Here is a 56,662-nt window from a genome sequence, read left to right on the forward strand (position 1 = left end):
ATCGTGATCGGCAATGCGGACGCCGCCGAACAGGTGCGGGCCGACGGAAAGCAGGTCGCCTGGATTCACGCCACCGCGATGCGCACCGAACCGACCACCTTCTCGGGCCGCGACAACATCAGCCCCCAAGCCGGGCGCGATGCCGCCGCTGCGCTGTGGAAGGGGGCCGGAATCACCGACCCCTTCAACGAGATCGACTGTGCCGAGATCTACGTGCCCTTCTCGTGGTTCGAGCCGATGTGGCTGGAGAACCTCGGGTTCGCCGAGCAGTACACCGGGTGGCGGCTGGTCGAGGACGGGGTCACCGCCCCGGACGGGGCCCTGCCGGTGAACATGTCGGGCGGGGTGCTGTCGTCCAACCCGATCGGAGCCTCGGGCATGATCCGGTTCGCCGAATCCGCCCTGCAGGTGATGGGCCGGGCCGGTGATCATCAGGTCGACGGGGCCCGCCGGGCCCTCGGTCATGCCTACGGTGGCGGCTCGCAGTACTTCTCGATGTGGGTGGTGGGCGCCGACCGTCCGTCCTGATCGGGTCTGCCCGGCTTCGCCCCGCGGGGTAATAGCCTGATGCCAGCCGGGACGAAGGTGGGACGAAGGGCATGAGGAAGTGGCTGGCCGCGACGGCCGGGTTGTTGGTGTTGCTGAGCGGATGCACCGGCTCGTCCCCTGCGGACGAGGACGCCTGCGAGGAGTACCTCCGGGAGACCCTGGTGGCGCCCTTCAACACCGAGGGTGAGTGCCGGCTGGTGCCGCGGGTGGACGCGGCCATCGGCCACGTGGGGATCGGATTCGATCGCCTCGGCGAGGCCGGCGAGACCGGATACCTGGTCGACCTGACCACCGGCTCGTCCACCCCGATCGAGATGCCCGAGGACGCCGTCTTTGCGAAGGCTCACTCCACCCGGATCGACGACCAGCCGGTACTCCTGGTCACCGGCTACCGCAAGGCACCCGGTGCGGACTACCGTCCCTTCGCCCTGGGCTTCGACCCGAGTGGCGAACCGGTGCTCCGTGCCGAAGCCGACTGGACGACCCCGACCGTCGTGCCCGAGATGCGAGTGACCAGCACCAACGTGTGGGACCAGAAGGGGGTGCTCGACATCGCAGCCAAGAAGTGGACCCGCACCGACAGGTCACTCGACCACACCACTGTCGAGCCCTACCGGAGACTGCAGACCACCCCGGTGGCGATGTTCGGCGGCAACCTCGTCCTGACCGTCTCGGGTGATGCGCTGGTCACCGGCGAGTCGCGGACGGTGCAGGTGGTCGGCCTATTTGCGGTGACCCCCGCCAATGCGGTGGTGTGGCAGACCCTGGACCGAACCGGCCCGGGCTCAGGGGACCGCACCGCGGTGGCCGGCTACCTCGGAGCGTACGTGTTGCAATTGACCGGACCGGACACCGGCCCGTGGCAGATCGCGTGGTACGACGGTGAGACCGGTCGGCCGACCGACCCGAAGCCGGCCGATCTCGCCGGTCTGCGGGGCGGCACCGCAGGGCTCGTCACCCCCGGGCAACTCATCGCCACCGACGACGGTCGATATCTGGCACTGGCCACGCCGGACACCCCGACCAACCTCACGGCCGTGATCGATGTGGAGGCCGGCACCGTCACCCCGATCACCACGCCGAGCACCACCAGCGTCTCGGCGATGACCAATACGACGGCCTATCTGAGCCCGCAGCACGGTAAGAAGTCGAGCGTCGATCTGGCCTCGGGGGAACAACAAGATCTCTCCGACGACACCAAGCTCCCCGATCTGGTCACCGACGAGGCCGCTCTGTTCGCCGTCCACCTGCACGACAAGACGATGGTGGTCACCCGCTGAGCTGCCGTCGGTTGTGGTCGTTCACCGTGGCGTCCCTTTCGATGGCTAGCCTGTGCCCGGCACGGAGGTGGGGGATGCGGAAGAGAATGCGGCTGGCTGCGGCGGCCGGGATGTTGGTGTTGCTGAGCGGGTGTGTCGGTACCCCGTTCGCGCCGGGCAAGGCCCCGGCCGAACCGGGGGAAGCCGAGACCGAAACCGGGGGCAGTTCCCTGCCCGCGTGCGCCGACGACGTCCGCGAACGACTCGCACCTCCCTTCGATACCGACGGTGAGTGTTGGCAGGTGCCTCGGGTGACCGCGGCCGCGGGCAACGTCGGGATCGGATTCGACAGTGACGGCAGTACCGAGAACGCCCACATCGTCGACCTCGGTACCGGCTCGATCCGCGAGATCGACCTGCCCGGGAGCGCCACCGGGCTGCAGGTTCAGGTGACCCCGGTCGGTGGCACACCGATGTTCCTGATCACCGGCTACGAGCACACCCGTGGCGATGCTCTCAACGCCGCCGGCTACCGCCCGTTCGCTCTGGGATTCGACCTGCGGGGCAGCACCAACCCCGCCTACCGGGCCGAAGCCGACTGGGTCGGCGAGGAAGACTCCGAGCGGATGGTGACCAGCACGAATGTGTGGGCCGATTCGGCCGTGTTGGATATCGCCGCAGGGAAGTGGGCCGAGGTCGACCCGGACAATCTGGCTCCTCGGGAGATCGGGCCTTACCGGCACCTCTCGACGATTCCCGATCGGGTGGCCTTCTTCGGGGGCAACCTGGTGCACGTGGCCTCCGAGCGGGTGCATCTGGGCGGCGGCAAGTTCGCCTTGGTGAACGGTGCCTATGCGGTGGGTCAGGACGGTTCACTGGCCTGGACCAACCTCACCGAAACACCCGTCGATCCGAGTGTCCGACCCCCGAAGATCGTTGCCGGTTACCTGGGGCGTCACGTACTGCTGATGACTGCTGCCGAGGAGGGAAAGTGGCAGGTTGCCTGGTACGACGGCATCACCGGTGAGCACGCCACGCCGAAGCCCGCAGACCTCGCCGGGCTGGGCGGGGGGACGCCCGAGTTCATCGGACAGGGCCCGCTGATGGCCACCGCGGACGGCCGCCACGTGGTGTTGGCCACCGTGGGATTCGCCACCGACTTCGTGGCCGTGGTCGACGTCGAAGCCGGTACGGCCACCCAGATCGCGTCACCGAACGACCTCACCTTCACCACGGTGGCCGGCAACACGGTCTATCTGCAGACCCAGCACGGCAAGGACTCGGCGACCCATGACCTCGCCGCCGGCGAGACGAAGCCGCTGCCGACCGAAACCCTGGTGCCGTTCCTGGTCACCGACAAGGTCGTCCTGTTCAACGACGACCGCGACGACCACACGCTCGTGGTCACCCGCTGAGGTCGCTCAGACGTCCCGGGCGTAATCGGGTTCGAAGACGCAGTGGGTCTTGCCGAAGACGGTGTACATGCACTTGTTGCAGTGGATACAGATGCCTTCGGTTTTCGGGTTGGCCTGCGCCTTGTTGACCAGATCGGGTTCGCGCAGCAGCGCCCGTCCCATCGCGACGAAGTCGAAGCCCTCGGCCATCGCCCGGTGGAAGTGCTCGGCATTGTTCACCCCGCCGAGGTAGATCAGCTTGGTGTTGCGCATCTTCGGCACGAACTGGCGGGCCGAGTCGAGCATGTACATGTCGTAGTAGGGGTAGTCGCCCAGGATCTTCTTGCCGAAGAGCCGGCCACCGATGTTGATCGGGAAGCGCTGGTTGCGCACCAGATCGTCGACCGGGATGCCACCGCGGAACATGAACATCTGATGCCACACCGATGAGCCCTGGGTCAGTTCGATCGCATCCAGGCCACCCTGCTGGTCGAGCAGTTCGGCGGTGCGCAACGACTCGTCCAACCAGATCGAGCCCTTGATGTCGTCCGACATCGACAGCTTCGCGGTCACCGCGATGTCGTTGCCGACCCGCTCGCGCACCGCGTCGACGATCTCGAGAGCGAAGCGGGTGCGGTTCTCGATGCTGCCGCCGTACTCATCACGGCGTTTGTTGATCCACGGCGAGAGGAAGGACCCGACGATGTAGAGATGCCCGAAGTGCAGTTCGACATTGTCGAAGCCGGCCTCGGCGGCCAACTCGGCCGCGTCGGCGAACTGCCGCACGATCAACCGGATCTCGTCGCGGGCGATCTCGCGGGCCCGGGTGAAGGCGGTCGGGTTGACGAACTTCGACGGGGCCACCGGCTGCACCCCGGTCACCTTCGGATGCGCCACCACCCCGGCATGGCCGAGCTGGGCCGAGGCCGCGGCCCCGCCCTCGTGCATGGCGTCGGTGAAGTCCTTCAGCCCGGCCAGGTTCTTCGGGTGCATCAGGATCTGACCCGGGGCGCTGTACCCCTCCTTGGCGATCGTGCAGTAGGCGATCGTGGTCATTCCGATGCCACCGTCGACGAAGCCACGGTGGAAGGCGATCAGCTCGTCGGTGACCTTGCCCTGCGGGGAGCGTCCCTCGGAGGTGGCGGCCTTGATCGTGCGGTTGCGCAGCGTGACCGGGCCGAGGGTGGTCGGCTCGAAGGGCGAGGGGGTGGACGTGGACACGTTGTCGGTGTGGGTCATGGAATCTCCCTTACGAGGTGGGGGTGTCGCGGGCGTAGTTGGGCTCGAAGACGCAGTGGGTCTTGCCGAACACGGTGAACATGCACTTGTTGCAGTGAATGCAGATGCCGTCGGTCGACCGGTCCTGCTGGATCCGGTTCACCAGGTCGGGCTGGCGCAGCAGGGCCCGGCCCATCACCACGAAATCGAAGCCGGCGTCCAGGCCGCGCTGCATGTGGTCGTGGTTGTTGATGCCGCCGAGCAACATCAGCTTGGTGTTGCGCACCTTCGGCACGAACTGGCGGGCCGAGTCGAACATGTACATGTCGTAGTACGGGTAGTCGCCCAGGATCCGCTTGCCGAGCAGCTTCACGCCCAGGTTGAAGGGGAACTTCTGCTGGGCGGCCATGCCGTCGACGGGGATGTCCCCGCGGAACAGGAACATCTGGTGGTAGACGCTGGAGCCCTGGGTCAGCTCGATCGCGTCCAGCTTGTTCTGCTCGTCGAGCAGTTCGGCGGTGCGCACCGATTCGTCCAGCCAGATCGAACCCTTGATGTCGTCGTCCATCGACAGCTTCGCGATCAGGGCGATGTCGTTGCCGACCCGCTCGCGCACCGCGTCGACGATCTCCAGGGCGAAGCGGGTGCGGTTCTCGATGCTGCCGCCGTACTCGTCGGTGCGCTTGTTGATCCACGGCGAGAAGAAGGAGCTGACCACGTACAGGTGCCCGAAGTGCAGTTCGGCGGCATCGAAGCCGGCCTCGGCGGCCAACTCGGCGGCATCGGCGAACTGGCGCACCACGGTCTTGATGTCCTGGTGGGTCATCTCGCGGGCCTTGGTGAACTGCGTCGGGTTGGTGAACTTCGACGGGGCCATCGGCTGCGTACCGGTGATCTTCGGGTGCGCCACCACCCCGGCGTGGCCGAGCTGGGCCGAAACCGCACCGCCGCCCTCGTGCATCGCGTCGGTGAACTCCTTGAGCCCGGAGAGGTTCTCCCGCGCCATCAGGATCTGACCCGGGGCGCTGTACCCCTCCTTCGACACCGTGGCATAGGCGAGCGTGGTCATCCCGACCCCGCCGTCGATGAACCCGCGATGGAAGGCGATCAGCTCATCGGTGACCTTGCCCTGCGGGGAGCGTCCCTCGGAGGTGGCGGCCTTGACGGTGCGGTTGCGCAACGTGACCGGGCCGAGCTGTACCTCCTCGAAAACCTTCCGGGACGTGGTGGTGTCGATCTCGGTCATTCCGGCCCTCCATGTGGCAGTGTGTAGACGGCGTTGTCGGGCACGGCGGCCCAAGTCCTCATTGTCTTGTATCGCCGTCGAACCGTCATCCGTCTGCTCCACTGAGCGGCCACCGCGACACCGACTTTCGCTCGGCATCGCTTGCCCGGGGACAATCGCCGGCCGGTCTCCCGTTGGACGAAACGGGCGCGTGACAGGCACCGAAGCAGGCAGTAATCCTTTTCCCCATGGCCTTGACTATCGCCGACCTGTTCGAACACACCGTCGATGTGGTGCCCGACCGCCTCGCCCTGATCGTGGGCGACGTCCGGCTCAGCTACGCCGAACTCGGCGCTGCGGCGAACCGCTTCGCCGATCACCTGCGCAAGGTCGGCGTCGAACCCGGCCAACACGTGGGACTGATGGCGGCCAACACCTCCGAACACGTGATCGCGATGCTGGGCTGTTTCAAGGCCCGAGTGGTGCCAATCAACGTGAACTACCGGTACCTGGAGGCCGAACTCGACTACCTCTTCGGCAACTCCGAGATCGTCGCCCTGGTGCTCGAAGGACGCTTCGCCGCGGTCGTCGACCCGATCCTCACCCGACACCCGCGGCTGCACGAGGTGGTGGTGATCGAGGACGGCAGCGCCCCGCCGACCAGCCGGGAGTTCACCACCTGGGCCGACGTCCTGGCCGGGGGCAACCCGGTGCGCCCGCAGATCGAGCGCAGCGACGACGACCTCTACATCGTCTACACCGGCGGCACCACCGGCTACCCCAAGGGGGTGATGTGGCGGCAGGCCGATGTCTGGCGCACCCTCGGCGGAGGCCGGGATTTCGTCACCCGCGAGTTGCTCGGAGAGTACGACCAGTCGCGCGCCGCGGCGGCGGTGGAAACCCCGCAGGTGGCCATGCACCTGGGGCCGATCATGCACGCCAACGGCCAGTGGGGCCTGTTGCTGCGGCTGTTCACCGGCCACACCTCGGTACTGCTGCCGAAGTTCGACCCGGTGGAGGTCTGGCGCACCGTCGAACGCGAGGGCGTGAACACCATGTCGCTGATCGGGGACGCGATGGCCCGTCCGCTGATCGAGGAATACGAGCGCGGCGGCTGGAAGGCCGAGGGGTTCACCACCGTCACCAGCGGCGCGGCGGTGCTGTCGGCCGAGGTGAAGCGACGCTGGCTGACCACCTTCCCCGGGCTGCGGCTGATCGATGTGATCGGCTCGTCGGAGACCGGGATGACCGGAAACGCGCCGGTACGGCTGGACGACCCGACCGAACAGGGCACCCTGGTCTCGGCCGGCCCCGGCACCCTGGTGCTGGACGACGACAACCGGGTGATGGACCTGGACACCGAGATCGGAGCCACCGGACGGATGGCCACCAGCGGCCACATCCCGGTCGGCTACTTCGGTGACCCGGAGAAGACCGCCGCGACCTTTCCGACCATCGACGGGGTGCGGTATGCGGTACCCGGCGATGTGGTGCGGATCGAGCCCGGCCGGCGCCTCACCCTGCTGGGCCGCGGTTCGGCCTGCATCAACACCGGTGGCGAGAAGGTCTACCCCGACGAGGTCGAGGCGGTCATCAAATCGCACCCCAGCGTTTTCGACACCCTGGTGATCGGGCTGCCCGATCCCCGGTTCGGCCAGCAGGTGGCCGCGGTGGTACAGGCCCGTCCCGGGGCCGAGGTCGATCACGAGCAACTGCGTGATCACGTCCGGGGTCAGTTGTCCGGATACAAGGTGCCGCGCACCGTGGTGACCGTGGCGCAGGTGCCCCGGCACGAAACCGGCAAGGCCGATTACACCTCGGCCAAGAAGCTCGCCGAAGAACTCCTGGAAAGGCAAACATCATGACCGGCTCCGATTTCGTGCTGCTCGACCGCCCCGCCCCCGGGGTGGCGGTGGTGAGGCTGAACCGCCCCGACCGGATGAACGCGATGGCCTTCGACGTGATGGTGCCGGTGCGCAACGTCCTCGAAGAGGTGGGGCGCGACAACACCGTGCGGGCGATCGTGTTGACCGGCACCGGTAATGCCTTCAGCTCCGGCGCCGACCAGAAGTCGGCCGGTCGTCCACCCCATGCCGACGGCCTGCCCCGACCCGCCTATGCGCTGCGCTCGCTGGAAGTCCTCGAGGACGTGATCGCCACCCTGCGCCGGTTGCACCAGCCGGTGATCGCCGCGGTGAACGGGGCCGCGATCGGTGGCGGCTTGTGCCTCACCCTGGCCTGCGATGTCCGGATCGCCTCCTCCGACGCCTATTTCCGGGCGGCGGGCATCAACAACGGGCTGACCGCCAGCGAACTGGGGCTGAGCTACCTGCTGCCCCGGGCGGTCGGATCCAGCCATGCCGCCGACATGATGTTCACCGGACGCGATGTCACCGCCGAGGAGGCCGGCCGGATCGGCCTGGTATCGCGCGTCGCCGACCCGGTACTGGACGAGGCCATCGCGATCGGGCAACGGGTCGCCGAACTGTCCCAGCCCGGCATCGAGATGACCAAGCGCAGCCTGCACGCCGGAATCTCGGCCGGCTCCCTGGAGAGCTACATGCCGATCGAGGGCATCGGTCAGTTGTACCTGCGCCTGCTCACCGACAACTTCGAGGAGGCCACGCTGGCCCGGCAGGAGGGCCGCAAGGCCAACTTCCGCGACGACCGCTGAAGCGGTTGAACCTACGAGGGCGCTGAGCGGGGTGGTGCGGCCATGATGGTCGTGCCACCCCGCTCAGCGCCTTGCTAGGACAGGCGGGCCGCGTTACTCGGCGGCGGCGAGCAGTTTGCGGGCCTGCGGATAGTTCGCCTTGCCGGTTTCATGCCGCGGCAGCTTGTCGACCACCAGCATCATCCGGGGCAGTTTGAAGTCGGCGACCCGGCTGCGCAGGAAATCCTGCACCTCGGTCAGTTCCGGGGTTTCGCCGTCGCGGGCCTGCACCAGGGCCGACACCCGCTCGCCCCAGCGTTCGTCGGGCATGCCCACGACCAGGGCGTCCCAGATCGCCGGATGGGCCTTGAGGGCTCCCTCGACCTCCTCGGGAAAGACCTTCTCGCCGCCGGTGTTGATCGTGCCCGAACCGCGTCCCAACAAGGTCAGGTGCCGGTCGGCCTCGATCCGCACGTAGTCACCGGCGACCACATAACGTTCCCCGTCCCGTTCGAAGAAGGTGCCCGCCGATTTGGCCGGATCCTTCCAATACCCCAGCGGGACGTGGCAGCGCCGGCCCATGATGCCGATCTCACCCACCGAGGTGTCCGGGTCGATCAGGTTCAGGCTCTCGTCGAAGATCACCGTCTCGGGTCCGAGCCGTCCGGTCGGCCCGCCCGCACCTTCGGGAGTTTGGGCCCCGCTGGCCAGCAGACCCGATTCGGTGGAGCCGAAGGCATCGCTGAAGAAGGCCTTGGGGAAGGCCGCCATCCAGCGTTGCTTCACCGCGTGGCTGAACATGGCCGCACTCGAGGCCACCGCCACCAGGCTGGACGCGTCGTAATCGCCGGCCTCGTAGACCTCGATCAGCGGACGGGCCATCGCATCACCGGTGACGAACAAGCCCTGCACGCCATGTTCGGCGACCGCCCGCCAGGTCTGATCGGGGTCGAATCGGGCCCGCAGCACGGTGGTGTCACCGACGAACAGGTGCGACATGGTCGACCACACCCCAGCCCCGTGCATCATCGGGCTGAGCGGAAAGGCGACCATGCCGCCGGCCGCGGCCTTCTTCGACTGGGCGTACTCGTCCTGGTACTCGTGGGTGCGGTAATCGATGCCGCCGCCCAGGGTGCGCCAGATGTCCTCGTGCCGCCACACGACGCCCTTCGGGTAGCCGGTGGTGCCGCCGGTGAAGATGATGTAGTGATCATCGGGCGAGCGTTCCCCGAAGTCCCGCTCGGCCGACTGCCCCTCGAGAGCCTCGGCCAGGGAGGTGCCCACCGGCTTGGACGGGGCATCGTCGGGCAGGGCGTTCGGCAGCCGTAGCCGTACCGCAACCCGGTCGGTGACCACCTCTTCGACCAGCGAACCGAGGCGTTCCTCGAAGACGATGCCCACCAGCTCGGCATCGCGCACCACATACTCCAGTTCACCGGCGGTGTAGCGGTAATTGAGGTTGATCGGCACCGCACGGATCTTGAGCAGGGCCACCAGGGCGACCACATGGTCGACCGAGTTGGCACACAGAATGCCCACGTGGTCACCGGTCTCGATGTCCTGAGCGGCGAACCAGTGCGCGAGCCGATTCGCCTCCGCTTCCAGCTCGGCGTACCCGAGCGACCGCCGCTCGTCGATCAGGGCGGTGCGCTCGGGTACCACGTCGATGGCGTGTTCGATCAGGTCGGCGATGTTCAACGCCATGGACGGTCCTTTCTCAGTTCTTGACCCACGCCTTGGCGAAGCTCACCATCGAGTTGGCGGTGCCCTCCACCCCGTGCACATTGCTGTTCCAAGCGGTTGCCTCGGTGTAGGGGCCGAGGCTGAGGAACGGCACCTGCTCGTAGTAGCGCTTCTCGATCTCGGCCATCACTTCCTTGGCCCGGTCGGGGTCGGCACCCTTGAGCTCGTCGATCAGCTTGTCGCCCTCCTCGTCGGTGTACATGCCGTAGACCGACGACCCCTCGGAGTGCAGGGTGGAGGCGAGCTTCGGGTACGGGTCGAACTCGCGGATGTTGATCGCCCAGGCGGCGATGTCGTAGTCGCCGGTCATCACCAGGGTGATCACGTCGGTGACATTGCGCTGAATCGTGACGTCCACGGTGAACCCGATGGACTCCAACTGCGCCTTGACGACCATGGCGATCGGCTCGGTGGTGCCGAGGAACCGGATCTTGCCGTCGAAGCCGTCGGCCTTGGCCTGCTCGAGCAGTTCCTTGGCCTTCTCCGCGTCCGTCTCGTGGCCGACGCTGGCGTCGCTGTGCCAGCGCGAGTCCTCGGTGAACAGCACCTTGGAGGACAAGTACTCACCCTCGAAGGCCCGCTGGTAGGCGACCTTCTCGTCCACGGCCAGGGCGATCGCCTTGCGCACCCGCGGGTCCTGTCCGGGGCGTCCCTCGACGGTGCTGAACATCAGCACGTTCGATGCCGAGACGTAGTTGATGTAGGCCTCACGCTTGTCCTTGAGGGCGGCGTCGACCCGATTCGGCTCGCGCAACAGGGCGGCGTCCACGTCACCGGACAACAGTGCGTCCACCCCGGCCTGCGGGGTGCCCAGGTAGGCGAATCGCAGCTTGTCGAGGTTCGGCTTGCCGTCCCAGTAGTCGGGGTTGGCCTTCATCTCGGTGGCCTCGCGGGGCTTCAGGGTTTCGACGATGAAGGGGCCCGCCCCGATCGGACGGAAATTCTCCCCGTCGCCGGCCTTGGGCGAGACGATCATGCCCGGGCCGCTGGCCAGCAGATTGCCGAAGGTCGCGTAGGGCTCCCGGAGCTTGATCACCACGGTGCGCTCATCGGGGGCCTCGACCGAGGCGACGTTGGCATTCCAGAGCCGACCGTCGGGAGCTCGCTGACTCTTGGCATAGCGCTCCATGCTCGCCTTCACTGCGGCGGCGTCCAGCTTCTCACCGTCGCTGAAGGTCACCCCTTCGCGCAGGGTCAGGGTGAACTCGGTGCTGTCGTCGTTGACCTCGAAGCCCTCGGCGAGTTGCGGTGCGAGTTCCTGTTTCTCCCAGTCGTAGCGCAGCAGGGTGTCGTAGATCGCGATCATCTCGGTGCCGCCGGTCGACCCGGTGGCCTGGGTCATCGCCGGGTCGAGCAACCGCGGTTCGGTGTAGGAGGCGAAGGTGACCGTGCCCCCGGAGGCCGGGTCGCCCGGATCCTCATTGCGGTTGATGATGCCTTCGGTGATCTCCTGCTTCTCACCACCACCGCCGCCATCGTTGCCACCCTCGCCGGCCCGGTTACCCCCGTCGGCGCAGGCGGCGAACAGCAACAGCACCGAGGTGGCTGCCGCGGCCCATTTGAGCTTGTGGAGCTTCATGTGATCTCCCTTGATCGCACATGTCTGTAGTCACCGCGACGCTAGGGCAGAGAACCTTTACTCAAAAGGGCTGGTCCCGCTCAGTTCGATAACGGTTGCACCAACCTTGCGGCACCTGGCAGCGGTGGGATCGGCACCCCGCTCTCAGCGCAGATGCACCACGTCTCCGGCGGCATAGGCCTGCACATCCCCGGCCACGTCGACCAGGATCCGTCCGGTGCGGTCGACCCCCACCGCGGTGCCCTGCACCACCTCGTCACCGGTCTCGTCCAACAGCAGCCGGATCCGGCGACCGATCGTGCCCGAGATCGCCAGGTATCGGCGATGTAGCGCGTCATCATCCTCGGCGGCCCAGGCCAGGGCCAGCTCGCGCCAGCGGGCGAGCACATCGGCCACCAGTTCGGTCGGGTCACAGGTGACCCCCTCGAGCAGCAAGGAGGTCGCGGTGGGTACCGGCAGCTCCTCGGCCGTCATCGACAGGTTGATCCCGAAGCCGACCACCACCGCCGGGCCCTCGGGTGTTTCGACCCGTTCGGCGAGAATCCCGCACAGTTTGCCGCCGGGGGCGAGCACGTCGTTGGGCCATTTGACCGCGGCGTCGACCCCCACCGCGACGAAGGCCTCGGCCAGGGCCACCCCGGTGAGCAGGGAGAGCCAGGGCCAGTTCTGCATCGACCGCTCGGGCCGCAGCAGCACCGAGATCGAGGCCGACGACCCGGCCGGGCTGGCCCAACTGCGCCGGAATCTTCCGCGTCCGGCAGTTTGGTGGGAGGCGATCAGCACCGTCCAGGCCTCGGCGCCGTCGCGGGCCGCGGCGATCAGGTCCGCGTTGGTCGAACCGGTCTCGGCGACCACCTCGATGTGCTCGGCCCGCCACCCGTGGGCGGACAACGAACGGCGTAGTTCGGCACGGTCAATCGGGTCTCGCTGGGGCATGCCCGAACCTTAGACCGGGCCACCAGCCACGCGCTTCGCGGGATAGTGTGCGTTCATGGACATCGACATCCGTACCACGGCGGGAAAAATTGCCGACCTGGATCGCCGCATCGACGAGGCCATCCATGCCGGCTCGAAAGCAGCAGTCGAAAAGCAGCATGCCCGGGGCAAGCTGACGGCTCGTGAGCGGGTGCACGCCCTGCTCGACGAGGGCACCTTCGCCGAGCTCGACGAGTTCAGCCGGCACCGTTCCACCGCCTTCGGCATGGAGGCGAAGCGCCCCTACGGCGACGGTGTGATCATCGGTGTCGGCGCGATCGATGGTCGCCCGGTCTGTGTTTTCAGCCAGGACGTGACCATCTTCGGTGGTGCCCTGGGCCAGGTCTACGGCGAGAAGATCGTCAAGATCATCGACTTCGCGATCAAGACCGGATGCCCCCTGATCGGCATCAACGAGGGCGGCGGCGCCCGAATCCAGGAGGGCGTGGTCTCCCTGGGTCTGTACGGCGAGATCTTCCGCCGCAACACCCTGGCCTCCGGCGTGATCCCACAGATCTCGCTGATCATGGGTGCCGCGGCCGGCGGGCACGTGTACTCCCCGGCACTGACCGACTTCATCGTGATGGTCGACCAGACCTCCCAGATGTTCATCACCGGCCCTGACGTGATCAAGACCGTCACCGGTGAGGACGTGACGATGGAAGAACTGGGTGGTGGCCGCACCCACAACACCAAGTCGGGCAACGCCCACTACTTGGCCGCCGACGAGGAGGATGCCCTCGGTTATGTGCGGGAGCTGCTGAGCTTCCTGCCGCAGAACAACCTCGAGGATCCGCCGGTGTTCGACGACGGTGAGGTCGATCTGACCATCACCGACTTCGACCGCGAACTCGACACGGTGATTCCGGATTCGCCGAACCAGCCCTACGACATGAAGTTCATCCTCGAGCACGTGCTCGACGACGGTGACTTCCTCGAGGTGCATGAACTGTTCGCCCCGAACATCGTCTGCGGCTTCGGCCGGATCGAGGGCCGTTCGGTCGGTATCGTCGCGAACCAGCCGACCAACTTCGCCGGCACCCTGGACATCGACGCCTCCGAGAAGGCGGCCCGCTTCGTCCGGACCTGCGACTGCTTCAACATTCCGGTGCTGACCTTCGTCGACGTCCCCGGCTTCCTGCCCGGCACCGATCAGGAATGGAACGGCATCATTCGTCGCGGCGCGAAGCTGATTTACGCCTACGCCGAGGCGACCGTGCCGCTGGTCACCGTGATCACCCGCAAGGCCTACGGTGGCGCCTACGACGTGATGGGTTCGAAGCACCTCGGTGCCGATGTGAACTTCGCCTGGCCGACCGCCCAGATCGCGGTGATGGGTGCCCAGGGTGCGGTGAACATTCTGTACAAGAAGCAGCTCGCCGCCGCCGAAGACCCCGATGCCCTGCGCGCGGAGTTGATTCAGCAGTACGACGACGAGTTGGCGAACCCCTATGTCGCCTCCGAGCGTGGCTACATCGACCAGGTGATTCACCCGCACGCGACCCGCAAGGAGATCATCCGGGTACTGCGGTTGCTGCGCACCAAGCGGGAGGCCCTGCCCCCGAAGAAGCACGGCAACATTCCGTTGTGATCGGTTCCGGCGGCCAAGGAGGAGAAACGTGAGCGACGAAACCGCAGCCGATCCGGGCGCGAAGTTCGAGGTGGTCGGTGGCAACCCGACCGCGGAGGAATTGGCCGCGCTGGTCAGTGTGCTCACCGTGGTGACCTCCCCGGTGCCGCCGCCCCCGGACAATGTTCCGTACATGGGCGGGTGGCGCTCCTACTGGCGCACCCTGCGCCAGCCGGTGTACCCGGGCCGCGACGCCTGGCAGCACTACCGCACCTGACTCGTGCGGGTGATTCTGGGCTCGGCCTCCCCGGCCCGGTTGGCGACCCTGCGGTCGGCCGGGGTGCACTCGGAGGTGCTGGTCTCCGGGGTGGACGAGGACGATGTCGATGCGCCCTCCCCCGCCGATCTGGCGGGGGTGTTGGCCGAGCTCAAGGGTGATGCGGTCGCGCAACGGGTGTCGGCCGAGCTGATCTCCGGCGCCCGCATTGCCGAGGCCGGGCTGTTGGTGATCGGGGCCGACTCGGTACTGGAGTTCGACGGCCGCCCGATGGGTAAACCCGGCACCGCCGAGATCGCCCGCAGCCGCTGGGAGCAGATGCGCGGCCGCGACGGTGTGCTGCACACCGGCCACCGTCTGGTGCTGCTGGGCGCGGACGGCCGGATACAGCGGGCCGTCACCGAGGTGGCCGGTACCCGGGTGTGGCATGCCGATCTGTCCGATGCCGAGATCGAGGCCTACATCGCCACCGGCGAGCCCTTGCAGGTGGCCGGCGGCTTCACCGTCGACGGGCTGGGCGGCCCGTTCATCGATCGGATCGAGGGCGACTTCCACAATGTCGTCGGCCTCAGCCTGCCCCTGGTGCGCCGCATCCTGGCCGGATGGGACATCGGCTGGCACGAGTTGCGCGCCGCCAACCCAGCCTGATTTCGGAGGTTTCTTCGCACATGCAACCGGTACTCGTTCCTGCGTGGCTCAGTACGTGACGCAGGAACGAGTACCGGTTGCAGGAAGGGGTTAGCGAGTCGCTCAGCCCTGGTTGGGGCGCTCCTGGTTCTTCGCGGCCTCGGCCCGCTCCACCAGCCGGTCCAGCGACGGCATCCGATCCTGACCCAGGGTTGAGGGCAGGGTCTCCGCGATCCGATCGGGGGTCCACCCGTCGTCGGCGTACACGGCTCGGATCTCGCGGGGCTGCTGCCACAGGGCGAGCTTCGAGCCGGCCACGGTGTAGACCTGCCCGGTGATGTCGGCGGCCCGGTCCGACAGCAGGTAGACCGCCATCGGCGCGATGCTCTCGGCCTCCCCCACATCGCCGACCGAGAACGGCACCGAGGCGAGCATCCGAGTGCGGGCCACCGGTGCGATCGCATTGGCAGTCACCCCGTACTTGTGCAGGCCCAGCGCCGCACTGCGCACCAGCGAGATGATCCCGCCCTTGGCGGCGCTGTAGTTGGCCTGACTGACACTGCCGGTGTGCGCCCCGGAGGTGAAGCCGATCAGCCGGCCGCGGCGTTGCTGACGCATCACCCGGGCGGCGGCCCGGAAGACGGTGAAGGTGCCCTTCAGGTGCACATCCAGCACCGCATCCCAGTCCTCCTCGGTGAGGTTGAACAACATCCGTTCGCGCAGAATCCCGGCGACACAGACCACCCCGTCGATACCGCCGTATTCGTCGACCGCGGTCTGCACGATCCGTTCCCCGCCGGACATCGTCGCCACCGAGTCGGCCACACCCACCGCGGTGCCACCGGCGACCCGGATCTCCTCGACCACGGCCTCGGCCCGCTCGCTGGTCGGATTGGAGCCGTCGACCTCCACGCCGTAGTCGTTCACGACCACCTTGGCGCCGTGTTCGGCACAGGCCAGAGCGATCGCCCGTCCGATGCCCTGACCGGCACCGGTGACGGCGACGACCTTGCCTTCCAGAAACTCACCCATGGGATTGCCTTTCCGTACGGGGCCTCAGCCCAGACGTTCGATGATGGTCACGTTGGCCAGGCCGCCGCCCTCGCACATCGTCTGCAAGCCGTACCGGCCCCCGGTGCGTTCGAGTTCGTGCAGCAAGGTGGTGAGCAGGCGGGCCCCGGTGGCGCCGGTGGGGTGACCCAGCGCGATCGCGCCCCCGTTGACGTTGAGCTTGGCCGGGTCGGCGTCGAGTTCCTTGATCCAGGCCAGCACCACCGAGGCGAAGGCCTCGTTGTTCTCGATCAGGTCGATGTCGTCCAGCGACATCCGGGCCCGTCCGAGTGCCCTGCGGGTAGCCGAGATCGGCGCGGTCAGCATCAGCATCGGGTCATCGCCGCGGGCGGAGATGTGGTGGATCCTGGCCCGGGGACGCAGCCCGTGTTCCTTGACCGCCCGTTCGGAGGCGATCAGCACCGCGGCCGAGCCGTCACTGATCTGGCTGGACAAGGCGGCGGTGATCCGGCCACCTTCGGCCACCGGGTCGAGTTCGGCCATCTTCTCCGCAGTGGTGTCGGCCCGGGGGCCGGAGTCCCGCGATGCCGCACCGATCGGGACGATCTCGCGGTCGAATCTGCCACCGTCGCGGGCCGCCACCGCACGCCGATGGCTCTCCAGGGCGAAGGCCTCCATCTCTTCGCGGGAGATCTTCCAGCGTTCGGCGATCCGGTCGGCGGCGGCGAACTGGGTGCGTTCGACGTCCCCGTATCGGTCCCGGAATCCGACCGAATCGCGGAAGGGGTGTCCGTAGCCCAGTTCCACGCCGACCCGACCCGAGGAACCGAGCGGTACGGTGCTCATTTTCTGCACCCCACCGGCCACCATCAGGTCAGCGGTGCCCGACATCACCGCCTGGGCGGCGAACTGGACGGCCTGCTGGCCCGAACCGCACTGCTGATCGATGGTCACCCCCGGCACCTCCTCGGGCAGCCCGGCGGCGAGCCAGGAGGTGCGGGCGATGTTGCCCGACTGGGAGCCCAGTTGGTTGAGGCACCCCAGGATCACGTGATCGACCGCAGCCGGGTCGATCCCGGCCCGCTCCACCAGGGCACGCAGGACATGCGCGGCCAGGTCGGCGGCATGGACGTCGGCCAGGTCTCCCTTGCGACGCGCGAGCGGGCTGCGCACGGCATCGATGACAAAGGCTTCGGACATGTATTCCTTCACATTCGGACGGCCCGGCGGGCCGTGGCTGTCAGCGCATAGGTGATCGGGACGGAGTTGAAGCCCTTGACGAACTCGGCGCTCTTGCGGGTGCAGTTGGCGACATCGACGGTGTAGTCGGCGATCGCGGTGAAGAACTCCTCCAGAATGACCGCCCCCATCCGCAGTGCCAGGAACTCCCCGAGGCACTTGTGTTGGCCGCTGCCGAAGAGCAGATGTCGCTTGTACCTGCGGTGGATGTCGTAGACGTCCGGGTTGGGGAACTCGGCCGGATCACGGTTCGCCGCGCCCCACATCATGATCACCGGCTGGCCGGGCTTCATGGTCACGCCGGCCACCTCGACCTCCTGCAGCACCTCCCGCAGCAGCAGGTCGGTCGGGTGGTCGTAGCGGAGCGTCTCCAGGAAGGCGGCCGGGATCAGCGAGTGGTCGGCCTGCACCTCGGCCAGTTGCTCCGGATGCTCGGCCAGGTAGTAGATGGTGGCCGCGGCGCCGATTTCGGTGGTCTCCGAACCGGTGATCATGATCGCGATCAGGTCCGCGACGATCTGCTCGTCGGTCAACGGTTCCCCGTCGATGCGGGCTTCCAGCAGTGCGGCCAGGTCGCCACGTGCTTGTGCGGGATCGCGCCGGGCCCTGGTGACCAGATCGTGCAGATACCGGTGTGCTTCACCGACCCCGGCCAGGTTCTGCGGGGTCGAGCCCTTCTGCCCGGGGGTGCGCGCCAGGTTCACATCGCACAGGCCCCGGACGTACTCGGCGTCCTCGTCCGGTAGCCCCACCTTGTAGCCGGCGATGCGTGAGGTCACCCGGCTGGTGTAGTCGGCGAAGACGTCCATCCGGCCGTCGCCGCGGGCGAGCACCGACGCCAGCACCGAGCCGGCCACCTGCCTGATGTACGGCTCGTCGACGTCGGCGCTGCTCTTGCGGTAGGCCGGTGCCAAGACCTGACGGCGCGGACGGTAAGCGGCATTGGGCAGGTGCACGAAGCTGGCACCGGCCGGTTCGCGGAGCAATCCGCAGTTCGGTGGCGCCCCGCTGGTGAAGTGGAAGTTCTTGGTGTCCCGGGCGATCTGCCAAAGGGCCTCGAAGCCCGACACCGCCCAGGCGTCGTACTCGGGCAGGTAATGCACCGGACCCTGCTCGTGCATCGTGGCGTACAACTCCCGCGGGTCGAACATCGCCTCGGGCCAATAGGGGTCGTAGATCGGCGCCGCGGTCGCTGCATCGAGAGTCGTCATGTCGTGTCCTTCGCCCGGTTCGAGCACCGTGTCCGGCCGCACTCCTGGCCCCTTCTGCCGGTTCCGGACCGAGCAGGAGTGGAGCGAATATTGATTCGCTACGCCGTGTATCGTATAGTGCCGATGTGACTTGCGCAACAAGCCGGTGGAGACACACCGGCAAGGACGCGGGTCGTGAGCCGGAACTCGCCACCGAGCCGGTGGCCACGGGAGGAATGCGATGCAACCGCAAGCGGCTGGACATGCGCCGACGAGCGCGCTGGAAGCACCCACGTTGTGGGCCCTGATCGAGGCCCGCGCCGCCGCCACTCCCGATGCCCCGATGCTGATCGACGAATCGGGCCGCACCCTCACCTTCGACCAGTTCCGGCAGGCGGCCGAGGTGGCCGCCGCGGGCCTGCACCCCCGGGTTACCGCGCGAGACACCGTGGCCTGGCAACTGCCGACGTGGATCGAGACCTACGTGCTGATGGCTGCCCTGGCCAGACTCGGTGCCCGCTCCCTGGCGCTGATGCCGATGCTGCGCACGGCCGAGATCGTGCCGTTGCTCCGGCGGGCCGAGGTCGGCTTCTGGTGCCTGCCCAGTTCGTGGCGCAAGACCGATTACCGGGCCCTGGCCCGCGAGGTGAGCGATCAGGTGCCCGGGATCGTCGTCGAGTTCTGCGACCGCAGCCTGCCCTCCGGCGATCCCGCAGATTTGCCGGCGCCACCGTCGTCCGGCACCGAGAGCCGCTGGATCTTCCCGACCTCGGGCACCACCTCCGAGCCCAAGGGGGTGTTGCACAGTGACCGTTCGATCATGGCCGCCGCGACGGCGGCGTCCGAGGTGCAGGGCGTGCGCAGCGACGACCGCAACGGCATCGCCTTCCCGATCAGCCACATCGGTGGGGTGCACAACCTGGCGGCCGCACTGTCCATCGGGCACACCCTGGTGATCGACGAGATGTTCCAGCCGGAACGCACCGCCGAGATCTTCCGCCGCAACGACGTCACCCTGGCCGGTGGTGGGCCGGTCTTCTATGCCGCCTACCTCGACCTGCAGCGCAAACAACCGGACGTGCCGATTCTGCCGAAACTGCGGTTGATGTCCGGTGGCGGGGCGCCGATGCCACCGGCTCTGCACGCCCAGGTCCGCGACGAGATCGGCGGGCTGGGATGCCTGCAGGGTTACGGCATGACCGAGTCATGCGTGGTCGCGATGAATCGTCCCGGCGATGACGACCGACTGCTGAGCCATTCGGTGGGCAAGCCGCTGCCCAGCGTCGAGGTGCGGATCGTCGACGCATCGGGGCCGGTGCCGACCGGGGTCGACGGCGATATCCGGATCCGGGGAGCGTCGGTCTGTCAGGGCTATCTGGACGAATCGGCCCAGCCGTGGGACGAGGAGGGCTGGTTCAAGACCGGCGATATCGGCCACTTCGACGAAGAGGGCTACCTGTTCATCACCGGCCGCAGCAAGGACATCATCATCCGCAAGGGCGAGAACATCAGCGCCCCCGAACTCGAGCGGGTGCTGGGCACCCACCCCGATATCGCCGAGGTGGCGGTGATCGGCCTGCCCGACCCGGAGCGGGGTGAGCGGGTCTGCGCGGTGGTGCGCACCGATCGGGCGGATCTGTCGTTGGCCGACATCGTCGAGCACTGCCGCGAGTCCGGTCTGATGAGCCAGAAGTTCCCCGAGCAGGTGGAACTCATCGACGAGTTCCCGCACAACACCACGGGCAAGATCCTCAAGGACGAGCTGCGGCGTCGCTATGCCGCGAGCACCTGACGGGCACCTTCGACACCCCCGCCGAGCAAGGAGACCCGATGGATTTCACCTTCACCGCCGACGAAAAGGCCTTCGACGCCCGGGTGGTTGCCTTCCTCGAGGAGGAGAACAACCGTCCCGACGCCGATGCGGTCCATGGCCGCGATCGGGTCACCTCCACCGGCCTGGCCGACACCCCCGAACGCAAGGCCTTCATGCGCCGACTGGCCGAGCAGGGCTGGTTGGGCCTGACCTGGCCGGCAGAGTACGGCGGCCGCGAGCACGTCGGGCTGTACGAGTACATCCTCAACGAGCGCCTCTCGCAGTCAGGGTGCCCACTGATCGGCAAGGGCGTCGGCATCATCGGCAAAACCCTGATCCGGCACGGCAGCGACTTTCTCAAGGAGAAGTTCCTGCCCCAGATCCTCACCGGTGAGATCGACTTCGCCCTGGGCTACTCCGAGCCCGAGGCCGGCTCCGACCTGGCCTCGCTGAAGCTGCGTGCCACCCGGGTCGAGGGTGGCTGGAAGCTCAACGGCCAGAAGCGGTTCAGCACCTCGGCCCACTTCGCCGACTGGTACTGGGTGGCCGCCCGCACCAACCCCGAGGCGCCGAAGCATCAGGGCATCACCCTGTTCCTGGTCGACCTGACCGACCCGGGGTTGACCGTCCTGCCGCAGCCGACCATCTCCGGGGAGCGCACCAACGAGGTGTTCTTCGACGATGTCTTCGTCGCCGACGAGTACATCGTGGGCGAGGTCGACAAGGGCTGGACCTATGTCTGCGAGGCACTCGACTACGAGCGGTTCACGATCTACACCGTCGGACGTCTCGAAGTGCAGTTGAACAAGGCCGTGGCATGGTCACGCACCCCGACCCCGAACGGCACCCTGCCCAAGGACGATCCCGAAGTGCGCCGGGGCCTGGTCAGGTTCACCACCGAACTCGAGGTCGCCCGGCTGATGACCCTGCGGGTGGTGCACAAGGCGCTGCAGGGTGAGGTGCCGACCACCGAGGCATCGGTCTGCAAGCTGGTGCTGACCCAACTCGAGCAACGGTTGTCCTACTGGATCGTGGACGTGATCGGCCCGGCCGCTCTGCTGCCCACCGGCGAACCCGGGGCGATCGACAACGGCTACTGGGAGAAGGCCTACAAGAACGGGGTCCTGACCACCATCGGTGGCGGCGCCTCGGAGATCCAGAAGAACATCCTGGCCCGCCGTGCGTTGCAGCTGCCCAAGGGCTGACCGTCCGCCTCCCCTCCTGCCGAAGGACACCGCCATGGATCTGTCTTTGACCGATGACCAACAGGCCATCGCCCAACTCGTCCGCGAGATGTGCACCACGCACTTCGACCGCGACCGGATCCGGTCCCTCGAAGACCGGCCCGGGGTCTTCCCCGAGTCCCTGTGGAAGCACTTCACCTCCTCGGGTCTGGCCGGTATCACGATCCCGAGCCGGTACGGCGGCGAGGGTGCGGGGCTGACCGATCTGGCGGTGGTCGCCGAAGAGCTCGGACGGGCCGCAGCCCCGCTCACCCCGTTGATCTCCTCGGTGCTGTGCGGCGGACTGCTCAGCCGGTTGGGTGATGACGAGCAGCGCGCCGAATGGCTACCGCAGCTCGCCGCCGGCACCGCCCTGGCGACGATGGCATGGCTGGAGCCGACCGGCGGCTACCACCCCGACGAGATCACGGTCAGTGCCGAAGCCACCGGTGCCGAGATCCGGTTGCGCGGTGACAAACACTTCGTCCCCCACGCCGAGGACGCCGCGGTGTTTCTCGTCCCGGCCCGTGACAGCGAGACCGGCGCGGTGGAGCTGTATCTCGTTGCGGCCGGGCCCGGGGTCGAGGCCCGGGCGCATCGGACGATGTCGGGCGAGCTGCTCTACACCGTGACCTTCGACGCCACGATTCCGGCTCGTGGCCGGTTGGGTGAGCCGGGGGCGGGCTGGTCGGCGTTGGACGAAGCGATGCTCGACCTGGCCGCGGCCCTGGCCTGTTATGCCGCCGGTGGTGCCCGGCGAGCCCTGGAGATGGCGACCGAGTACGCCAAGACCCGGGAGCAGTTCGGCCAACCACTGGGCGCCTTCCAAGCCATCGCCCATCGGCTGGCCGATGACCTGGTGGCGGTGGAGGGTGCCGAAACCCTCGCCCGTGAGGCCGCCTGGGCCCGTGATCAGGACGGTGACAGCCGCCTGCTCGCGACGATGGCCAAGCAGCACTGCGGCCGGGTCTTCCGCGACGTCGCGGCCTCGGCCCACCAGATCTTCGGCGGGATGGGGTTCACCGTCGACATGGACATCCAGTTGTACTCACGCCGCGCGAAACAACTGCAGTTGTTGTGGTGGGACAACCGGTATTTGGAGGCGCGGATGGCCGAGCTCGTCCTGGACGGCGCCGAGCCGGGTGTTCCGCCGCCCTTCATCGAGCGATGAGGCGTTGGACCGCTTGCCCCGTCATCCGGGTCCGCTGCTGCAACATGCCCGATTTCGCGCCGGGAAACCGTATCCAGCGCCGAAGGGCGATAATCAGGCCGGTTGCAGCAGCGTCCAAGGCTGAGTCGAGCTACTGCCCCTGTTTGCGCAGGCTGAAGGCGCCGCCGGGGGAACCGTCGCCCATCGGGGTGAAGGCACCTTCCCAACCGTGGCCGGTGAACAGCAGCGCTCCCCCGGCGTCGTCGGTGATCGTCCAGCCGGCCCGGGGCAGTTCGCGGCGGAACCAGGCAGCCAGTTCGTCGGCGTCGGGGGCATCGAAGACGACGTTCACCAGGTTGATCTGGGAGATCAGCAATTGCAGCCGGTGTTCCCGTGGCACCACCACCGCATCCACCGGGCCGTACTCGGCCCCCAACTCGCGCAGGGTCATCCCGTCCGAGGGCACCGAGGCGGTGACCGGGGCGGGGGTGGGCGGCGGATCGTAATCGGGTACCGACGAGCAGCCGGTGAGCACCGCCAGGGTCGCGACGAGCGCGATCAGGGGACGGGTTCGGCTGCGCACCCGCCCCACTGTAGCTGCGGTAACCTTGTCCCAATGACGAGCAACCCCGCGCCACGGACCGCTGACGAGCTCGATCGTCCCCGGACCTTTCTGCCGGCGTGGCTGCGCGCGATGCGCCCCAAGCAGTGGACCAAGAACATTCTGGTCTTCTCCGCACCCCTGGCCGCCGGCGCGATCCTGGACCCGGGGGTCGCCTGGCGCAGCGCGGTGGCCTTCGTGGTGTTCGCCCTGATTTCCTCGGCGATCTACCTGATCAACGACATCCACGATGTCGCCGAGGACCGGCTGCATCCGAGCAAGCGCTTCCGTCCGATCGCCGCCGGAGAACTGTCGATTCCGACCGCCTGGGTGCTGGCCGTGCTCACCGCCGTGGTGGCCATCGCGGTGGGGTGGCTGATCAGCCCGCTGCTCGCGTTGACCCTGGTGGCCTATCTGGTGTTGCAGATCGTCTACTCGATGCTGTTGAAGCATCAGCCGATCATCGACCTGGCCATCGTGTCCTCGGGTTTCCTGCTGCGCGCGATCGCCGGTGGCGTGGCCACCGGACTGGAACTGAGCCAGTGGTTCTTGCTGGTGGCCTCCTTCGGGTCGTTGTTCATGGTGGCCGGCAAGCGGTACTCCGAGTACGTGGCCCTGGGCGCCGAGGCCGGTACCCGCAAATCATTGGCCCGGTACTCCGATTCCTACCTGCGCTTCGCCTGGACCCTGGCCGGGGTGTGCGTGGTGATGTCGTACTCGCTGTGGGCCTTCGAGCACCGCGGCGACGGCCCGGCCGGTATCCAGTGGACCGCGATCTCGATCGCCCCGTTCACCTTGGCGATGCTGCAGTACGCGATGCGCATCGACACCGGGGCGGCCGGTGAACCCGAGGACATCGTGATGCGAGATCGTGTTCTTCAGGTGCTGGGTGGCATCTGGCTGATTCTGATTGTGGTGGCGGTGATGCTGTGAACAACCCGACGAGCAACGCGACGACGACCAACCCCGCGACCGGGCCGAGGAGGCTGCACGGCTGGGGACGCACCAACCCGTCCCCGGCGGTGGTGCACACCCCGAGCAGCGTCGATGATGTGCTGGCCCACGTCACCGCCGGCACCCCGCGCGGGATCATCGCCCGCGGCCTGGGCCGGTCCTACGGTGACCCGGCCCAGAATGCCGGCGGCCTGGTGCTCGACCTGACCCGGCTGAACCGGATCCTGCACATCGACGCCGAGGCCGAACCGCCCACGGTCACCGTGGAGGCCGGGGTCAGCCTGGATCAGTTGATGAAGGAACTGTTGCACCACCGGCTGTGGGTGCCGGTGCTGCCCGGTACCCGTCAGGTGACGATCGGCGGCGCGATCGGCGCCGATGTGCACGGCAAGAACCACCACACCCAGGGCTCCTTCGGCAACCACGTCCGGTCGCTGGATCTGGTCACCGCCGACGGGAAGGTGCGCACCGTCGGCCCCGAGAACGATCCCGACCTGTTCTGGGCCACGATCGGCGGGATGGGCCTGACCGGGGTGGTGGTGCGCGCCACCGTCGAGGTGCAGCGGGTCGAGACCGCCTTCTTCGCCGTCGACACCGACCGCACCCACGATCTGGACGACCTGATGGCCCGGATGACCGACGGGGACGACAACTACACCTACTCGGTGGCCTGGTTCGACGCGGTCACCCGCGGCAAACATCTCGGCCGGGCGGTGCTGACCCGCGGCAACAAGGCCTCGGTGGACGAACTTCCGCCCGCGCTGCGCCGCGACCCATTGAAGTTCGTGGCCCCCAGCTTCGGCACCATCCCCGACCTGTTCCCCAACGGCCTGCTGAACCGGGTCACCGCCCGGGCCTTCAGCGAGTTCTGGTTCCGCAAGGCACCCAAGCATGCGGTGGGTGAGATCCAGAACATCACCCAGTTCTTCCATCCGCTCGACATCCTGGCCGACTGGAACCGGGTGTACGGACCGGCCGGATTTCTGCAGTACCAGTTCGCGGTGCCGTTCAACGCCGATGCGGTCTTCCGCCGGGCGGTGGAGACAATCGTGCATTCGGGGCATGTCTCGGCACTGAACGTGCTGAAACGGTTCGGCCCGGCCAACCCCGGCATGTTGTCCTTCCCGATGCCCGGCTGGACCCTGACCGTCGACTTCCCGATTCGCGAGGGTCTGGCCGATCTGTGTCGGCGGCTCGACGAACTCGTGCTCTCGGCCGGCGGGCGCACCTACCTGGCCAAGGATTCCCGGGTCTCCCCCGACGCGCTGCGCCGGATGTACCCGCGGCTGGCCGACTTCACCGCCGTCCGCGACCGGGTCGACCCGAACCGGGTGTTCGTCTCCGACCAGTCCCGCCGCCTCGACCTGTAGGAGTACCTCATGAACGACGCCTTCGGCGCCCCCCAGACCCTGCTGCTGCTCGGCGGCACCTCCGACATCGCCCTGGCGATCGCCCGCCGCTACCGCGCCGAGGGCAACCTGCGCCGGGTGATTCTGGCCGCCCGGCCGGGCCCGCGGCGCGAGACCGCCGCCCGCGAGCTGGCCGACCTCGGCCTGACGGTGGAGCAACTCGATCTGGAGGCCCGCAACCCAGACTCCCACGCCGCCACCGTCGACGAGGCCTTCGCCGCCGGTGATGTGGACGTCGTCGTGTTCGCCTTCGGGGTGCTCGGGGAGGCCGAACGAGCCTGGACCGACGCCGACCACGCCCTGGAGATGGCCGACGTCAACTACACCGCACCGGTGCACCTGGGCGTGCTGGTGGCCCGGCTGTTGCGTGCCCAGGGTCACGGGTCGATCATCGCCCTGTCGTCGGTGGCCGGTACCCGGATCCGCCGCTCGAACTTCGTCTACGGCTCCACCAAGGCCGGCATGGACGGTTTCTTCTTCGGCCTGGCCGAGGCCCTGCGCGGCAGCGGAGTGGGTGTCACGGTGGTGCGTCCGGGATTCGTGAAGACCAAAATGACCGCCGGGATGAAGCCCGCGCCCTTGTCGGTGACCGCCGATCAGGTGGCCGAACAGGCCGTGGCCGCGGCCCGCCAGGGCAAACAGGTGGTCTGGGCGCCGAAGCTGTTCCAGTTGGTGATGCTGGTGCTGCGGCACGTGCCGCAGGCGATTTTCCGCCGGTTGCCCTTCTGATCGACCGCCTGTCGGACGCCGCCGGAGCCCGGGTGACCAAGCTCCGGTGCCGCGCACACGACACCCGCTGAGGGGTCTAGACTCCAACATTGAGCTCGCGAAAGTGTTTCAGAGTCGAACGCAGGAGGGACCCCGTGGCCATCAGCAAGGTGCTCATCGCCAACCGCGGCGAGATTGCCGTCCGAGTCATCCGAGCGGCAGCCGATGCCGGCCTGGGCAGTGTTGCGGTATACGCCGAGCCCGATGCCGACGCCCTGTTCGTGCAGTTGGCCGACGAGGCGTACTCCCTGGGTGGGTCCACTCCGGCGGACAGCTACCTCGACATCGCCAAGATCCTGGACGTGGCCGAGCGCAGTGGCGCCGACGCGATCCACCCCGGTTACGGCTTCCTGGCCGAGAACGCCGACTTCGCTCGCGCAGTGGAGGAAGCCGGCCTGATCTGGATCGGCCCGCCCCCGCACGCGATCGAACAACTCGGTGACAAGGTCGCCGCCCGTCATATCGCCCAGAAGGTGGGCGCCCCGCTGGTGCCCGGCACCCCCGACCCGGTGGCCGACGCCGACGAGGTGGTCGCCTTCGCCAAGGAGCACGGCCTGCCGATCGCGATCAAGGCTGCCTTCGGTGGCGGTGGCCGCGGCCTGAAGGTGGCCCGCGAGTTGGACGAGGTCGCCGACATGTTCGATTCGGCCGTCCGCGAGGCCGTCGGCGCTTTCGGTCGCGGTGAGTGCTTCGTCGAGCGCTACCTCGACAAGCCGCGCCACGTCGAGACCCAGTGCCTGGCCGACAAGCACGGCAATGTGGTCGTGGTCTCCACCCGCGACTGCTCGCTGCAGCGTCGCCACCAGAAGCTGGTCGAAGAGGCTCCGGCCCCCTTCCTGAGCGAGGAACAGCTCGAACGGCTGTACTCCTCGTCCAAGGCGATTCTGAAGGAGGCCGGTTACGTCGGCGCGGGCACCTGTGAGTTCCTGGTCGGCCAGGACGGCACCATTTCGTTCCTCGAGGTGAACACCCGCCTGCAGGTCGAGCACCCGGTCTCCGAAGAGGTCACCGGTCTGGACCTGGTGCGCGAGATGTTCCGGATCGCCAACGGCGAAGAGCTCGGCTACGACGATCCCGAGATCACCGGCCACTCGATCGAGTTCCGGATCAACGCCGAGGACGCCGGCCGCAACTTCATGCCGGCCCCCGGCACCCTGACCGCGTGGCGCGCCCCCGGCGGCCCCGGCGTCCGGGTGGACGAGGGCTACCTGGCCGGCACCACCGTGCCGGGCAGCTTCGACTCCCTGGTCGCGAAGTTCATCGTCACCGGCGCCACCCGCGAGCAGGCTTTGGCGCGGTCGCGCCGGGCGCTGGCCGAGACGGTGATCGAGGGTATGCCGACGGTCATCCCCTTCCACCAGGCCGTGCTGAACGATCCGGCCTTCACCGCCGACAACGGTGACTTCACCGTGCACACCCGGTGGATCGAAACCGAGTTCGACAACACCATCGAGCCCTACGGCGGCACCCCGGGCGAGGCGCCCGAGGCCGAGGAGAAGCACAGCGTCGTGGTCGAGGTGAACGGCAAACGGGTAGAGGTCAAGCTGCCCGCCAGCCTCGGTTCGCTGAGTGGTCAGGCCGCGGTGAAGAGCCGTAAGCCGGCCAAGCGCAAGTCGGCCTCCACCCAGGTCAAGGAGGCCTCCGGCAACTCGCTGACCTCTCCGATGCAGGGCACCGTGGTGAAGGTGAACGTCGAAGAGGGCGCCACCGTCAGCGAGGGTGACCTGATCGTGGTGATCGAGGCGATGAAGATGGAACAGCCGCTCAACGCGCACCGCTCCGGTGTGATCACCGGGCTGAACGCCGAGGTCGGCGCCACCGTCAGCAGTGGCGCGGTGCTCTGCGACATCGTCGACGAGGACTGAACGATCAACGAAAGTTGACCGACCGTACACTCGGGTGGCCGATCACCGCTCCGGTATCGGCCACTTGGTGTTTTTCCGGACGCTTTGCGCCCGCCGGTACCTAGGCTGACTCCCATCATCGATCCTCGGGAGGCGGGCATGGCCCACTATGGCGGCCCAGCGCCGTGGCACCAGTCGGGCGGGTGGCAACAGCCCGGCCGGCCGCACGGTGCAGCCCACCCCGGGCCCGGGCAGCAGCCGGGCTCGGGCCACCACGTGCCGCCACAGCAACCCGGCGGCCCCTCGGGCTGGCACCACGGCGGATGGCAACCGTCCGACTGGCAGCAGCACTCTCCCCCACCGCGCAAGGGCCCGAACCCCGCCCTGATCACCCTGCTGGTGCTCAGCGTGGTGGCGGTTGTTGCGCTGGTGGTGTTGCTGCTTCTGCTGTCTCGTCCCGAGTCGGGTACCCCGCCGACCGAACCGACCCCGGCCGAATCGTCGGAACCGACCGAACCGACCCCGAGTGATGATCCGGGCCAGGGCGGCGATCCGAACGCAGCCCTGACCGACAACCCGATCTACCCCCAACCCCTCCCGGAGGCCACCACCTGTCGGGACGTGGCCGCCGCCCCGACCGACACGGCCGGGTTGAAGACCCAGGGGGAACAGTGGGTCAAGTGTCTGTCCGACACCTGGGCGGGGTTGCTCGCCGACGTCGAGGGCGGTTTCCGGGCTCCCGACTTCCAGGTGTTCACCGGCGGGACGGTGAGCACCGCCTGCGGTGACAGCGGAGGTGCGTTCTACTGCTCGTCCGACGAGACCATCTACCTCGGCGCCGATGATCTGGCCAGGATCAACGCCTCCCTCGACCAGTCCGGCCTGGGCGTCAGCTACTACTACGTGGTCAGCCACGAGTACCACCATCACGTACAGCAGCTCTCCGGCATGATCGACGCGATGATCGCCGAGTACCAGAGCAACTTCAACGAGGGCAGCCGCCGGTTGGAGTTGCAGGATCAGTGCTGGGTGTCGATGGCCCTGCGTTCGGCCCCCGACTACGACTTCACCGCCGAGAAGCAGCAGGTCTGGAAGGCCATCCTCGAACGGAGCACCTCACCACAGCACGGGGACTCGACCTCCACGGTGCGCTGGGGCACCGTCGGTCTGTCGGCGAAGACCCTGGGCGACTGCAATACCTGGACCGCACCTTCGAATGAGGTGTCCTGAGCGGACGGGTCAGGTCCGGGTCAGTGGGTCTCGAGCTTGAACTCCTTGTGCCCGCGCATCCGACGGGCGGCCTCGGCGATCGACCCCGACAGCGACGGGTACACCGTGAAGTCGTGGCTGAGTTGATCGACGGTGATCCGCTCGGCCACCGCGATCGACAAGGGATGAATCAGCTCCGAGGCCTGCGGGGCGACGATCACCCCACCGACGATGATGCCGGTGGCCGGCAGGCAGAAGATCTTCACGAAACCGTCGGCCAACCCGATCATCTTGGCCCGGGCGTTGGTCTCCAGCGGCATCGTGTACGACACCGCCCGCACCTCACCGGAATCGACCTTCGCCTGGGTGGCACCCACGGTGGCGATCTGGGGTGAGGTGAACACGTTCGCGGCCACCGAGGTCACGTCCAGCGGGGCGACGGCATCGCCCAGGGCGTGCCACATCGCGATCCGGCCCTGCATGGCCGCCACCGAGGCCAGCGGCAGCACCCCGGTGCAGTCACCGGCGGCGTACACGGTGCGCCGCGAGGTGCGCGACACCTTGTCGACGGTGACATAGCCGCGCTCATCGGTGGCGATCCCGGCCTCGTCCAGCATCAGGTCGCCGGTGTTCGGAATCGAGCCGACCGCCATCAGCACATGCGATCCGGTGACGGTTCGGCCGTCCTCACAGGTGACGGTGACCTCATCGCCGTTGCGCACCGCCGAGGCGGCGCGGGCGCGGGACAGGATCTCCATGCCCTGGCGTTCGAAGACGTTCTGCAGCACCCGGGCGGCGTCCTGATCCTCACCGGGCAGCACCATGTCGCGGGAGGACACCAGCACCACGTCCACCCCGAGGGCGTCATAGGCACCGGCGAACTCCGCCCCGGTGACACCGGAGCCGACCACGATCAGCCGTTCGGGCAGTTCGTCGAGGTCGTACACCTGCGTCCAGTCCAGGATCCGTTCCCCGTCGGGCACCGCGGTGGGCATCACCCGGGGACGGGCGCCGGTCGCGATCAGGGCGATATCGGCCTCGAAGGTTTCCTCCGAACCGTCCGCGGTGGTCGCGATCACCCGGCTGTCGCCGTCGAAGCGACCCTTGCCGTCGACCAGGGTCACACCCTCCTCGATCAGCTTCTGTCGGATGTCGGCCGATTGGGCCAGGGCGAGATCCTTGATCCGGGCGTTGACCGCGGCCAGATCCACCCCGACCACCTCGTGGTCGTCCTCGGGGCCGAACCGCAGACCGAGGGCATGACCCTCCATCACCCGGGTCTTGGCGTCGGCCGTGGCGACCAACGTCTTGGACGGGACGCAGTCGGTCAGCACCGCCGAACCGCCGATACCGTCCGAGTCGATCAACACCACCTCCCCGCCCAACTGGGAGCCCACCAGAGCGGCTTCGTAGCCGCCTGGCCCACCACCGATGATCACTACTCGCGTCACACCGGCAGTCTTTCATGCCCGGCCGACAACCGGGCACCCGACGTCCGGGCTAGACCGAACCGGGGGCGAAGGTGAGTTCGTCCACCGCGGGCCACGACCAGTCGGGCTCCGGCTCGTGTTCGCCCCAGCCCTCCTCGGCGTATTGGGAGAGCCAGCCCAGCTTGCCGTCCTCGATGTTGAGGGTGATCACATGGGTACGGGCCTCGCGCACGAAGGTGGCACTGACGGGGAAGGTGTACTGGTCGAGCAATGGCCTGGGGGCGTGTTCGTCGACCTCGAACTCGATCACATCACCGATCCGGCGGCAGCGGGCACCGGCGAGTTGGGTACGCAGTTCTTCGGCACCCCACCCCACGACCCCGGACAGGATGCCGGACACGATCGCGGTGATGTCCTCGCTCAGCGGCTCGGGGGTGGCCTCAATGCCCTCCTCCTCGAAGCGGCCGCGGAACCAATAGACCTCGAGCGCACTCACGGCCACCGCCCCGACCGCGGTCAGGGCCGCCATCAGTCGGCGCGGGTGTTCCACCCCGCGCCGGGACAGATAATCCATCGTCCAGCCGTCGCCGCGGGCCAGCAGATCCTTGGCGCCGTAGGTGGCGCCGGTGATCCCGAGGGCCAGGGCCGGGCGCGAACCGGAGACACCGTCCTCGTCCGACAGGGTTTCGGCCGCGGCCAGGGCGCCGGCGGCCAGCCAGTAGAGGTGCTTGCGCACCCCGGTGAGGGTGTGCGGATTGATCAGGGTGAACGCACCGAGCACACCACCCCGGGCTGCACCGAGGGCGAGATGCCGAACAGCGGGACGGGATAGCATCGTCAGTCAGGTCCTTTCGTGAGGCCCATCCAGCTTTCCAGATCGGTGATCGCCACACCTCGCGATCATTGGGGTAGCCGACAAAATTCCGGAGGTTCTCAGATGCGTCACATCCGGCCGGCCGTGATCGTGGCGGCGGTGCTGGCCGGTGCCCTGGTGCTGGTCGGGATGTGGTTGGCGATCAACGGCCTGCCGGAACGCACCCCGACCCAACGGCTGATGCTCGGGCTGTCCCAGGTGGCCTTCGCGCTCGCGGCCCTGGTCGCGATCATCGAGATGGCCTGGGAGCGCCGGGCCTGGCGCCGCCGCAGTTTCCGGATCGTGGCCGCCCTGGCCGGGTTGTTGGTGGCCACGGCCATCCTGCTGCTGGTCGGACGCGGGGTACTGGGTTGGGGGCGGCCGGCCGATGGGGTCACCCCGGGTCTGGGGTGGACCGGCATCGCGTTGCTCTTCGGATGGCTGGTGATCGACACCACTCGGCAGGACCGCCGGCTGCGTCGGCGGTACATCGCCGAGGGCGAGGCCATGGAAGACTGAGCCCATGACTGATCTGGCCGAGGCCGCCGCCACCGAACTGCGTACCCGCACCGGGATCGACAGGCTCGATATCGCGATGGTGCTGGGCTCGGGTTGGGGCGCCACCGCCGACCGGCTGGGCGAGCCGGTGGCGACGGTCGCGGCCGCCGACCTCCCCGGCTTCCACGCCCCGGTGGTCAGCGGACATCGCTCCGAGATCAGGGTCTTCCGCACCGGCTCGGGACGTCTGGTGGGCGTCTTCGGCGCCCGGACGCACTACTACGAGGGGCACGGGGTGGACGCGGTCGCCCACGGGGTGCGCACCGCCGCCGCGGCCGGAGCACACACCCTGGTGCTGACCAACGGCTGTGGCGGTCTCGACCCCGAGGTGCCGCCCGGCACCCCGGTACTGATCGCCGACCACCTCAACCTGACCGGCACCACCCCGCTGCGCGGGCCGCAGTTCGTGGACATGTCGCAGGTCTACTCCCCCCGGCTGCGGGCCCTGGCCCGGGAGGTCGCCCCCGACCTCACCGAAGGGGTCTACGCCCAGTTCGCCGGGCCCCAGTACGAAACCCCCGCCGAGGTGCGGATGGCCGGCGTGCTCGGCGCGACCCTGGTGGGCATGTCGACGGTGTTGGAGGCGGTCGCGGCCCGGGCGGCGGGCCTGGAGATTCTGGGTCTGTCGCTGGTGACGAACCTGGCCGCCGGGGTCAGCGACGAACCGCTCTCCCACGCCGAGGTGTTGGCTGCCGGACGAGCCGCGGAAGGACGTCTGGCGGAGTTGCTGAGCGCGATCGTGGAGCGACTGTGATGAGCCGGTTACCGCACGAGCTGGCCGAACAGGTCGAGGCCTGGATCGACCAGGACCCCGATCCGATCACCGCCGCGGCCGCCGGTGAGTTGCTCACCCGGGCCCGTCGCGGCGACGACGCGGCCATCGACGAACTCGCCTCCTGTTTCGCCGGGCCGTTGGAGTTCGGCACCGCCGGCCTGCGGGCGGCACTGGGCCCCGGCCCGTCCCGGATGAATCGGGTGGTGGTGACCCGGGCCGCGGCCGGTCTGGGCGCCCATCTGCAGGACATCGGGGCCAAGGGTGGGCTGGTGTTGGTCGGCCACGACGCCCGCTACAACTCCGATGTTTTCGCCCGCGACACCGTCGAAGTGCTCGCCGGGATCGGGTTCGACGCGGTGCTGATCGACGAGCCGGTACCCACCCCGGTGGTGGCCTTCGGCATCAAACACCTCGGCGCGGTGGCCGGGGTGGTGGTCACCGCCTCGCACAACCCGGCCGCCGACAACGGCTACAAGGTGTACCTCGGTGACGGCATCCAGATCATTCCCCCGTCCGATGCGCAGATCGCCCGCCGGATCGCACAAGTTGCGACGGTCGGGTTGGATCGGGTGCCCCGGGCCGACTCCTACCGCACCGCCGGGCCGGAGCTGATCGAGGCCTACCTGGACCGTGCGGTGCAGGTGGCCCGGCCGCCGCAGCACGAACTGCGGTGGGTCTACACCCCGCTGCACGGGGTCGGCACCCGGTACATCACCGAGTTGGCCACCCGGGCCGGGTTCACCGCCCCGCACGTGGTTCCGGCCCAGGCCGAACCCGACCCGGCCTTCTCCACGGTGGCCTTTCCGAACCCCGAGGAACCCGGCGCCCTGGACCTGGCCTTCGCCCACGCCGCCCGGGTCGGGGCGCACCTGATCATTGCCAACGACCCCGATGCCGATCGCTGTGCGGTGGCGATTCCGACCGTCGACGGCTGGCGCCGGTTGACCGGTGACGAGGTGGGCTGGCTGCTGGCCGACGACCTGCTGCGCCACGACACGTCCGGCACCTATGCCACCACGGTGGTGTCGTCCACCCTGTTGGCGAAGCTGGCCGCCGCCCACGGCGAGCGCCACGCCACCACCCTGACCGGCTTCAAGTGGATTTCGCGGGCCGAGGGGTTGGTGTTCGGCTATGAGGAGGCGATCGGCTACTGCACCGACCCCGAAGCGGTCGCCGACAAGGACGGGCTGACCGCCGCCCTGCGGTTGCTGACCCTGGTTTGCGAACTGGCCGCCCGGGGTGAATCCCTGGCCACCAGGCTGGACGAGATCGCCCGCACCCACGGCCTGCACCTGACCGATCAGATCGCCCTGCGGGTCGACCAGCAGGACGAACTGGAGCGGCTGATGGCCCGGGCCCGACGCAAGCCCCCGGTGGGGTTGATCGGTGAGGTGGTCACCGTCACCGACCTGGCCGAGGGCGGGGAACTGCCGGCCACCGATGCGGTGCAGTGGGCCGGACGGGGGCTGCGGGTGGTGCTGCGGCCGTCCGGTACCGAGCCGAAGCTGAAGTGCTACCTGGAGTTGGCCTGTCCGGCCGGGGACGATCTGGCCGCCACCCGGGCCCGGCAAACCGCCCGGATGGCCGAACTGCGCACCGCGGTACAGCAACTTCTCGACCGTTACGCGGGCTGAACCATGACCCTGCTCGACCGGATCAGTGGGTACGACCTCGGCATGGTGGTGCTCGACCGGCCCTTCCTGCGCTCGGGTCGGCGCTGGGTCTGCCGCCGAGCCCACGGCCACACCCTGGAGGTCGCGATCGGTACCGGGCTGAACCTGCCGCACTATGCGGACGAGGTCACGCTCACCGGTCTGGAACTGAACCCCGACCTGGCCCGGCATGCCCGGCGCCGCGCCGACCGGCTCGGCCGGGGTCTGGAGTTGACCGTGGGTGATGCGATGGCACTGCCCCATGCCGACGGCAGCTTCGATGCGGTGGTGTGCACCTTCGCGCTGTGCGGGGTGGGCAGCCCCGAGCGGACGATCGACGAGATGCTGCGGGTGCTCAAACCGGGCGGTGACCTGCTGTTGTCCGACCACGTCCGGGCCCGGCCCCGCTGGTTGCGGGGCCTGCAGCGGCTGCTGGAGGCGGTGACCGTCCCGCTGGCCGGGGAGTACTGGACCCGACGCCCCCTGGCGATACTGCGGCAGCGTGGTGTCACGATCGTCGACACCCGGGCCCGGGGCTTCGGGATGCTCGAATCGGTGCACGCCCGCAAGGCCGGTTGATCCCGCGCCGGCCGGCGAGCAGGTTCATGGCATGCTGTGCTGCGGAAAAACGCAACAGCAGGGAGCACCATGGCCGAGCCGAACCGACCCGAACACGACGACGATCCGGGATTCTTCCGCTGGCGACTGCACGGTAACGGCCGCACCGTGGCCCCGGGTGGCATCGTCCGGCCCAAGGAACGGCTGATCTGGCCGGTGACCATCGGTCTGGGCGCCCAGCACGTGGTCGCGATGTTCGGCGCCACCTTCCTGGTGCCGCTGCTGACCGGTTTCCCGCCCACCACCACCCTGCTGTTCAGCGGTATCGGCACGATGCTGTTCCTGCTGATCACCCGCAACCGGGTACCCAGCTACCTGGGTTCGTCCTTCGCCTTCATCGCCCCGATCACCGCGGCCAGCGCCTCGTCGATGAACGCGGCCCTGGGCGGGGTGCTGATCACCGGCGCCCTGCTCGCGATCGTCGGCCTGATCGTCACCAGGACGGGCACCGGCTGGATCGACGCGCTGATGCCACCGGTGGTGATGGGCGCGATCGTGGCGTTGATCGGTTTCAACCTGGCCCCGGCCGCCCGGGACAACTTCTTCGTCTCCCCACTGACCGGTCTGGTCACCCTGGCTGCGGTGGTGCTGTGCATGGTGCTCTTCCGTGGCCTGCTGGGCCGGGTGTCGATTCTGCTCGGCGTGGTGGTCGGCTACCTCTTCGCGCTGGTGCGCAACGAGATCGACTTCACCCCGGTGCAGGATGCCTCGTGGTTCGGGTTGCCGCCCTTCCACACCCCCAGCTTCGAGTGGGGACTGATCCCGATGTTCCTGCCGGTGGTGTTCGTGTTGATCGCCGAGAACGTCGGGCATGTGAAGTCGGTGGCGCAGATGACCGGCGAGGACATGAACCCGTACATGGGTCGGGCGCTGTTCGCCGACGGTGCCGCGACCGTCCTGTCGGCGATCGGCGGTGGCTCCCCGACCACCACCTACGGTGAGAACATCGGCGTGATGGCCGCCACCCGGGTGTACAGCAGTGCCGCCTATTGGGTGGCCGGTCTGGTCGCGGTGGGACTGTCCCTGTCACCGAAGTTCGGTGCCCTGCTGAACACCGTCCCGGCCGGTGTGCTCGGTGGTGTGACCGTGGCGCTGTACGGCCTGATCGGCATCATCGGCGTGCGGATGTGGGTGGAGAACAAGGTCGACTTCGCCCGTCCGAAGAATCAGATGACCGCCGGCATCGCGCTGATCGTCGGCATCGCCAACTTCACCGTCACCTTCGGGTCGATCACCCTCACCGGCATCGCGCTCGGGTCGATCGCCGCGATCGTGGTCTACCACCTGATGAACCAGATCGGTGACCTGACCGGGGCCGAGCCGAAGGAGGAGCCGACCCCGACCGAGGCCGGCCCGGTGGGGCCGCTGTCCTGACTCACCTTGCCGGCCCGGTGGGGCCGCTGTCGTGACTCAGGGGGTGCAGGCGCTGCGGTCCTGCAGGCAGGTGAGCAGCGCCAGCGACACCTCACCACTGGGTGCCGGAATGGTGCGGAAGGTGTCGGCCAGCGGGATGTCGGGGAAGTCGGCGATGTTGTTGTGGGCCGCCGGGTCGACCGCCGACCGGAAGCCGTACCGCTGCCAGGCCAGTTTCTGAATCTCCGGGTCGGTCATCGCCTCGGCGAAGCTGAACGCCTCGGGGCTGAGGGCCAGTACCGGGTGGTCGGAGTAGATCGTCGGTTCGGGGTAGATGATCCGCACGTCCTGCAGGGCGGACGGGGTCTGCCCACCGGCCACGAGTTGGATCACCTGGCTCTCGTAACCGGCATACATCGGCGCCTGGTATTCACCACCCTGGGTGAGCCATTGGCGGAAGCCGTTCTCCGAGCTGGACGCCTGCAGTCCTTGGGCGTCGTAGATCTTGCGCATCGCGGGCAGGGCCTTGCGGGCCTGTTCCAGGGTCGGTGGGGTGGTCACGTCGTTGGTGGCCACGATGGTGATCTGCAACTGGGCCATCGTGAACCCGGAGTTCGATCGGGCCGGGTCGGTCGAGGAGATGTTGATCGGCCCGCGCAGGTTGCCGGCCTGCAGCTTCTGCCAGGTGTCACCGGTGACGATGTGTTCCAACAACAGGGTCTTCAGGTCGGCCACATAGTGGTCGCCCTCCTTGCGCACCAGCCCGGCGCGGGTCAGGGCCTCGGTGGCCTGCGGCCCGGAGTAGATCACCTCCGGGGACTGCAACACCGTCAGCGCCCGGTAGTCGCCGAACTCGCCGCGGTGGGTGCTTTCGAAGACGTTCTGGGCCGAGGCACTGGACGGCCAGAGGCAGTCGTATTCCTGGGCCCGGATCTGGTCGGCCGACTGCAGCACCTGGTCATAGGAACCCTGGGGTTTCCATTCCACGGCCAGTTGGTACTTCTCCGCCAGGATGCGTTGCACGTCCGGGTCGGCCATCAACTGGGTCTTCTCCGAGCCGCCGACGCACTTGATCGTGGTGATCGTGGGCGCGCTCTGCACGCGGATCACCGCATAGGCACCGCCGACCAGCACTGCCAGCACGATCACCAGCCCGATGATGAAACCGGCCCTGTTCTTCATAGTCGGTCCTCCAGTTCGGGCAATGACGGTGGGGTCACCGTCGCCAGGTTCGCTTGGTATTCGGCCAGGTCGCCGTGGTTGATCAATCGGATCGAGTCGAGGGTGAACTCGGCGAAACGTTGGGCGGCCGTTTCGCCCGACGCCATCAGTTCCTTCGGGTTCGCGTAGTACTTGGGGTGCTTCTCGATGTCGGCGTACTTCTCCACCACGCCCACCAGGCTTTCCAGGTGCAGGGCCATCTGGCCGGCCGAGGAGTACAGGGTGTCGGGTGACTGGGCTTCGACCCGGCGCAGCAGTTCGGGCACGGTGCGCACCGACTGGTCGATCGCGGCCCGCATCTGCCGGTTGTGCACCTTGATCGCCGCCGTCGACAGGGCGCGCACCAGGTCGCGGGCCTCCTGCACCTTGCCCCGGGCGTTGTCGCGGTACTCCTCGATGATCAGTTCGCGTTTGGACGGGCGGGTCATCACCCACACACCCACCGCGGCCCCGGCGGCCAGCAGCGCGGGCAGGCCGAGCCGCAGCAGCACCTCGGCGCCGGCCAGCCCGAAGAAGAACGCGACGAAGACGACCACCGCCGCGGCCAGTGAAATCGGCAGGGAGTAACGACGGATCACTTGTACCCGGTCGCCTTCCGCAGGGCCTCCACCAGGTTGGCCGATTCGACATAGGCACCGCCGGTGGCCTCGGCGATCTCCTCCAACTGCTCCGGGTCGGCGTCGGCGAAGGCGATCGCGATCACCGGGGCGTCCAGGCCGCGCAGGCGTTCCAGGGCCTGCTGCTTCAACGCGTCCTTCGACTTGCCGTCCGACATGAGCACGATCAGCCGCTTGCGGGGCTCGTCCTCGAGCACATCGGCGGCCTTGATCAGGCAGCTGTACATGTCGGTGCCACCACCGGGCTCCCAGTTCTGCACCGAGCGCTGCAGGCCGCGCAGATCGTCGGGGTTGTTGCCGTCGACGCTCCAGAAGTCGGCCAGCCCGTTGTTGAACACCCCCACCGAGGTGCTGTCCTCGGGTGCGGTTTGCAGCAGGTTCTTGCGGGCCAGTTCGGGGTCGAACAACTGCGCGGCGGCTTCCTGCACGCCGTCCCAGCCCTCACCGGTCATCGAACCGGAGGCGTCCAGGCAGTACACGGTGTTGGTGGGCTTGCGGTAGCGCATGTGGTAGTGCTCCAGCGCTGCCTCGATCACCTCGGAGGAGGGGTAGGTGATGGCCTGTTCCTTGATGTCGGTCTTGATGCCCCAGTCGGGGTTGAAGACCTTCTGGTCGGGGTTGTCCAGGGTGAGGCCGATCGAGTCGACCGGACGCCGGCCCAGATCGCGGAGCTTCTGTTTCGCATCGGGGTCGTTGAGCAAGTAACTCTGCAGTTCACCGAAGATCTCACGCTTGGCCGCACCCAGGTCGCCGCCGCGGTCGTAGAAGCCCAGCGGGGCGTCGCTGATCGCCAGCGAGCCGATCGGGTACACCGCGTACAGGGGCTCCTTGCCCTCGGCGACCAGGTGCTGGTTGTACTCGATCACCAGGTCTTCGTAGGTGAACATGGTTTTGCACCGGTCGGGGGCCTCCAGACACTCCTCCATCATCGTGCCGGTCGACGGTGGGGTGCGGTCCATCGCCTGGATGAAGCGCTTGATGCCGCTGTCGACCGGTTCGGAGTCGAGTTGTTCCATGGTCAGCGGCTGGCCCGGGCCGTTGCCGGCGAAGTGGTTCAGGAAGCTGAACAGGACGCTGGCGCCGGAGTTCGATTGGGTCGGGTTGGTGGTCCACACCGCGGTGCGGTTGTCCTCCACCGCGGCGAGGATCTCCTTCACCCCGACCGGCTTGTCGACGAACCCGAGGCGTTCCATCTCCGACTTCCAACCGGCGAAGACGATCGGGGTGACGAACATCGGCTGGACGTCGGACAGTTGGTTCTTCTCGTTGCCGAGTTGGCTGAACACCGAGCTGGCGAACCAGTACGCGTCGTACTCGGTCGACCCGGTTTGCAGCAGCCGGGCCTGGTCGACCGACCCCTTGAGTTCCCAGGTGCAGGTGTAGCCGTTGTCGGAGCACCAGGGCTCGACGATCTGTTCGAGCACGGCACGCTGTTCGGAGCCGGCGACGATGTGCAGGGTCTTCTTCGGATCTTTCGTGGTGCACCCCGCCGTGACCACCATCGCCAGGGCCAGCAGGCCCATCAGCAACGCGCGCATTCTCATGGCCGCATACATAGCAAACGTGCAGGCGTACTCATCCGTCCTTGGGTGAACCCCAAGTGAACGATTAGGGCTGACCGGGTTACCCGAGTCGGGATCTGGGCGTCCGAGCCCCCGGACGACCCGTTACCGACCCCTCTTCCCGCTCCCCTGCTGCAACCGGCCTGTTTTCGACGAGCAAATCCACATGCGGGCTTCCCGCCCCGAAAACAGGCCGTCTTCAGCAGCGGGCTCCCATGAAGGCCGGGTTCAGAGCAGGAATTGCAGGGTTTCGGAGGTGTCGCCGTCGATCTTGACCGTGGCCAGGTCGTCGCCGCGGGTTTTGCCGCGATTCACGATCACCACATCGGTGCCGGCCGCGGCCGCTTGCCGGACGAACCGCAGTCCGCTCATCACGGTCAGCGATGAGCCGACCACGAGCAGGCAATCGGCCCGATCGACCCAGTCGATCGCGGTGCGCACCCGCTCGGTCGGCACGGGTTCGCCGAAAAAGACCACATCGGGTTTCAGCACCCCACCGCAGGCCGGGCAGGGCGGCACCACGAAGTTCTGCCACTCATCCACCACCGCATCACCGTCGGGACGCAGTTCGGCGTGGCCGACCTGCCGGTCGGTATCGACATCGGGGTTGAGTTCGGCCAGCCATTGCTGCACGCTCGTCCGCCGGAACAGCCGAGCACAGTCCAGGCAGATCACGTCGGCGATCCGGCCGTGCAGGGCGATCATCCCGTGGCTGCCGGCCGCCTCGTGCAGACCGTCGACGTTCTGGGTGATCAAGCCCCCGAAGCGGTGCGGACGGCTGTTCTCGAGGTCGGCCACCAGCCGGTGCCCCGAGTTCGGTACCGCCATCCCCATCCGCTGCCAGCCGACATAGGCCCGCGCCCAGTACCGACGCCGGTCGGCCTCGTTGGCCACGAAATCGCCGTAGAGCATCGGGGTGGCCTGCGGGGCATCGGGGCCGCGGTAATCCGGCACCCCGGAGTTGGTGGAGATGCCGGCACCGGTGAGCACCACCAGCCGGCGCGCATCGGTGACCAGCCGGCGGGCGCGCAGCATCTCCTCCGGTGTGGTGGCGCGCTCCGATGGTGGGGTCGGCCCCCAACCGGCCACCCGGTGCCGTAGTCGTGTCACGCCGCACACCGTACGTGAACCCCGGTACTCGTGCCGGGCCCCGGCGAAAGCACGGAATCCACCGTCCCTACACTTGTCGACATGTCTTCTTTCGCGATTCCCCGTCCGACCTCCGGTGACATTGTCGACGTGATCCTGCTCGACCATCAGGTGATGGAGAGCCTGATGCGTGACCTGCGCAATGACAGCCTCGACCGCGAGGCGGCCCGTCAGGCCTTCGCGGCGCTCTTCGTGGCCCACGGCGAGGCCGAGGAGGATGTGGTCTACCCGAAGCTGAAGCGGCGCGCCCGCAATGTCGGCTCACACGAGGTCGAACACGGCAAGGAAGAACACGCCGAGGGCATGTCCTGCCTGCTGGAGCTGTTGGAGGCCAAGGGCACCGATACCCAGAAGTACGACGACGCCGCCGAGAAGATGAGCGCCTACTTCTACCACCACGTCGTGGAGGAAGAACTGACGATGCTGAACCCGGCCCGTGAGGAGATCGGCGCCGCGGCGCGCAAGCAGATCGGCGGTGACTTCCTCATCGCCCGGTCGAAGCTGCTCGACGACGACTGCGGACGGATCGAGAACGTCCGCGCGCTGGTCAAGCAGGCGATCGCCGACGGCAAGATCCCCGACGAGCCGCTGCCCGAGAAGCCGTGATTCCGCCGGGCCGCACAGGCCCGGCCTACTTCTCGATCGGGGCCCACTCCGGCCCGGTCTCCCCGAGCTTGTCGTCCAGCTTGGTGAACAGCGGGGTGGGCTTGGCCAGCGGCACCCCCGGGGTGATCGGGGTCGACTCCCAGCGGGCCTGTTCCAGGGCGTACTCACCCATCAGCACCGGGTAGTCGGGGCCACCGGCCTCGTCGACCTCACGAATCTCGGGCTGGGCCGCCCAGACCCCTTCACCGCCGAGCGCCTCGAAGACCTTCTGGCCGGCGTGCGGCAGCACCGGGGTGAGCAGGGTGTTCGCATCGGCGACCACCTGCAGGGCGGTGTGCAGCACGGTGTCGCGGCGACTCGGGTCATCCTTGAGCTTCCACGGTTCCTCGTCCGAGAGGTACCGGTTGGCGGCGGTGACCACCCGCATCGCCTCGGTGGTGGCCTGCTTGAACTTGCAGGCGGCGAACAGCTCACCGACGGTGTCGAAGGCGGCCTTCGAGGTGGCCAGCAGTTGCTCGTCGGCGTCGGTACGCTCCCCCGGCGCGGGGACGGCCCCGACGTTCTTGTGGGCCATCGCGATCGAGCGGTTCACCAGGTTGCCCCACTCGTTGGCGAGCTCGAAGTTGGTGCGGCGCACGAACTCGTCCCAGGTGAAGTCGGTGTCCTGGTTCTCCGGGCCGGCCACGGCGATGAAGTACCGCAACGCGTCGGGGCCGAAGTCGCGCAGGAAGTCGGTGACGTAGATGACCCGGCCGCGGGAGGTGGAGAACTTCGACCCGCTCATGGTCAGGAACTCGCTGGAGACGACCTCCGACGGCAGGTTCAGGTTGCCGAACTCGCCGGGCTCCCCGCCGAGGGAGCCCTCACCGTTGTGGCCGAGCAGGATCGCCGGCCAGATCAGCGAGTGGAAGACGATGTTGTCCTTGCCCATGAAGTACCGCGAGTGGGCGGACGGGTCGTTCCACCATTGCTGCCAGGCGTCCGGGTTGCCGCTGCGGGCGGCCCATTCGACCGAGGCCGAGAGGTAGCCGATCACCGCGTCGAACCAGACGTAGAGCCGCTTCATCGGCTGGTCGCGCCATCCGTCCAGGGGAATCGGGATACCCCAGTCGAGGTCGCGGGTGATCGCCCGGGGACGCAGATCCTCCAGCAGGTTCTTGGAGAAGTTGAGGACGTTGGGACGCCAGTCGGTGCGGGTGTCGAGCCACTCCCCCAGTTGCCCGGACAGGGCGGACAGGTCGAGGAAGAAGTGCTCGGTTTCGACGAACTCGGGCACCTCGCCGTTGATCCGCGAACGCGGGTTCTTGAGGTCGATCGGGTCGAGCTGGTTGCCGCAGTTGTCGCACTGGTCGCCGCGGGCCCCGTCGGCCCCACACAGCGGGCAGGTGCCCTCGATGTAGCGGTCGGGCAGGGTGCGGCCGGTGCTCGGTGAGATCGCGCCCTTGGTCGGCTTGGCGACCACGTAGCCGTTGTCGTGCAGGGCCCGGAACATACCCTGCACCACCCGACGGTGGTTCAGGGTGGTGGTGCGGGTGAACAGGTCGTAGGACAGGCCGAGACCCTGGAGGTCTTCGACGATCACCCGGTTGTACTTGTCGGCCAGCTCACGGGTGGTGAGGCCCTCGTTCTCGGCCTGCACCGAGATCGGGGTGCCGTGTTCGTCGGTGCCGGAGACCATCAGCACCTGATGCCCGGCCATTCGCATGTACCGCGAGTACAGGTCGGAGGGCACCCCGAAACCGGAAACATGCCCGATGTGGCGCGGCCCGTTGGCGTAGGGCCAGGCGACTGCGGTCAACACGCGTGAAGTCATACCCATCAGCGTATCGCCGCAGATCGTCGGCTGCCGACTCGGAGGGTCCGGCGGTCACTTTCGCCGCGGACGAACAGTGCGCACAGGTTGCTCACAGCCCGAAGCGTTCGGCCAACTCCACCCGTTGCGGCAGGGGCAGGAAGGCGTTGCGCAGGGCGTGCCGGGTGACCTGCCGGATGTCGTCCTCGGTCCAGTCGAACAGTTCGACCAGCAGGCCGAATTCCTTCGTCAGGGTGGTGTTCGACATCAACCGGTTGTCGGTGTTCACCGTGACGGTGAAGCCGAGCCGGTGGAACAGTTCGATCGGGTGTTCGGCCAGGGCGGGCACCGCCCCGGTCTGCACATTGGACGAGGGGCACAGTTCCAGCGCAATCCCGGCGTCGCGCACATAGGCCGCGAGCCGGCCCAGTTGCACCGACCAGGGGTCGCTGCCGGCGGTGGCCGGTTGCCCGCCCAAGCTGAGGTCTTCCAACAGCCGCACCCCGTGCCCGATCCGGTGTGCCCCGCATTCGGCCAGGGCGAGGTGCACCGATTCGGGGCCGACCGCCTCACCGGCATGGATGGTGAACCGCATGTGGTGCTCGCGCAGCAGGTCGAAGGCGGCCCGGTGGTTGGTCGGCGGGAAGCCGATCTCGGCGCCGGCGATGTCGAACCCGGCCACGGATTCGTCACGCCACCGCAGCGCCAGTTCGGCGATCTCGAGCGACCGGTCGGCATGACGCATCGCGGTCACCAACTGGGTGGCCACGATCGGCCGGCCGGCCTCGTGACAGGCCGCCATGCCCTCGGCCAGGCCATCGCGAACCGCCTCGACGGTCTCGTCCAGGCTCAGGCCGCGTTGCAGGTGCTGTTCGGGGGCCCACCGGGCCTCGGCGACGATCACCCCGTCGGCGGCATTGTCCTCGACGAACTCGCGGGCCACCCGGCGCAGCGCCTCGGCGGTCTGCATCACCGCGACGGTGTGGTCGAAGGTCTCCAGGTACCGCTCCAGCGAACCGGAGTCGGCGGCCTCGGCGAACCAGATCCGCAGTTCCTCGGGGTCGGTACGGGGCAGTTCGTGGCCGACCTCGGCGGCAAGTTCGATCACCGTTTCCGGACGCAGGCCGCCATCCAGGTGGTCGTGCAGCGACACCTTGGGCAGGGCGCGGATCGCATCGGCGGTCATACTCATCTGGTTCTCCGTTCGACGAGGTGGTCGGGCCCGAAACCGTGCGGCAACAGGTCTTCCAGCCGCAGCCGGCCGGCCGCGGTGTCGATCAACAGGTCGGCCCCGCCGTGTTCCATCAACAGTTGTCGGCACCGTCCGCAGGGGGTGATCAACTCACCGGAGCCGTTGACACAGCAGAACGCGACCAGCCGTCCCCCGCCACCGGCGATCAGCGACGAGATCAGGCCGCATTCGGCGCACAGGGTGAGCCCGTAGGAGGCGTTCTCGACATTGCAACCGACCACGATCCGGCCGTCGTCGACCAGTGCAGCCGCCCCGACCGGATAGTTCGAGTAGGGCGCATAGGCGCGGGTGGCGGCCTCGGTGGCCCGGGCCCGCAGGGCGGCCCAGTCGGGTGTCACGAAACGCCCACCAGCCGCAGTACCGCGTCCAGGCCGTGCACCGGGCCGCGGGTGCGGGGCAGGATCAGGGTACGCATGCCCAACCCGGCCGCGGCGCCGTCCTCGCTCCAGGAATCGCCGACCATCAGGGTCTGCCGCGGGTCGGCCCCCAACTGTTCCAGGGCGGCGGTGAAGATCGCCGGTTCGGGTTTGACCGCGCCGACCTGCCACGACTGGGTGGCTGCGTCGAGCAGCGTGTCGAGGCCCTGCCGGTGCAGGGTGGGCGCCAGATCGAGCCCGATATTCGACAGCAGGCCGACCTTGATCCCGGCCGAGCGCAGGGCGGTGAGCACCGGACGGGTGTCGTCGTAGGGCACCCAGTGGTCGAGCATCGTCTCCCACAACGGCGTGACCAGGTCGTCCGGCAGGTTGCCGACCGCGGCCAGTTCGCCGAAGACCTTCCGGTGCTGGTCGACGCCGAGGTCGCGGGTGTGTTCGGGGTCGATCCGGCGGCCGTGGGTCCACAGTTCATCGAGAAAGGCGACGATCTGCCGGTGGTGCTCCTCGCCCAACCCCTCGGCCGGGGTGCCGTCCTTGCCGGCCCGCTGCCAGGCACCGGCCAGCCAGGGGGCCGGTTCGCCCTGATCGACCAGGGTGGAGTGGAAGTCGAAGAGCACCGCGGTGATCGGCTCAGGCATCGGCCGACTCCATCATCGCGGCCAGGTCGGCCACCCCGAGCCCGGCCAGCGTGTCGACGAAGCTACGGCGGGGCGCCTCGGGTACCACGATGCCCTCGGCATTCGGTACCACGATCACCCGGGCCCCGGACGCGTTGCCGGCCTGGGCTCCCTTGGCGGTGTCCTCGATCACCAGGCAATCGGCCGGGTTCACCCCCAGCTCGGCGGCTGCCATCAGGTAACCCTCCGGGTCGGGTTTGCCGCGGGTGACCGAGTCGTTGCCGATGATCACCGAGAAGTAGGGCTTCGGCAGTCGCGAGGTCACCGCGGCCAGCACCCGGGTGTCGGCGGCCGAGACCAGGGCCAGCGGAATGCCGGCCTCGTCCAGGGCGGCGAGCAGTTCGACCGCACCGGGCATGAACTCGAAACCGCCGGATTCCAGTCGCTCGACCGCCCGGACGGTGAGGAGCTCGCTGACCTCCGCGACCTCCAGGTCGGTGCGTCCGGCGGCATCGATCAGGATCTCGGCGGTGCCCTCCATCGAGTTGCCCAGGGTGGCGTCGCGCACCTCGGGGGTGTATTCGCCACCGATTTCGCGGCACACCTCGCGTTCCACCTCGACCCACATGGGTTCGGTGTCGGCCAGGGTTCCGTCGTTGTCGAACAACACTGCAGCAGGGTGGGTCATGGCCCCATCGTGGCACATGACAACGGCCCCGCCCGAAGGGGACGAGGCCGTTGTGTGTGGCGCGGGTTCAGTCCAGGTTGAGCACCGTGCGCACGTCGGCCTTGACCATCTTCAGCACCGTGGCGAAGGCCTCCTGGGCCGAGTCGGCGGCCATCGCGGCTTGGGCCATCGCCTCGCACTCGGCCAGGGTGTGGCTGCGCAGGGCGTAGCGGGCCTCGGTGGTGGCGCCGGTGGACATCGACAGCGAGGTGATGCCCATGCCCTTCAGCACCAGGGCCATCACCGGGTCGGCTGCCGATTCACCGCACACCCCGACCGGACGGGCAAGGGCCTTGCCGGCCTGGGCAGTGGCCGCGACCAACTGCAGGACGGCCGGTTGCCAGCGGTCCAGCAGGTCGGACAGGGCACCCTGCATCCGGTCGGTGGCCATCGTGTACTGGGCCAGGTCGTTGGTGCCGATCGAACCGAAGTCGACCTCGGCGAGAATCGCCTCGGCCTTCAACGACACGGCCGGAACCTCGACCATCACCCCGACCTTGCGGATACCGGCCTTGCGGGCCTGCATCGCGAAGTCCGCCGCCTCCTGGCGGGTGGCGATCATCGGGGCCATCACCCACAGTTCGGTATCGGGGGCGGCTTCCTGGGCCCGGGCCAGGGCCTCCAACTGGGTCGCCATCAGGTCGGGCATGGTGCGCACCAGCCGGTAACCGCGAATGCCCAGGGCCGGGTTTTCCTCGACGTCCTGGTTGGCGAACTTCAGCGGCTTGTCGGCACCGGCGTCCAGGGTGCGGACGACGACCTTGCGGCCGGCGAAGGCCTTCAGCACCGCGGTGTAGGCCTCGGCCTGTTCCTCCACCGTGGGGGCGGTGTTGGCCGAGAGGAAGAGCACCTCGGTGCGGAACAACCCGACCCCTTCGACGGGCAGTTTCGCGGCCTTCTCGGCGTCCTCCACGGTGCCGATGTTGGCCAGCAACTGGATCGGGGATCCGTCGGCGGTACCACCGGGGGCGGTGTCCTCGGCGAGGGCTTCGAGCCGCTCGGCCCGTTCCCGGTAGCTCTGCTGCACCTTCTCGGACGGTTCGACGACCACCTCATCGTGTCCGGCATCGACACCGACGATGACCCCCTCGGCCAGGCCCAGGGCTCCCTCGGCGCGCACCACACAGGGCAGGCCGAGCTGGCGGGCGATGATCGCGGTGTGCGAGGTCGGGCCGCCCTCCTCGGTGACGATCGCCACGACCATGTCCAGGTCGAGGGCGGAGGTGTCGGCCGGGGACAGGTCCCGGGCGACGATCACACTGGGTTCGGTGAGGGTGCCGACACCGGGTTCGTCCTGACCGGTCAGCCGAGCCACGGCCCGGTCGCGCACACTCATCAGGTCGGTGACCCGCTCGGCCAGATAACCCCCGGCGGCGGTGAACATCGCCGCGAACTCCTCGGCCGCCTTGTCGATGGCGGTGGCCGGGCCGATCCCGGAGTCGATCGAGGCCTCGGCCTTCTGCTTCAGCGAGGAGTCGGAGGCCATCATGGCGGTGGCCGACAGCACCTCCGACAGGGTGCCGGAGGTTTGCTGGGAACGTTCGGTGAACTCGGTGGCGATGCCGGTGAGCACCTCGGCGAGTTGCTGCTTGGCGGCCTCCGGGTCGGACGGGGCAGGTTCATCCTTGGGCGTGCTCGGAGCCGGGTGCACCTGAACCACCGGGCCGACAGCTGCCCCGCTGCCGACCCCCACGCCATGCAGCGTCTCGGCCATCAGGCGTCCAGGTTCGTCTCAACGACCTCGGCGAGCTTGGCCAACACCTCGTCGGCGTTGTCGCCCTCGGCGGTCAGGGTGACCTTGTCGCCGTGCTTGGCGCCCAGGGCCATCACGCCGAGAATGCTGGTCGCGTCGAGCGGGTCGCCGCCGTCCTTGGAGATCTGCACCGGGATGCCGGCCTCCTGAGCTGCCTGGACGAACAGCTGCGCCGGACGGGCGTGCAGGCCGGAGGTGGATGCGACGGTAGCGGTTACTTCAGCCATCTGACTCTCCCTTGAGGTACGCACCGAGGTGCGGGTACTGGTTCGGGTCCGACACTTACTTGCCGGGGGCTACGACTTTACGCGCAGGGTTCGTCGCCGCTTGCGCGGGGGTCAACGCACCTGCCGGATCAGGGCCTCGGCGGCGTCGACGATGTAGAGGGTCTCCTTCTCCCAATTCGGCTCCTGCCCCCGGTAGGGGCCGGTGGCCAGCGAGATGATCACCGCCGCGGCCCGCAACCGCAGTTCGGTGGGGTCGACCCGGGTGTCGAAGACCGGCACCCACCGGGCCAGCAGGTCCTGCACCCGGGCGGCCTGTTGCGGGTTCATCCGTTGGATCGTCGACAGGTGGGCGACCAGGCAGGCGAGGTCGTCGGCGCGTCGTCCGGGGCCGGCGGTGTCCACATCCAGCAACCCGACGATGCCGCCACCACCGACGTGGATCTGACCCTCGTGATAGTCACCGTGGGTGGGTTCGTGGCCGAGTGGAATGCCGTGCAAGCCCTCGCGGATCTGTCGGGCCATCCAGCGCAGTCGCTTCTCCAAACTGGGCATCGCCTGCAGCACCATGGTGGTGTAGTGGTCGACCGCATCCGACCACGGTGGGCGGCGTTCCAGTTGCGCGATGCTGGACGGCATCGCGTCCAGTACCCCGATGAGTTGTTCGGCGGTGCACGGCGGCTGGGGGTCGAAGACCGCCCGGGCCAGGGGGCGGCCGGGCAGTTCGGCCAGGATCAGCAGGAAGTCGTTGGTGGTTGCTGCCACCGGCGGGGCGGGTACCCCGGCCTGCAGCAGCAGTTGGTGGCGCTGCAGCACCACCGGAAAGAGGTGTTCGCGCAGCACCTTGACGTAGAAGGTGGTGCGGCGACCACCCTGGTTGACCGTGGCCCGCAGCACCGCCCGGCGCCGCGGCCGGTAGCCGATCATCTGCATTTCGAGTTGGTCGGGGCCGGCCGGTCCGCCGAGCACCCGGTGTTCGGTGAGGATCCGGGCCATCTGTTCGGGGTAGGCCGCCCGGGCCAGACCGGGCAGGTCGGGGTCCTTCGGATAGAGCCAGACCGCGACCGAGCGTTTGCCGTCGGCGAAGATCCGGGCCTGCCCGTCACTGCCGGCGGGGCCGGAGCGGCGCGCGCTCACCCCGAAGAGCTCCTCACGGGTGCCGTAGGGCCATTCGACGACCGCCGAGTAGGTGGCGGTGGTGCTGCGCTGGGGGTGGGCGTCGACGTGTTGCATTTCCCACGACTGCAACCGGCCCCCCTCGTGTTCCACCGCAGCGGTCAGTAGCGGCGCGATTCCGGGTGAGGTCAACAGTTTCGAACCATCCGGATCCGCCGCGGCGGTGGTCGAGAAGGGCCCTGACATGGCGGTATTCAAGCACGCCGTCAGTCGTTGCCCACAGAACCCTCACCGCGTTGCATTCGGAACCGGGCGGCCCGGCGGCCGTCCATTTCGATCACCGTCCAGTGCACCCGTTTGAGCACCTCGCGGTCGCTGACGGTGGCCAAGGTGGCCTCCACCTCGTCGCCGAGGGCGGGCAGTTTGCCCTGGAGGGCCATGAACCAGCCGGCCACGGTGTCGTAGGGGCCCTCCTCGAGCACCAGGTTGAACTGGTCGGCGAAGTCCTCCAGGCTGGTCAGCCCGTCGACCTCGGCGGTGCCGTCGCCGGGCAGGATGACCGGCACGGTCGGTTCGTCGTATTCGTCGGTGATGTCGCCGACGAGTTCTTCGAAGAGGTCTTCCATCGTGACGATGCCGGCGGTGCCGCCGTATTCGTCGCGGACGATGGCCAGGTGGGCCGAGCGCCGCCGCATCTCGGCCAGGGCGAACAGCACCCGCACCGTCATCGGCAGGTTCAGTACCGGACGCACCAGTTCACCCACCGGCACCGACCGGTCGGCGACCTCGGGGTCGAACAGGTCGCGGACGTGGACGAAGCCGATCACATCGTCGGCGGATTCGCCGGTGACCGGGTACCGCGAGTGCGGCGCCCCGCGCACCTGGCGCACGGCCTTGTAGGCGGGCAGGTCGGAGGCGAGGAATTCCACCTCGGTGCGCGGCACCATCACCTCGCGCAGGCTGCGCTCACCGGCGTCGAAGACGTCGTCGAGAATCCGGCGCTCGACATCGCCGAGGGTGCGTGACCCGCTCAACATGGCGCGGATCTCTTCGTCGGTGACCTCTTCGCGCGAGGCATTCGGGTCACCGCCGAGCAGACGCACCACCAGGTTGGTGGAGATGCCGAGGAACCAGATCACCGGACGGGCCAGCCGGGCCAGCCCGTCGACCATCGGGCCGAGCACCATCGCGAAGCTCTCGGCCCGCTGCATCGCGAGCCGTTTGGCACTGAGTTCACCGAGCACGATCGAGACATAGGAGATCGCGATGGTAACCAGCACCAGGGCGACCCCGTTGGAGATGGTGTCGGGCACCCCGATCTTCTCCAGGCCGGGTGCCACGTCGTTGGCCAGGGTCGCACCACCGAAGGCGGCCGACAGGAAGCCCATCAGGGTGACACCGATCTGCACCGCGGAAAGGAAGAGGTTCGGGTCGTCGGTGATGCGCTGCACGGCCCGGCCGCGTTTGCCCCGGGTGGCGAGTTGTTTGACCTGACTCTCACGCAACGACACCAGGGCCATTTCGGCCGCGGCGAAGACTCCCCCGATCACCACGAAGAGCAGGATCAGGGCGATATTGCCGATCACCTCACCCATCAACGGGCTCCGGGTTCAGCGGATGGGGTGGGAGGGGACGGGGGCCGCAGCCCCCTGCGTCTGTGGCAGTCGGTCACAGAGCACAGGGTACTCAATTCCCGTCCCCGCCCGGGCGGTCACGACTGCGGCTGGGCCTCCGCTTCGGCACCTTCGGGACGCTCCCCCTCCGGCGCGTCCTCGGGCTCGTTGCCCTCGGTGGCTTCGGGGTTCTGCCCGCCGGTTTCCTCGGTGCTTTCGCCCTCGGCCGACGGTTCGGCGTCCTCGTCGCGGCGCGCCTGGTCCTCGGTGTCGGTGGTCGCCTCGGTCTTGAGGTAGTTCTCGTTCGGCAGCGGCGGGGCCTGCAGCACCGCGACCGACCAGGCGTGCACCTCGTAGGTGCCCTCGACCTTGTGGGTGCCGACCGGCCACCAGTTGCCCTCGGCCTCGGCCCACGGGCCGGTGTCGATGGTTCGCCACCACACGCCGGCCACCGGCAGGTTGAAGGTGTGCGGTACCGCGTCCATGTTCACCAGCACCAGGAAGCTGTCGGCACCCATGCCCTGGCCGTCGACCAGGAAGGCCACCGCCCGTTGCCCCTCGGCCGGGCCCTCCTGCCCGTCCAGACCGGCGAAGAGGTAGGTGACATCGGAGTTGCCGAGCACGGCGTCACCCCAGCGGGCCACCCGCAGGGCCGAGTGGTCGCGGCGCATCCGGGCCACCCGGGAGGCGAAGCCGAGCAGCGGGTTGATCCCCTCGGGGGCGTCCATCGTGCCGAGGATGTCGTAGTAGGCGTACTTGCCCTCGGGGTCCACCGGCACCTTGCCGGGGGCATTGGACGCGGCCTGCTCCCAGTTGTTCCAGAACCCGATGGTGTCCAGGCACCACGGGTTGTTGTTGCCGTTCTGACTGCGGCCGTATTCGTCCCCGGAGACCACCATCGGCACCCCGCGGGAGAAGAACAGCAGGGTCCAGAAGTTGCGCCAGCGGGTGCGGCGCAGGCCCTTGTCTCCCCCGGAATCCCAGGACAGGTTGTCGTCCGAACCGCCGTCGGAGGGGCCGAAGGGGAAGGGTTGCAGGTTGTCCTTGGTGTTGAACGAGACCAGGTCCATCATGGTGAACCCGTCGTGGGCGGTGACGAAGTTGATCGACTTCTGCGGGCCACCCTGGTCGTTGAAGTTCAGCCAGTCGCCGTTGATCATGTCCATGAACTCGTGGGTGTTGCCCTCGCCCTTGGCGAAGCGGCGCAGTGCGTCGCGGTAGCGACCGTTCCACTCACCCCAGCCGGCCGGGAAGTTGCCGACCTCGTAACCCCACAGGTCCCAGGCCTCGGCGACCACCGAGACATGTTTCTCGTCGGCCAGGTCGCGGATCGCCACCAGCAGTGGGTGGTCGTTGAAGAACCGCTTCTGGGCCTCCCAGTCCTCCCGGTCGGCCTCGTCCGGCTCGCGGCCCAGCACGGTGGCCAGGTCGAAGCGGAACCCGTCCACACCCATCTCGTCGGCCCAGTAGGCCAGTGAGTCCAGCACCAGGGTGCGGGTGGACTCGCGGGAGAAGTTGACCTGGTTGGACGAGCCGGTGGCTCCGTCGACGATGCCGTGTTCGGCGGTCATCACGTAGGTGTCGGCGGCGGCGAAACCACCCAGGCTGACGAAGCCGGCGGTTTCGACATCTCCCCAGTTGCCGCCCTCACCGGTGTGGTTGAACACCACATCGATCCACACCTCGACGTCGGCGTCGTGGAAGGCGCGCACCATTTCCTTGAACTCGCGGGTGGGGCCGCCCGGGGACTTGTCGGCGGCGTAGTCGCGGTTCGGGGCGAAGTAGGCCAGTGTCTGGTAGCCCCAGTGGTTCGAGCCGCCGGTCTGTTCGGTGTGTTCGGCGTCGTTGGTTTCCTGCACCGGCAGGAATTCGATCGTGTTCACGCCGAGCGCCTTGAGGTAGGGCGCCATCAGCGCGGCCCCGGCATAGGTGCCGAGCAGCTCTTCGGGCACGTTCAGCACGTCCTGGAAGCCGGGCACCTCGCCGATCAGGTCGTGCAGCCGCATGGTCGAGGGGTGCGCGGTCAGGTTGCGCAGGTGTGCCTCGTAGACCATCTGATCCTGGGAGCGCAGCATCGGTCGACGGCCGGTGTCGGTGTCGTCGTCCAGCACGATGCCCTTGGGGACGATCCGGCCGGTGTCGTATTCGCGCCGTGGACGGCCCCGGTAGTCCTGCCCGCCGGTACCGAAGGCACCCGCGTCCAGGCCGGTTTCGTCGATGCAGTGCGCCTCCAGGTTGTGGGTCAGTTCCCGGGCATAGGGGTCGAAGAGGGCTTTGTTCGGGTTGAACCGGTCACCTTCGTCGGTGAGATCGGAGATGAACCCGGCGGCGGAGTTGCCGCGCTGCCAGGCCTCGTCGACCGGCCAGTTCTCGCCCCAACAACGGAAGGCGTACAAGGTGCCCGGCCCCATGCCGGCGAAGCGCCCCCGCCAAATACCGTTCTCGCTCAGCACGAGGTCGGCTTCGGCGGCTGCATCGGCACCGATGGCCTGCTCGTAGACCTCCAGCAACACCCGGGTGGCGTTGGGGGCGTGCACCGCGATGGTGGTGCTCTGCGATTCCTCGTCCCAGAGGGCACCGAGCGGCCAGTCGGCCTCGGACCAGGATTCCCGGTCAACGGCTTGCAGCGTAGTTTCGGACATGTGCCTCATCTTCCACCCTGGGCACTCGGTGGGTGAAATCGATACCGGCCCCGCGCGGAAACTCGGTTGCCGGCACCACATCGGCCCGAGAAACTACGGTGCATGGACGATTGGCGTGAACTCGTGCCGGAGCTCGGCGACGGTGTGGTGACCCTGCGAGCCCCGATCGAGGACGACTACCCCGCGATCGTCGAATGGGCTCGTGACCCCGAGAGCATCAAGTGGACCACCATCCCCAACCCCGAGGGTGGCTACTCGCTCGCCGACGCCCGCCACTTCGTCACCGAGATCGTCGCCGAGGGCTGGCGCAGCGGACACACCCTCGGCTGGATGATCACCGCCGAGGTGGACGGCCGGGTGCGTACCTGCGGGCAGATCGACCTGCGTTCGACCGCGATGTTGCGCCCCGGGAAGGTCACCGAAGACCCCGTCATCGGCGATGTCGGTTTCGTCATCCATCCGGAAGCCCGCGGACGCGGTTTGATGTCGCGGGCCCTGCGGCTGGTGGTGGGCCATGGCTTCGATGAACTCGGCCTGGCCGCGATCCGGTGGGAGGCGATGATCGGCAACGAGGAGTCCTGGCGGGTGGCGGCTGCGGCCGGCTTCACCTTCGAAGGGGTTCGCCGGTACACCGAGCTGGCTCCCGGTCGATGGTTGGACATGTGGCAGGCATCGATCCTGGCCGGCGACCCGCGCAGCCGTAATCCGCATCCGATGGAGTTGGCGTATCCGCAACAGCCCCCGGTGAACTGATCCGCCCACGGACCGACGTCGGCTGCCATCATGTCGGGCATGGCCAACGCATTCGGGACCCGACCGACCAGCCCCAGGGGCGTGCGATGATCGGCAACCCGCCGACCCGCGGGGTGGTGCGCACCCTGGCCGGACGCGTCGTCGACTTTTCCCGCGAAGTACACGCGATGGCGATCGTGAATCGCAGCCCGGATTCCTTCCACGACCGCGGAGCCACCGCCACCCTGGAAGCCGCGGTGGCCGCCGGGGTGCGGGCGGTCGATCAGGGCGCGGATTGGGTGGACATCGGCGGCATTCCCTTCTCCCCCGACACTCCGCTGATCGATGCGCGGGCCGAAACCGACCGGGTGCTGCCGGTGGTCACCGAGTTGTTGGCCGCCCGGCGGACCATCGTGGCGGTCGACACCTGGCGCCCGGAGGTGGGGGCGGCCTGTGTCGCCGCGGGTGCGGCGGTGCTGAACGACACGTCCGGTCTGGCCGACCCGGATATGGCCCGGCTGGCCGCCGACACCGGTGCCCAACTGGTGATCTGCCATTCGCTGGCCGAACCGCACCGGCACCTGCACCGTCCGCGCTACGACGACGTGGTGGACGAGGTGCGGGCCTTCCTGAGCGACCGGGTCGAGTTGGCCCTGTCGCTGGGGGTGACCGAGGAGCAGGTGATCGTCGACCCGGGCCCCGATCTGAACAAGACCACCCGGCACACCCTGGAGTTGATCCGGCGCTTCGACGAGATCACCTGCCTGGGTTTCCCGACCCTGGTGGCGGTGTCGAACAAGGACGTGATCGGCGAAACCCTGGGCCGTCCCCGCGAGGAACGGATTCCGGGCTCGATCGCGGCGGGTACCTGGTGCCTGGCCGCCGGCGGGTCGATCCTGCGCGTCCATGACGTGTCGGCCGGGATTGATACGGTAAGGATGGCCGCCGGTATTCGTGGCTGGCGTGAGCCGGCCCACGAACGGCACAACCTCTGACCGCACGTTCGGGAGGGTCCGTCATGGTCTACCACGCGATCGTCGCCAACAAGCTCCGCAAGCTCTGGGCCGAAATGGGTCACGGCCAAGCCGGTGCCGCCATCTCCCAGGCCTCCGACCGTCTGCACTTCCGGTTCATCGCACCACCACCACTGGGCGTGGAACTGCGCGGCCAGGAGGCCTTCGCCGCCTGGTTCGAACTGCTGTACAGCTACTTCCCCGACCTGAACTTCGAACTCACCGACGTTCAGGTCAGTGGATGGCCGTGGAAGACCCGCGCGGTGGTGCGCCTCAATATCAGCACCACCCTCGCCGATGGCTCGCCCTACACCAACGAGGCCGCACAGTTGCTCACCATCCGGTGGGGCAAGCTGGCCGAGGACGATGTCTTCGAGGACACCGCCAAATTGGCCGAGGCGATCGCGATCCAGCGGGCTCACGGCCTCGGTCCGCGCGCGGACTGAGCCGGCGCGACCAACTCAACGCAGCACCGGCACCTCGCCAGCACCGAAGCCCGACACAGAACGAGGGCCGTCCCACAGTGGGAACGGCCCTCGTCGAGTGGGTGTCAGACGCCGATCTCGTCGATGATCCGGTTCAAGGTGGCCGAGGGACGCATCACCGCGGCGGTCTTGGCGTCATCGGGACGGTAGTAACCGCCCAGATCGGCCGGCGAACCCTGCACCTCGATCAGTTCGCGATCGATCGCCTCGGCGTTGTCGGTCAGTTCCTTCGCGATCGGTGCGAAGGCCTCGGCCAACTCGGCGTCGTCGCTCTGGGCGGCCAGGGCCTTGGCCCATTCGGTGGCCAGGAAGGCGTGGCTGCCCCGGTTGTCGATCTCACCGGCCTTGCGGCTGGGCGACTTGTTCTCGTTCAGCAGCGCCTCGGTGGCCGCGTCCAGGGTGTCGGCCAGCACGGTCGCGCGGGCGTTGTCCTCGTTCGCGGCCA

51 protein-coding genes (2 of these 51 cut by a window edge) are annotated in these 56,662 nt (G+C 68.1%); 25 read left to right on the forward strand and 26 right to left on the reverse strand.

What is annotated here, in order from left to right; all coding sequences use genetic code 11:
- The 3 genes from ACR4XW_RS07755 to ACR4XW_RS07765 all read left to right on the forward strand — a co-directional run.
- On the forward strand, positions 1-528 hold the end of the coding sequence (locus ACR4XW_RS07755) for a thiolase family protein (RefSeq protein WP_434759972.1). 645 nt of this gene lie to the left of the window's left edge; the window shows 528 of its 1,173 coding nt (coding positions 646-1,173); its start codon lies off the left edge, out of view; its stop codon occupies positions 526-528.
- Between the two features lie 71 nt (positions 529-599).
- A complete protein-coding gene (locus tag ACR4XW_RS07760) occupies positions 600-1,829 on the forward strand; it encodes a hypothetical protein (protein WP_434759973.1) in 1,230 nt (409 codons plus the stop codon).
- A gap of 74 nt (positions 1,830-1,903) precedes the next feature.
- Positions 1,904-3,223, forward strand: coding sequence for a hypothetical protein (locus ACR4XW_RS07765; RefSeq protein WP_434759974.1), 1,320 nt, complete (start codon positions 1,904-1,906; stop codon positions 3,221-3,223).
- Positions 3,224-3,229: 6 nt separating this feature from the next.
- Here the strand turns inward: ACR4XW_RS07765 and ACR4XW_RS07770 are convergent, their stop codons facing one another.
- Both ACR4XW_RS07770 and ACR4XW_RS07775 read right to left on the reverse strand, forming a co-directional pair.
- Positions 3,230-4,441: an NADH:flavin oxidoreductase gene (locus ACR4XW_RS07770; protein WP_434759975.1), complete on the reverse strand. Its 1,212-nt coding sequence runs from the start codon at positions 4,439-4,441 to the stop codon at positions 3,230-3,232.
- Positions 4,442-4,451: 10 nt separating this feature from the next.
- Entirely contained in the window at positions 4,452-5,666 is a 1,215-nt protein-coding gene (locus ACR4XW_RS07775; protein WP_434759976.1) for an NADH:flavin oxidoreductase, read from the reverse strand.
- A gap of 227 nt (positions 5,667-5,893) precedes the next feature.
- Between ACR4XW_RS07775 and ACR4XW_RS07780 the strand changes: the two genes are divergently transcribed.
- Both ACR4XW_RS07780 and ACR4XW_RS07785 read left to right on the forward strand, forming a co-directional pair.
- On the forward strand, positions 5,894-7,510 hold the full coding sequence (locus tag ACR4XW_RS07780; protein ID WP_434759977.1) for an acyl-CoA synthetase: 1,617 nt from the start codon (positions 5,894-5,896) through the stop codon (positions 7,508-7,510).
- Positions 7,507-8,319: an enoyl-CoA hydratase gene (locus ACR4XW_RS07785; protein ID WP_434759978.1), complete on the forward strand. Its 813-nt coding sequence runs from the start codon at positions 7,507-7,509 to the stop codon at positions 8,317-8,319. The genes ACR4XW_RS07780 and ACR4XW_RS07785 overlap by 4 nt, the downstream gene beginning before the upstream one ends.
- A 93-nt stretch (positions 8,320-8,412) precedes the next feature.
- On the opposite strand, the gene ACR4XW_RS07790 is transcribed toward ACR4XW_RS07785, so the two are convergent.
- The 3 genes from ACR4XW_RS07790 to ACR4XW_RS07800 form a co-directional block, all read right to left on the reverse strand.
- Positions 8,413-10,002, reverse strand: coding sequence for an acyl-CoA synthetase (locus ACR4XW_RS07790; protein ID WP_434759979.1), 1,590 nt, complete (start codon positions 10,000-10,002; stop codon positions 8,413-8,415).
- 13 nt (positions 10,003-10,015) lie between these two features.
- A complete protein-coding gene (locus ACR4XW_RS07795) occupies positions 10,016-11,620 on the reverse strand; it encodes an ABC transporter substrate-binding protein (RefSeq protein WP_434759980.1) in 1,605 nt (534 codons plus the stop codon).
- A gap of 144 nt (positions 11,621-11,764) precedes the next feature.
- Positions 11,765-12,556: a biotin--[acetyl-CoA-carboxylase] ligase gene (locus tag ACR4XW_RS07800; RefSeq protein WP_434759981.1), complete on the reverse strand. Its 792-nt coding sequence runs from the start codon at positions 12,554-12,556 to the stop codon at positions 11,765-11,767.
- Positions 12,557-12,611: 55 nt separating this feature from the next.
- Between ACR4XW_RS07800 and ACR4XW_RS07805 the strand changes: the two genes are divergently transcribed.
- Genes ACR4XW_RS07805 through ACR4XW_RS07815 form a run of 3 tightly spaced genes read left to right on the forward strand, consistent with a single transcriptional unit; the run spans position 12,612 to position 15,090 of the window.
- On the forward strand, positions 12,612-14,186 hold the full coding sequence (locus ACR4XW_RS07805; protein WP_434759982.1) for an acyl-CoA carboxylase subunit beta: 1,575 nt from the start codon (positions 12,612-12,614) through the stop codon (positions 14,184-14,186).
- A gap of 28 nt (positions 14,187-14,214) precedes the next feature.
- Complete coding sequence (locus ACR4XW_RS07810) at positions 14,215-14,442, forward strand: acyl-CoA carboxylase subunit epsilon (protein ID WP_434759983.1); 228 nt, start codon at positions 14,215-14,217, stop codon at positions 14,440-14,442.
- Positions 14,443-14,451: 9 nt separating this feature from the next.
- Positions 14,452-15,090: a Maf family protein gene (locus tag ACR4XW_RS07815; protein ID WP_434759984.1), complete on the forward strand. Its 639-nt coding sequence runs from the start codon at positions 14,452-14,454 to the stop codon at positions 15,088-15,090.
- A 102-nt stretch (positions 15,091-15,192) separates the two neighbouring features.
- Here the strand turns inward: ACR4XW_RS07815 and ACR4XW_RS07820 are convergent, their stop codons facing one another.
- Genes ACR4XW_RS07820 through ACR4XW_RS07830 form a run of 3 tightly spaced genes read right to left on the reverse strand, consistent with a single transcriptional unit; the run spans position 15,193 to position 18,530 of the window.
- The gene (locus tag ACR4XW_RS07820; RefSeq protein ID WP_434759985.1) at positions 15,193-16,101 is read right to left on the reverse strand and encodes an SDR family NAD(P)-dependent oxidoreductase; all 909 of its coding nucleotides are present in this window, start codon (positions 16,099-16,101) and stop codon (positions 15,193-15,195) included.
- Between the two features lie 24 nt (positions 16,102-16,125).
- Positions 16,126-17,280 (reverse strand): acetyl-CoA C-acetyltransferase, encoded by a 1,155-nt coding sequence (locus tag ACR4XW_RS07825; RefSeq protein ID WP_434759986.1) that lies wholly within the window; start codon positions 17,278-17,280, stop codon positions 16,126-16,128.
- 8 nt (positions 17,281-17,288) lie between these two features.
- Positions 17,289-18,530 carry a cytochrome P450 gene (locus tag ACR4XW_RS07830; protein ID WP_434759987.1) on the reverse strand — a complete coding sequence of 414 codons (1,242 nt, stop codon included), beginning with the start codon at positions 18,528-18,530 and terminating at the stop codon, positions 17,289-17,291.
- A 220-nt stretch (positions 18,531-18,750) separates the two neighbouring features.
- Here ACR4XW_RS07830 and ACR4XW_RS07835 point away from each other — a divergent pair, with 220 nt between their 5' ends.
- From ACR4XW_RS07835 to ACR4XW_RS07845, 3 genes are read left to right on the forward strand one after another with little or no spacing between them, the layout of a single operon-like run.
- The gene (locus tag ACR4XW_RS07835; protein WP_434759988.1) at positions 18,751-20,301 is read left to right on the forward strand and encodes a class I adenylate-forming enzyme family protein; all 1,551 of its coding nucleotides are present in this window, start codon (positions 18,751-18,753) and stop codon (positions 20,299-20,301) included.
- A 38-nt stretch (positions 20,302-20,339) separates the two neighbouring features.
- The gene (locus ACR4XW_RS07840) at positions 20,340-21,527 is read left to right on the forward strand and encodes an acyl-CoA dehydrogenase family protein (protein ID WP_434759989.1); all 1,188 of its coding nucleotides are present in this window, start codon (positions 20,340-20,342) and stop codon (positions 21,525-21,527) included.
- A gap of 34 nt (positions 21,528-21,561) precedes the next feature.
- On the forward strand, positions 21,562-22,716 hold the full coding sequence (locus ACR4XW_RS07845; RefSeq protein ID WP_434759990.1) for an acyl-CoA dehydrogenase family protein: 1,155 nt from the start codon (positions 21,562-21,564) through the stop codon (positions 22,714-22,716).
- Positions 22,717-22,846: 130 nt separating this feature from the next.
- On the opposite strand, the gene ACR4XW_RS07850 is transcribed toward ACR4XW_RS07845, so the two are convergent.
- On the reverse strand, positions 22,847-23,278 hold the full coding sequence (locus ACR4XW_RS07850; RefSeq protein WP_434759991.1) for a hypothetical protein: 432 nt from the start codon (positions 23,276-23,278) through the stop codon (positions 22,847-22,849).
- A 33-nt stretch (positions 23,279-23,311) separates the two neighbouring features.
- On the opposite strand from ACR4XW_RS07850, the gene ACR4XW_RS07855 reads away from it, so the two are divergent.
- From ACR4XW_RS07855 to ACR4XW_RS07875, 5 genes are all read left to right on the forward strand, one after another.
- Positions 23,312-24,229 carry a decaprenyl-phosphate phosphoribosyltransferase gene (locus ACR4XW_RS07855; protein ID WP_434759992.1) on the forward strand — a complete coding sequence of 306 codons (918 nt, stop codon included), beginning with the start codon at positions 23,312-23,314 and terminating at the stop codon, positions 24,227-24,229.
- Positions 24,226-25,620 carry a decaprenylphosphoryl-beta-D-ribose oxidase gene (dprE1, locus tag ACR4XW_RS07860; protein ID WP_434759993.1) on the forward strand — a complete coding sequence of 465 codons (1,395 nt, stop codon included), beginning with the start codon at positions 24,226-24,228 and terminating at the stop codon, positions 25,618-25,620. Before ACR4XW_RS07855 ends, dprE1 begins: the two co-directional genes overlap by 4 nt.
- 9 nt (positions 25,621-25,629) lie before the next feature.
- The gene (dprE2, locus tag ACR4XW_RS07865; RefSeq protein WP_434759994.1) at positions 25,630-26,388 is read left to right on the forward strand and encodes a decaprenylphospho-beta-D-erythro-pentofuranosid-2-ulose 2-reductase; all 759 of its coding nucleotides are present in this window, start codon (positions 25,630-25,632) and stop codon (positions 26,386-26,388) included.
- Positions 26,389-26,522: 134 nt separating this feature from the next.
- Complete coding sequence (locus ACR4XW_RS07870; RefSeq protein ID WP_434759995.1) at positions 26,523-28,292, forward strand: acetyl/propionyl/methylcrotonyl-CoA carboxylase subunit alpha; 1,770 nt, start codon at positions 26,523-26,525, stop codon at positions 28,290-28,292.
- A 138-nt stretch (positions 28,293-28,430) separates the two neighbouring features.
- Complete coding sequence (locus tag ACR4XW_RS07875; protein ID WP_434759996.1) at positions 28,431-29,501, forward strand: neutral zinc metallopeptidase; 1,071 nt, start codon at positions 28,431-28,433, stop codon at positions 29,499-29,501.
- 20 nt (positions 29,502-29,521) lie between these two features.
- Here ACR4XW_RS07875 and ACR4XW_RS07880 read toward each other — a convergent pair whose 3' ends face one another.
- Entirely contained in the window at positions 29,522-30,931 is a 1,410-nt protein-coding gene (locus ACR4XW_RS07880) for an NAD(P)H-quinone dehydrogenase (protein WP_434759997.1), read from the reverse strand.
- A gap of 49 nt (positions 30,932-30,980) precedes the next feature.
- Positions 30,981-31,745, reverse strand: coding sequence for a hypothetical protein (locus ACR4XW_RS07885; protein WP_434759998.1), 765 nt, complete (start codon positions 31,743-31,745; stop codon positions 30,981-30,983).
- 102 nt (positions 31,746-31,847) lie between these two features.
- Between ACR4XW_RS07885 and ACR4XW_RS07890 the strand changes: the two genes are divergently transcribed.
- The 5 genes from ACR4XW_RS07890 (at position 31,848) to ACR4XW_RS07910 (ending at position 36,740) form a co-directional block, all read left to right on the forward strand.
- Positions 31,848-32,282 (forward strand): hypothetical protein, encoded by a 435-nt coding sequence (locus ACR4XW_RS07890; RefSeq protein ID WP_434759999.1) that lies wholly within the window; start codon positions 31,848-31,850, stop codon positions 32,280-32,282.
- 4 nt (positions 32,283-32,286) lie between these two features.
- Entirely contained in the window at positions 32,287-33,075 is a 789-nt protein-coding gene (locus ACR4XW_RS07895; RefSeq protein WP_434760000.1) for a purine-nucleoside phosphorylase, read from the forward strand.
- Positions 33,075-34,730, forward strand: a complete 1,656-nt coding sequence (locus ACR4XW_RS07900; protein ID WP_434760001.1) for a phospho-sugar mutase — start codon at positions 33,075-33,077, stop codon at positions 34,728-34,730. Before ACR4XW_RS07895 ends, ACR4XW_RS07900 begins: the two co-directional genes overlap by 1 nt.
- Before the next feature lie 3 nt (positions 34,731-34,733).
- Positions 34,734-35,327, forward strand: a complete 594-nt coding sequence (locus tag ACR4XW_RS07905) for a class I SAM-dependent methyltransferase (RefSeq protein WP_434760002.1) — start codon at positions 34,734-34,736, stop codon at positions 35,325-35,327.
- 69 nt (positions 35,328-35,396) lie between these two features.
- The gene (locus tag ACR4XW_RS07910) at positions 35,397-36,740 is read left to right on the forward strand and encodes a uracil-xanthine permease family protein (RefSeq protein WP_434760003.1); all 1,344 of its coding nucleotides are present in this window, start codon (positions 35,397-35,399) and stop codon (positions 36,738-36,740) included.
- A 36-nt stretch (positions 36,741-36,776) separates the two neighbouring features.
- Here ACR4XW_RS07910 and ACR4XW_RS07915 read toward each other — a convergent pair whose 3' ends face one another.
- The 4 genes from ACR4XW_RS07915 to ACR4XW_RS07930 all read right to left on the reverse strand — a co-directional run bounded on the left by ACR4XW_RS07915 (position 36,777) and on the right by ACR4XW_RS07930 (position 41,229).
- Positions 36,777-37,901, reverse strand: coding sequence for a type 2 periplasmic-binding domain-containing protein (locus ACR4XW_RS07915; protein WP_434760004.1), 1,125 nt, complete (start codon positions 37,899-37,901; stop codon positions 36,777-36,779).
- Positions 37,898-38,518 (reverse strand): 5-bromo-4-chloroindolyl phosphate hydrolysis family protein, encoded by a 621-nt coding sequence (locus tag ACR4XW_RS07920; RefSeq protein WP_434760005.1) that lies wholly within the window; start codon positions 38,516-38,518, stop codon positions 37,898-37,900. Before ACR4XW_RS07920 ends, ACR4XW_RS07915 begins: the two co-directional genes overlap by 4 nt.
- The gene (locus tag ACR4XW_RS07925; protein WP_434760006.1) at positions 38,515-40,101 is read right to left on the reverse strand and encodes a vWA domain-containing protein; all 1,587 of its coding nucleotides are present in this window, start codon (positions 40,099-40,101) and stop codon (positions 38,515-38,517) included. Before ACR4XW_RS07925 ends, ACR4XW_RS07920 begins: the two co-directional genes overlap by 4 nt.
- 246 nt (positions 40,102-40,347) lie before the next feature.
- Positions 40,348-41,229, reverse strand: coding sequence for an NAD-dependent protein deacetylase (locus ACR4XW_RS07930; protein ID WP_434760007.1), 882 nt, complete (start codon positions 41,227-41,229; stop codon positions 40,348-40,350).
- Between the two features lie 81 nt (positions 41,230-41,310).
- Here ACR4XW_RS07930 and ACR4XW_RS07935 point away from each other — a divergent pair, with 81 nt between their 5' ends.
- Positions 41,311-41,874: a hemerythrin domain-containing protein gene (locus ACR4XW_RS07935; protein ID WP_434760008.1), complete on the forward strand. Its 564-nt coding sequence runs from the start codon at positions 41,311-41,313 to the stop codon at positions 41,872-41,874.
- 25 nt (positions 41,875-41,899) lie between these two features.
- Here the strand turns inward: ACR4XW_RS07935 and metG are convergent, their stop codons facing one another.
- The 10 genes from metG to ACR4XW_RS07985 form a co-directional block, all read right to left on the reverse strand.
- Entirely contained in the window at positions 41,900-43,687 is a 1,788-nt protein-coding gene (gene metG / locus ACR4XW_RS07940; RefSeq protein WP_434760009.1) for a methionine--tRNA ligase, read from the reverse strand.
- Between the two features lie 91 nt (positions 43,688-43,778).
- Complete coding sequence (locus tag ACR4XW_RS07945; RefSeq protein WP_434760010.1) at positions 43,779-44,858, reverse strand: adenosine deaminase; 1,080 nt, start codon at positions 44,856-44,858, stop codon at positions 43,779-43,781.
- The gene (locus tag ACR4XW_RS07950) at positions 44,855-45,256 is read right to left on the reverse strand and encodes a cytidine deaminase (RefSeq protein ID WP_434760011.1); all 402 of its coding nucleotides are present in this window, start codon (positions 45,254-45,256) and stop codon (positions 44,855-44,857) included. Before ACR4XW_RS07950 ends, ACR4XW_RS07945 begins: the two co-directional genes overlap by 4 nt.
- Positions 45,253-45,933 carry an HAD family hydrolase gene (locus ACR4XW_RS07955; RefSeq protein ID WP_434760012.1) on the reverse strand — a complete coding sequence of 227 codons (681 nt, stop codon included), beginning with the start codon at positions 45,931-45,933 and terminating at the stop codon, positions 45,253-45,255. The genes ACR4XW_RS07950 and ACR4XW_RS07955 overlap by 4 nt, the downstream gene beginning before the upstream one ends.
- Entirely contained in the window at positions 45,926-46,600 is a 675-nt protein-coding gene (locus tag ACR4XW_RS07960) for an HAD family hydrolase (protein ID WP_434760013.1), read from the reverse strand. The genes ACR4XW_RS07955 and ACR4XW_RS07960 overlap by 8 nt, the downstream gene beginning before the upstream one ends.
- Before the next feature lie 67 nt (positions 46,601-46,667).
- Positions 46,668-48,353: a phosphoenolpyruvate--protein phosphotransferase gene (gene ptsP / locus ACR4XW_RS07965; RefSeq protein ID WP_434760014.1), complete on the reverse strand. Its 1,686-nt coding sequence runs from the start codon at positions 48,351-48,353 to the stop codon at positions 46,668-46,670.
- Entirely contained in the window at positions 48,353-48,619 is a 267-nt protein-coding gene (locus ACR4XW_RS07970; RefSeq protein WP_434760015.1) for an HPr family phosphocarrier protein, read from the reverse strand. Before ACR4XW_RS07970 ends, ptsP begins: the two co-directional genes overlap by 1 nt.
- Before the next feature lie 111 nt (positions 48,620-48,730).
- Entirely contained in the window at positions 48,731-49,978 is a 1,248-nt protein-coding gene (locus ACR4XW_RS07975) for a phosphotransferase (protein WP_434760016.1), read from the reverse strand.
- A gap of 20 nt (positions 49,979-49,998) precedes the next feature.
- Positions 49,999-51,327, reverse strand: coding sequence for a hemolysin family protein (locus ACR4XW_RS07980; RefSeq protein WP_434760017.1), 1,329 nt, complete (start codon positions 51,325-51,327; stop codon positions 49,999-50,001).
- Between the two features lie 116 nt (positions 51,328-51,443).
- On the reverse strand, positions 51,444-53,987 hold the full coding sequence (locus ACR4XW_RS07985; RefSeq protein ID WP_434760018.1) for an alpha-amylase family glycosyl hydrolase: 2,544 nt from the start codon (positions 53,985-53,987) through the stop codon (positions 51,444-51,446).
- A 102-nt stretch (positions 53,988-54,089) separates the two neighbouring features.
- Here ACR4XW_RS07985 and ACR4XW_RS07990 point away from each other — a divergent pair, with 102 nt between their 5' ends.
- From ACR4XW_RS07990 to ACR4XW_RS08000, 3 genes are all read left to right on the forward strand, one after another.
- Complete coding sequence (locus ACR4XW_RS07990; RefSeq protein WP_434760019.1) at positions 54,090-54,740, forward strand: GNAT family N-acetyltransferase; 651 nt, start codon at positions 54,090-54,092, stop codon at positions 54,738-54,740.
- Between the two features lie 86 nt (positions 54,741-54,826).
- Positions 54,827-55,714 (forward strand): dihydropteroate synthase, encoded by an 888-nt coding sequence (folP, locus tag ACR4XW_RS07995; RefSeq protein ID WP_434760020.1) that lies wholly within the window; start codon positions 54,827-54,829, stop codon positions 55,712-55,714.
- Positions 55,715-55,737: 23 nt separating this feature from the next.
- On the forward strand, positions 55,738-56,178 hold the full coding sequence (locus tag ACR4XW_RS08000; RefSeq protein ID WP_434760021.1) for a nuclear transport factor 2 family protein: 441 nt from the start codon (positions 55,738-55,740) through the stop codon (positions 56,176-56,178).
- Between the two features lie 104 nt (positions 56,179-56,282).
- Here the strand turns inward: ACR4XW_RS08000 and ACR4XW_RS08005 are convergent, their stop codons facing one another.
- A protein-coding gene (locus tag ACR4XW_RS08005; RefSeq protein ID WP_434760022.1) for an NADP-dependent isocitrate dehydrogenase crosses the window boundary here: on the reverse strand, positions 56,283-56,662 show its 3' end. 1,837 nt of this gene lie beyond the right edge of the window; 380 of the gene's 2,217 nt are visible here — the last part of the coding sequence; the start codon falls outside the window, past its right edge; it ends in the stop codon at positions 56,283-56,285.

The organism is Pseudenemella bisphenolivorans, assembly GCF_051133435.1.
Taxonomy (GTDB): domain Bacteria; phylum Actinomycetota; class Actinomycetes; order Propionibacteriales; family Propionibacteriaceae; genus JAAYAO01.

Bases quoted from the DNA above. Each gene is read 5' to 3' on its own strand.
- ACR4XW_RS07835 (WP_434759988.1), top strand. From the start codon at position 18,751: ATGCAACCGCAAGCGGCTGGACATGCGCCGACGAGCGCGCTGGAAGCA.
- ACR4XW_RS07765 (WP_434759974.1), top strand. From the start codon at position 1,904: ATGCGGAAGAGAATGCGGCTGGCTGCGGCGGCCGGGATGTTGGTGTTG.
- ACR4XW_RS07780 (WP_434759977.1), top strand. From the start codon at position 5,894: ATGGCCTTGACTATCGCCGACCTGTTCGAACACACCGTCGATGTGGTG.
- ACR4XW_RS07935 (WP_434760008.1), top strand. From the start codon at position 41,311: ATGTCTTCTTTCGCGATTCCCCGTCCGACCTCCGGTGACATTGTCGAC.
- ACR4XW_RS07985 (WP_434760018.1), bottom strand. From the start codon at position 53,987: ATGTCCGAAACTACGCTGCAAGCCGTTGACCGGGAATCCTGGTCCGAG.
- ACR4XW_RS07855 (WP_434759992.1), top strand. From the start codon at position 23,312: ATGACGAGCAACCCCGCGCCACGGACCGCTGACGAGCTCGATCGTCCC.
- dprE2 (WP_434759994.1), top strand. From the start codon at position 25,630: ATGAACGACGCCTTCGGCGCCCCCCAGACCCTGCTGCTGCTCGGCGGC.
- ACR4XW_RS07980 (WP_434760017.1), bottom strand. From the start codon at position 51,327: ATGGGTGAGGTGATCGGCAATATCGCCCTGATCCTGCTCTTCGTGGTG.
- ACR4XW_RS07910 (WP_434760003.1), top strand. From the start codon at position 35,397: ATGGCCGAGCCGAACCGACCCGAACACGACGACGATCCGGGATTCTTC.
- ACR4XW_RS07775 (WP_434759976.1), bottom strand. From the start codon at position 5,666: ATGACCGAGATCGACACCACCACGTCCCGGAAGGTTTTCGAGGAGGTA.
- ACR4XW_RS07915 (WP_434760004.1), bottom strand. From the start codon at position 37,901: ATGAAGAACAGGGCCGGTTTCATCATCGGGCTGGTGATCGTGCTGGCA.
- ACR4XW_RS07890 (WP_434759999.1), top strand. From the start codon at position 31,848: ATGCGTCACATCCGGCCGGCCGTGATCGTGGCGGCGGTGCTGGCCGGT.
- ACR4XW_RS07925 (WP_434760006.1), bottom strand. From the start codon at position 40,101: ATGAGAATGCGCGCGTTGCTGATGGGCCTGCTGGCCCTGGCGATGGTG.
- metG (WP_434760009.1), bottom strand. From the start codon at position 43,687: ATGACTTCACGCGTGTTGACCGCAGTCGCCTGGCCCTACGCCAACGGG.
- ACR4XW_RS07960 (WP_434760013.1), bottom strand. From the start codon at position 46,600: ATGACCCACCCTGCTGCAGTGTTGTTCGACAACGACGGAACCCTGGCC.
- ACR4XW_RS07760 (WP_434759973.1), top strand. From the start codon at position 600: ATGAGGAAGTGGCTGGCCGCGACGGCCGGGTTGTTGGTGTTGCTGAGC.
- ACR4XW_RS07955 (WP_434760012.1), bottom strand. From the start codon at position 45,933: ATGCCTGAGCCGATCACCGCGGTGCTCTTCGACTTCCACTCCACCCTG.
- ACR4XW_RS07905 (WP_434760002.1), top strand. From the start codon at position 34,734: ATGACCCTGCTCGACCGGATCAGTGGGTACGACCTCGGCATGGTGGTG.
- ACR4XW_RS07885 (WP_434759998.1), bottom strand. From the start codon at position 31,745: ATGCTATCCCGTCCCGCTGTTCGGCATCTCGCCCTCGGTGCAGCCCGG.
- ACR4XW_RS07975 (WP_434760016.1), bottom strand. From the start codon at position 49,978: ATGTCAGGGCCCTTCTCGACCACCGCCGCGGCGGATCCGGATGGTTCG.
- ACR4XW_RS07990 (WP_434760019.1), top strand. From the start codon at position 54,090: ATGGACGATTGGCGTGAACTCGTGCCGGAGCTCGGCGACGGTGTGGTG.
- ACR4XW_RS07945 (WP_434760010.1), bottom strand. From the start codon at position 44,858: ATGAGTATGACCGCCGATGCGATCCGCGCCCTGCCCAAGGTGTCGCTG.
- ACR4XW_RS07845 (WP_434759990.1), top strand. From the start codon at position 21,562: ATGGATCTGTCTTTGACCGATGACCAACAGGCCATCGCCCAACTCGTC.
- ACR4XW_RS07785 (WP_434759978.1), top strand. From the start codon at position 7,507: ATGACCGGCTCCGATTTCGTGCTGCTCGACCGCCCCGCCCCCGGGGTG.
- ACR4XW_RS07820 (WP_434759985.1), bottom strand. From the start codon at position 16,101: ATGGGTGAGTTTCTGGAAGGCAAGGTCGTCGCCGTCACCGGTGCCGGT.
- ACR4XW_RS07875 (WP_434759996.1), top strand. From the start codon at position 28,431: ATGGCCCACTATGGCGGCCCAGCGCCGTGGCACCAGTCGGGCGGGTGG.
- ACR4XW_RS07970 (WP_434760015.1), bottom strand. From the start codon at position 48,619: ATGGCTGAAGTAACCGCTACCGTCGCATCCACCTCCGGCCTGCACGCC.
- ACR4XW_RS07825 (WP_434759986.1), bottom strand. From the start codon at position 17,280: ATGTCCGAAGCCTTTGTCATCGATGCCGTGCGCAGCCCGCTCGCGCGT.
- ptsP (WP_434760014.1), bottom strand. From the start codon at position 48,353: ATGGCCGAGACGCTGCATGGCGTGGGGGTCGGCAGCGGGGCAGCTGTC.
- ACR4XW_RS07830 (WP_434759987.1), bottom strand. From the start codon at position 18,530: ATGACGACTCTCGATGCAGCGACCGCGGCGCCGATCTACGACCCCTAT.
- ACR4XW_RS07795 (WP_434759980.1), bottom strand. From the start codon at position 11,620: ATGAAGCTCCACAAGCTCAAATGGGCCGCGGCAGCCACCTCGGTGCTG.
- ACR4XW_RS07805 (WP_434759982.1), top strand. From the start codon at position 12,612: ATGGACATCGACATCCGTACCACGGCGGGAAAAATTGCCGACCTGGAT.
- folP (WP_434760020.1), top strand. From the start codon at position 54,827: ATGATCGGCAACCCGCCGACCCGCGGGGTGGTGCGCACCCTGGCCGGA.
- ACR4XW_RS08000 (WP_434760021.1), top strand. From the start codon at position 55,738: ATGGTCTACCACGCGATCGTCGCCAACAAGCTCCGCAAGCTCTGGGCC.
- ACR4XW_RS07770 (WP_434759975.1), bottom strand. From the start codon at position 4,441: ATGACCCACACCGACAACGTGTCCACGTCCACCCCCTCGCCCTTCGAG.
- ACR4XW_RS07800 (WP_434759981.1), bottom strand. From the start codon at position 12,556: ATGCCCCAGCGAGACCCGATTGACCGTGCCGAACTACGCCGTTCGTTG.
- ACR4XW_RS07900 (WP_434760001.1), top strand. From the start codon at position 33,075: ATGAGCCGGTTACCGCACGAGCTGGCCGAACAGGTCGAGGCCTGGATC.
- ACR4XW_RS07840 (WP_434759989.1), top strand. From the start codon at position 20,340: ATGGATTTCACCTTCACCGCCGACGAAAAGGCCTTCGACGCCCGGGTG.
- ACR4XW_RS07790 (WP_434759979.1), bottom strand. From the start codon at position 10,002: ATGGCGTTGAACATCGCCGACCTGATCGAACACGCCATCGACGTGGTA.
- ACR4XW_RS07895 (WP_434760000.1), top strand. From the start codon at position 32,287: ATGACTGATCTGGCCGAGGCCGCCGCCACCGAACTGCGTACCCGCACC.